Source organism: Staphylococcus sp. ZWU0021 (genome assembly GCF_000798895.1).
Taxonomy (GTDB): domain Bacteria; phylum Bacillota; class Bacilli; order Staphylococcales; family Staphylococcaceae; genus Staphylococcus; species Staphylococcus saprophyticus.
Map to the genome: position 1 here is coordinate 114953 of NZ_JTLN01000027.1, position 57671 is coordinate 172623.

Genomic DNA, 57671 nt, shown 5'->3' on the forward strand with positions numbered 1-57671 from the left:
CAGACGTTAACAGAAAAGAAACAAAGACTTGACCAAATTAAAGCGCAATTACTTAAACTTGAAGAAGACATCAATCTTTACACTAAATTATCAAAAGAAGGTAAAGCAAGCACCACTCAAACCCAACAACAATTACATCAAAAACAGTCAGATTTAGCTGTCGTAAAAGAACGTTTAAATGCCCAAAAACAATCTCTTACAAAAATCACTAAACAATTGGAAAGTGTAGAGAAGCAACAAGAAAAATTGGATGAGCAAATTAAATTATTTAACTCAGATGAAATGACTGGGGAAAAAGCATTTGAAACGATTCAAAGTCATATTGAACAAAGTAAGGTTACTAAAGAAAAACTTACTGTTGATATAGAAGACGTTAAATCGCGCAGACTAGAATTGAATGATACAATTGAAGAGACAGATCAAAAACTTCAAGAGGCTAACCAAGATATATTATCTATTGAAAATCGCTATCAAGATATCAAGGCAGAACAGTCACGTTTGGATGTGTTAATCAATCATGCGATTGACCATTTGAGCGATGATTATCATTTAACTTATGAACGTGCAAGTGAATTATATGAATTAGATGAAGCGATTGATGTATTACGTAAAAAAGTAAAATTAACAAAAATGTCAATAGAAGAACTAGGGCCTGTTAATTTGAATGCAATTGAGCAATTTGAAGAAATTAATACGCGCTATACGTTTTTAGATGAACAACGTGCTGATTTAAGAGCAGCTAAATTAACTTTAGAACAATTGATTGATGAAATGGATCAAGAAGTAAAAGATCGTTTTAAAGAAACGTTCCATGCAGTACAAGGCCACTTTGCTGATGTGTTTAAATCTCTTTTTGGTGGTGGACAAGCAGAACTACGCCTTACTGATGATGATTATTTATCAGCGGGTGTGGATATTATTGTGCAACCACCTGGTAAAAAACTACAGCACTTATCGTTATTAAGTGGTGGGGAAAGAGCACTAAGTGCTATCGCATTATTATTTGCCATACTTAAAGTACGCTCAGCACCATTTGTAATTTTAGATGAAGTTGAAGCCGCTTTAGATGAAGCTAATGTAATACGTTACGCGCAATACTTAAAAGAATTATCAGATCAGACTCAATTTATAGTTATTACACATCGTAAAGGCACAATGGAATTTTCAGATAGATTATATGGTGTGACGATGCAAGAATCTGGCGTATCTAAATTAGTGAGTGTTAATTTAAATACAATTGATGAAGTCATTAAGGAGGAACAAGTATGAGCTTTTTCAAACGGTTAAAAGATAAATTTGCTTCTTCATCAGAAGCGGAAAATAAGCAAGAAGATTTAGAGCAATTATCTGAATTAGAACAACAAGATACGGATCAAACGAAAGAAGACGAACCAAAGAAAAAACCTAAAAAATTAAAAGAAGCCGATTTTGATGATGATGGTCTAATTTCTATAGAGGATTTTGAAGAGATAGAGGCACAACAATTAGGTGCGAAATTTAGAGCAGGTTTAGAAAAATCAAGAGAAAATTTCCAAGCACAACTAAACAACTTAATCGCACGTTACCGTAAAGTAGATGAAGAATTCTTTGAAGCATTAGAAGAAATGTTAATTACTGCAGATGTTGGTTTTAATACAGTTATGCAGTTAGTTGAAGAATTAAGAGAAGAAGCACAAAAACGTAATATATCAGAAACAGAAGATTTACGTGAGGTTATCGTAGAAAAAATTGTTGAAATATACCATCAAGATGATGAACACTCAGAAGTCATGAATATAGAAAACGAAGGTCTGAATGTTATTTTAATGGTTGGTGTAAATGGCGTAGGTAAAACGACTACAATTGGTAAGTTGGCTCATCGTTACCAAGCTGAAGGTAAAAAAGTTATGCTTGCTGCAGGTGACACTTTCAGAGCAGGCGCAATTCAACAGTTAAAAGTATGGGGAGAACGCGTTGGCGTTGATGTTATGAGTCAAAATGAAGGTTCAGATCCTGCTGCTGTGATGTACGATGCAATTAATGCAGCGAAAAGTAAAGGCATTGATATTTTAATTTGTGATACAGCGGGTCGTCTACAAAACAAATCTAATCTGATGAATGAATTAGAAAAAGTAAAACGTGTTATCAGCCGTGCAGTACCTGAAGCACCACATGAAGTACTGTTATGTTTAGACGCAACAACTGGACAAAATGCCTTATCACAAGCTAAATCGTTTAAAGAAGTGACTAATGTAACAGGGATTGTGTTAACTAAACTAGATGGAACTGCTAAAGGTGGTATTGTATTAGCGATACGTAATGAATTGCACATACCAGTTAAATATGTTGGCTTAGGTGAAAAATTAGATGACTTGCAACCATTCAATCCTGAAAGTTATGTATATGGTCTGTTTGCTGATATGATAGAGCAAAATGTAGAAGAAGTCGATGATGTAACTGATGAACAATCGAACGAAATTGAAGGTCAATCTGATGAGTCAAAATGATTTAATAAAAACAATTCGTATGAATTACTTGTTTGATTTTTATCAAGCCTTGCTCACTAAGAAGCAAAGAAATTATTTAGAATTATTTTACCTGCAAGACTATTCATTGAGTGAGATAGCTAATACATTTGATGTGAGTCGCCAAGCAGTGTATGATAACATAAGAAGAACTGGCGATTTAGTGGAAGATTATGAGGAAAAATTGGGATTATATCGAAATTTTGAACAAAGACAGAACTTATATGAACAAATAAAACAACATATTAATGATCCAGAACAAATAAAAAAATATATTCAAGCACTTGAAGATTTAGATTAATTAGAGAACAAAAAGGAGGGTATTTGATATGGCATTTGAAGGATTATCCGATCGTTTACAAGGAACGATGCAAAAAATCCGTGGTAAAGGTAAAGTGACAGAAGCAGACATTAAGCTAATGATGCGTGAAGTTAGACTCGCATTATTAGAAGCCGATGTTAACTTTAAAGTTGTAAAGGATTTTGTCAAAACTGTATCAGATAGAGCTTTAGGTTCAGATGTTATGAAATCATTAACACCTGGACAACAAGTGATTAAAATTGTTCAAGAAGAACTTACCCAATTAATGGGTGGGGAAAATTCAACAATTACGATGGCAAATAAACCACCTACTGTTGTGATGATGGTTGGTTTACAAGGTGCCGGAAAAACAACAACTGCAGGTAAACTCGCATTATTAATGCGTAAAAAATACAATAAAAAACCTATGCTGGTAGCTGCTGATATTTATCGTCCGGCTGCAATAGATCAATTGCAAACAGTTGGTAAACAGATTGATATACCAGTTTATAGCGAAGGTGACCAAGTCAAACCGCAGCAAATTGTAGAAAATGCAATTAAGCATGCTAAAGAAGAACATTTAGACTTTGTTATTATTGATACAGCAGGTCGTTTACACGTTGATGAAGCTTTAATGCAAGAGTTAAGTGATGTTAAAGAAATCACAAAACCTGATGAAATCATGCTTGTCGTGGATGCAATGACAGGTCAAGATGCAGTTAATGTTGCACAATCCTTTGATGAACAATTAGAGGTATCTGGTGTAACGCTAACTAAACTCGATGGTGATACGCGCGGTGGTGCTGCGTTATCCATTAGATCCGTAACTCAAAAACCAATTAAATTTGTTGGTATGAGTGAAAAATTAGACGGTTTAGAACCATTCCACCCTGAACGTATGGCATCTCGCATTCTCGGTATGGGTGACGTACTAAGTCTAATAGAAAAAGCACAACAAGATGTAGATGAAGACAAAGCAAAAGATTTAGAAAAGAAAATGCGCACGTCTTCCTTCACTTTAGATGACTTTTTAGAACAACTTGATCAAGTGAAAAATCTTGGTCCTTTAGATGATATTATGAAAATGATACCGGGTATGAACAAGATGAAAGGTATCGATAAACTTAATATGAATGAAAAGCAAATCGATCATATTAAAGCAATTATACAATCCATGACACCAAGTGAACGTAACGATCCAGATACTTTAAATGTATCTCGAAAAAAACGTATCGCTAAAGGCTCAGGACGTTCAGTTCAAGAAGTTAACAGATTGATGAAACAATTCAATGATATGAAGAAAATGATGAAACAATTTTCCGGTGGCGGCAAAGGTAAAAAAGGAAAACGTAAACAGATGGAAAATATGATGAATGGTATGAATTTACCGTTTTAAAATGTGTTTCTTAAATTGAGTAATAATTAAAAAGTAGTAATCCACAGCAGAGTCGTGGATTACTACTTTTTTTGTGCTACATCCAATCTATAAACTAATAGAAAGCGTACGATGTTGAATCACTATTAAATTCCAATATTTTCTCTAAATGTTGTACCTTCGTATTCAGTACGATACAATCCACGTTTTTGTAATTCAGGGACAACATCATCGACAAAATCTTCTAAACTATTTGGAAATTCTGGAGGCATTAAGTTAAAACCATCCGCAACACCCGCGTCAAACCAGCGTTCCATTTCATCTACAATATCCTTTGGTGTTCCGATGAGTGTTAAATGCCCACCTCCAGCACTTAAATAACCTAATAACTCACGTAATGTTGGATTTTTATCTTTAATGATTTCTAGCACAGTTTGATAGCGTCCTTTAGGTCCTTTAAAAGATTCGACAGGTGGTAATGGTGGTACCGGTTCATCCAAATCCCAGCTATGGCAATTTTGACGAATAAAAAAGGCTAATTGATTTAAAGCGGTATCAACTTCTAAAGATTCATCGAGTTTTTGTTTGTTTGCATAAGCTTCTTCATAAGTTTGTCCGACATATGTAACTAATCCAGGAAATACTTTCAAACTATCTTTGGGCTTACCTTCTTGTATCAATTTTTGATTTAATTTGTTCTTGAAAGCGCTAGCTTGATTGAAATTCCAAGCAACAGCATAAACTGCATCAGCATATTTAGTTGCTAATGCGATACCAGGATCGGAGGCGCCCGCTTGCATTGCAATGGGTTTCCCTTGAGGGCTACTTGGGGTTGTTAAAGGTCCACGGACATTGAAATGTTCTCCTTCATGATTAATAGCGTTGATTGCTGATGGATTGATTAACTTATTATCTTCTTTATCGTGTAAAAAGTCATCCAATGACCATGATTCGAGTAAACGATTCATCACTTGTGCAAATTCATCTGCTTTTTTATAGCGTTCCTCATGTTCAGGTAAATGGTCCATACTATGATTAGCAGCTTCCATATCAGTCATTGACGTTACTAAATTCCAACCAGCACGACCTTGACTCATATGGTCTAGACTGAGTAGTTGTCTAGCAGCTGTGAATGGATTGGAGAATGTACTAGATATCGTAGCAACTAGGCCCACATGTTGTGTAACTTGCGATATTGCTGCTAAATTAACGAGGGGATCAAACCAAAATGCAGGCATATCACTTTTCGAACTAGCTGGAAAAGATTGATTGTCAGCAAAAAATATGGCATCAAATAAGCCTTGTTCTGCAGTTCTTGCTAATGATTGATAATAAGTAATATCACCAATACGCTCAATGCTTGAATGTGGCATACGCCATGCAGCCTGGTGATGGCCACAAGCATAGATAAGTACACCAATGTTTAAATGTTGTGCTTGTGTCATTGAATGACTCAGTCCTCCTTATTAGTTCATTGTTAAGCCACCGTCGACTGTAAAATTTTGACCTGTGATGCCATTTGCTTCATCTGATACGAGATATGCAACCATATTAGCAACATCTTGTGGTGCGGTTACCTTTTTTATTGGAGTGGTTTGAGCAATTAAATCGAATACTTCAGTAGTGGTACTTGCACTTGCATCCGTTGTCTTTAATAAGCCGCCAGAAACGACATTAGATGTGATACCATATTGACCTAATTCTGCAGCTAAATTGCGTGAAAAACCAATCAAACCAGCTTTAGCTGTTGTATATTCATGATAAGGGACGACAGGATTTTGAAATAAATTTGTACCAATTGAAATGATATGGCCATTTTGTCTTTCGATGAATTGAGGTATAACACTTTGACACAAATTAAAAGCAGCTTTCAATGTACCATCAATTTGTTGTTGATAATCCTCCCATGTAAGGTCAACAAATGCTTGTTGTTGAACAGGGTCAAATTTAAAGCCAACAAGTGCATTATTGACTATAGCATCTATGTGACCAAAATATTGCGTAGCTTTCTCAACTAACGCGTCTATTTCATTGCGTTTTGTAACATTTGCTTGGATAGCGATTGATTGATGAGTTCCAATTTCATCTACAAGTTGTTGTGCAGCTTGTCTGCTGTTGTGATAGTTTATGACAACGTTATGTCCTTGTTGTGCTAATGTGTTCACGATTGTCGCACCTAATCCTCGACTGCTACCAGTTACAATTACAGTTTTTTTCATTTTATACACTCCTTATTTTCTATAAAAAAATACACAACGCTCCTGAAAGAAGGTTGTGTATAATGAATATCGACATATGTATCAAAGTACTTCAAAATATTGAAATATGCTAGACTTCACACTTTCCTCCGCTAGTTTAAACTAGATCAGGTTCAAAGGGTTTGAGTCAGACTCATCTCAGTTAGAAACACCCCTAGTGCATTTGTTATGTAATTTAAGTTAAATGTATATTTTTTAGTGAATTATGTCAAGTTAAGGGTGATTAAGGAGATGTGGCTTCCCAAGAATTAAAGTAGAAAAAGAATTTTGCGTAATAATGAAATTGGTAAAGAAGAAACTCTTTACAAATTATTGAATTACTGTTATTATTATTTCTTGTAGAAAATAAAAACTATGAAAACAAAAGGAGCGAATATAAATGGCAGTTAAATTACGTTTAACACGTTTAGGTTCAAAAAGAAATCCATTCTATCGTATCGTAGCAGCTGATGCTCGTGCACCACGTGACGGTCGTAATATCGAACAAATCGGTACTTACAACCCAAACAATGTGAATGCAGCTGAAGTTAAAATCGACGAAGAATTAGCACTTAAATGGTTAAAAAATGGTGCGAAACCAACTGATACAGTTCATAATATCTTATCAAGAGAAGGCATCTTGAAGAAATTTGACGATCAAAAATAGGATTTCGACAAATAAACAAATATATGATTTGTAAGGGTACCTTGAAGGGTACTCTTTTTTTATAGACATTATCGATAATAATATAAGCAAGTTGATATTTTAAAAATGTCATTACATGAATATTGTATTTGTGTCACTGCGTATAACTTCACATGTTATAATAATAAGACAAATCATAGCATACATAATCAATTTTAATAGATAAATAATAGTGGAGGCACGTATATGAAGGTAGAGATAGGTAAAATTGTTAATACACATGGTATTAAAGGAGAAATAAAAGTAAAATCAAATTCAGATTTTACAGAAACACGCTTTCAGCCTGGAGAGCTTGTAATTATTGAACGTAAAAATAAAGAGCCATTAGAATTCACAATTGCTTCTTATCGTATGCATAAAGGTCTTCATATGTTGACATTTGAAGGCATTAATAATATTAATGATATTGAATATTTAAAAGGTGAAACCATTATGCAAGAACGAGATCATGAAGAAATAGAACTCGGTGAACATGAATTTTATTATTCAGATATCATTGGTTGCACTGTATTTGATGACGATGATACACCAATTGGACGCGTTACAGAAATTTTCGAAACAGGCGCAAATGACGTGTGGGTAGTTAAAGGTGACAAAGAGTACTTGATTCCATATATCGCTGATGTTGTTAAGGATATTGATGTAGAGGGTAGACGTATTCAAATTACACCAATGGAAGGATTGTTGGATTAATGAAGATTGATTTTCTAACTTTATTTCCAGAAATGTTTAATGGTGTTTTAAACCAATCCATTTTAAAGCGTGCACAAGATAAAAATATGTTAACAGTCAATACAGTTGATTTTAGACATTTTGCAGAAAATAAACATAATCAAGTGGATGATTATCCTTTTGGTGGTGGTCAAGGCATGGTATTAAAGCCTGAACCCATTTTTAATGCAATGGAAAGTATTGAAAAAACAGATGACACAAGAGTGATTTTAATGTGTCCGCAAGGCAAACCATTTACACAAGCGATAGCAAATGAACTAAGCCAATCAGAACATGTAGTGTTTATTTGTGGTCATTACGAAGGCTATGACGAAAGAATACGTGAACACTTAGTTACAGACGAGATTTCTATGGGAGACTATGTATTAACGGGAGGCGAATTACCTGCAATGGTGATGACAGACGCCATAGTGAGATTATTACCAGGTGTTTTAGGTAACCAACAATCTCATGAAGATGATTCATTCCAAGATGGCTTATTAGAATTCCCACAATATACAAGACCACGAGAATATAAAGGGATGAGTGTACCGGATGTATTACTTTCAGGTAATCATGCTCATATTGATCGATGGCGACATGAACAAAAAATTCTACGTACATTTGTAAAACGACCAGATTTATTAGAACGGTATCCAATGACAGTTGAAGAAAAAGATATTGTAGAAAGATACAAAAAGCAATTGAAAAAAGACTAGCAATGTGCTAACATATTTTAAGTGTGCGACACACGAAAAATCACTATGATCCGCTGCTATATTTTGTCGAGGCAAGAACATAGGTTGAAGGAGAGAAAAAATAATGAGTAATCACAAATTAATCGAAGCAGTAACTCAATCGCAATTACGCACAGATTTACCTTCATTCCGTCCAGGTGACACTTTAAAAGTGCACGTACGTATTATTGAAGGTACACGTGAACGTATCCAAGTATTCGAAGGTGTAGTAATCAAACGCCGTGGTGGAGGTATTTCAGAAACTTTCACTGTTCGTAAGATTTCTTCAGGCGTAGGTGTGGAACGTACTTTCCCATTACACACACCAAAAATCGAAAAAATCGAAGTTCCACGTCGTGGTAAAGTTCGTCGTGCTAAATTATACTACCTACGTGAATTACGTGGTAAAGCTGCTAGAATTAAAGAAATTCGTTAATCAGCATATTAAGCATATAAAAAGCGGTTCTCATTATGAGAATCGCTTTTTTATTTAAATATATAGCCCACGACGATTAGTAAATGGCAAAGTCGTGGGCTTTTAATATGACCAAATAGGGACTAAAAAAATATGTCCTTAAATTTCTCTTTTTGAAGATTTTGAAATGCGCTTTGTAAAAATAATACTTGAGATGATACCTATCACCGTCAAAATAATTAATGTTTTATGGTAAGGTGGTGCATATTTGAGTTTGATTATTTCTTGTCCTTTATCAACAGGAATGACAGTCATTATACCATTACCTTGCTTTACAGTGACTTTTTTATCTCCTTCATAGGCTTGCATCCCATCTCTATACGCCATTGGCAAGACTAAGTAGCCTGCATCATTTTTATGCTTATGAATCGTATAGCCATTACGTTGTTGTGTGACTTTAACAGCGTCTAATGAACTAGATGCATGGCGCAAGGTATGATAATCTTCGCCATATATGCCTTTAACATTCACTCGATACTTACCTTTAGACAATTTAAGATTAAGTTTTTCGTTTGCTTTAACCCTCATTGTGACTGGTGTTACAAAACGTCTATATTTATAAGATAACTCATTACGATGTTGATTGTATTCGTTAATACCAACGTCATGTTCCTTATCTGGAGAAAGTAATTCAACATCCATTTCAACGTACATATCTTTATATTTATTAGCAATAGACGAAGGCAATTGGTAACTTATACCACCATTGTCTTTTTCTATAATCAGTTGATGATTATCTAATCTGTGTGCATCTTTTAGTGTTGCAGAAGCATCGGATAATAAGTTTTTATTCGGCTTGAACGATTGATTGGCTTCTGTATTATTGTCAAAAACGACACCTTGTAGCATGGCTTGTTCTTTATCTAAGGGTGATTTTAAATCATTCGCATTATAAACCTTATCTGTAATGTGTGCACTTGGATAATGGATTTGATTAACTGAATGTATAAATGATTCTTTTTTAGAATGATGAACTATATCTTTCTGTGTAAATCCATAGGGCATATTTAAATCATCAGGCCGACGAATACGGTCCTCTACATGCCATAAAGCCATTAAGTTGGCGCGATTAGATAATAAACGATACGTGCTGTTTTTATCTGTATGCATATTGATTTGTAGTGTTTTATCATAATATTTTAAAATATCGCCATCGAAAATACTTGAATATAAAGCAATGCCATTAAAATGGTAAATCATTGGTGAATTTAATCCATATTGAGACATATAATCGATACGATGTAATGGATCATCTTGCTGGTGGTTTATTGCATTTATTTTTTTGGCTAAAGCTGGGCTATGATAATCAGAGTCCTGTATGGCTTGTTTTGTAGATTCATATCTTTTCACATTATTATAGTAATCATTAGATAATATGAATGCTTGTTGAATTACAAATAAAACTATTATGGATACCTTAAACCAATGATTTTGTAATAAGTTTTTCTTAAATAATAATAAAGCGATAAATACCATAAGTATGAAACAAATAATCATCCATGACATTTTTTGATCTGTAACGATAATATTCATGACTAGCATGATGATACATACTGGAATGCAGGTTAAGATATAGGCTTTCAGAGTTAATTCCGATAGGTGCTGGATAAATAGAGCGATTAAGCCAGCAGACATGATTGCAAATATGTATACCCATCTACGTTCTGGAGTTGAAAATCCATTGAACATGCTATCGAAATGTGGTGTAAGTGACCCAATCAACATGATCCACGTAGCAATTGCAAATAATCTATAATAATAATGTTTGTATAGTTTAAAAGATAATAAAGCGACCACAGTTATTATAGACACTGTAATATAAAAACCATTTGTGAAAAAATGCTTTTGACGTGCGAAATCAGTGAACAGTGGAATTTTAAAATACGGGTTACTAACTCGATCGTTATTGAAAAATGAAGTAACGCCCGTATAAAAGCCCCAGATGCCTATTAAAGTACTTAAAATAACTGCAATAGGAATCAAAATAAGTTGTTGTTTCCGAGAAACCAAATCAGTTGGATGTGGAAAGATAAACCTATAAGCGACGTATGCTAGGAGGACAATCGCTTCGTAATAACTAAAATAAAAATTTGAAAATAAGGTTAGTGCAATGGCGAATATGAATAAACCAATTTTCTTTTCTTTATAAAATCGTTCAACACCTAGTAATGATAAAGGAAGGAAAATAAGTAAATCACCGTAATACGACCAAGTGAAATTAAAATAAATCACAGTCGTTGATGAAGCATAAAGCATTGCAGCAAGCAACGTAGCATAATTTTTAAATTTTAAATATCTAAAAAAGTAAAATGAAATGACAAACGTGACAACACCTTTGACAAAAGCAACAATAATTTGATTGCTTGCCCAATAACTTATTTGGTTAGGATGACTATTAAATAAAATCTCTGAAAACCAAACAAAAATGAAGTTAATCCATGTTAAAGGTGAGGTCGAATAATAATATGATAAGTCTTTAACATAATCGCCACCTAGCCCAAATGAGTGATCATAAAATTGTTTGAATTGGCTAAAGTGTTCATAAAGGTACATTTGAAAGGGCATCATTTGCCTAAAACCGTCACCTGATCCACTAAATACATTACCTTGCGTTATATATCGATAGATGTACGGTGTAAATGTTAATAGTGCAACTAAAATGCCCATTGCTATAATACAAAATAATCTTGAAACTTTGTGAGACCAAAGTTTACGAAACATGGTTATACCTCATCTCCGACAAACTCCTTTTAAATTATGAATTTATTTGTTTTTATATCTCTTTCTCATAAACCATGATAGCGATCCTATAATGAAAATAATTGAAATAGCAGTAACCGTATACCAATATTTTGGACGATATTTGATTATGATTTCTTTGCTATCTTTTGAAACTGGCACGCCAGTCATCATATAATTCACATTTAATGGTTTAATTTTTTTGTTGTCGACATATGCAGTCATGCCTTCACGATACGGTATATTAATCGTAGCGATTCCTTTTTCGTGAGGACCTAACTTAACCTTCACGCCATTTTTAATATCTGTATAATGTCCATCGTTATTTTGCTTTGCATATGCTGATTTTAAATGATTGTAGTTTTCACCATGCAAACTTTGAATATCTAGATAGTAATTACCTGTTGGGCTTAGCCCAACATTTATATTACCATTTTTATCAGGTTGTGTTCTATAAAGTTGTGTATCCACACCTGTTCGATAAGTCGAATTGTTGTACAAGCGGTTATTTGTATAGTTATTTATTTGGACTGAAAAATTACTATCTGGTAGACCACGTTTGACTTTAATCGTTAAATAAAAGTCATGATAACGTTGTCTTAAATGTTTAGGTATATGAATTTGTACATGGCTATCGTTTTTAGAAGCATGTATTTGATGATTGCGTTTGTTATTTATATCTTTGTACGTGATACGAGTTTGATTTAATAAATTTGGTGCCTTTGCCGTATAAGATGCACCTTTATTATTTAAAATAACGCCATCCATCATTGCATGTTCTTTATCAATAGGGTTATGTAAATCATTTGAATTATACTTTTTATTAGAAACACGTACAGATGGTAAATTTAAAGTGTTTTCATAAATTTCATATTGACCATCGTTTTTAATCTTTTTGAAGTATGCAGGAATATTATGTTGATAGCGCTTGACCATTAGATATTTAATAGAAAATAAACTGCTCATATTTTGACGCCCATTGGTTGATTGATATCTACTCACTGATTCTTCTTGCATATTGATTTTTAGCTCATCATAGTAAAAATCTAATATGTGATGATCAAATATACTAGAATAGATACTTAGTCCTTTAAATTGTTGATACATCGGCGTATTGTCTTGTTCATTGACACGCCAATCTATGCGCTCATCTTCAAGTTTATGTGTATTCATATCTTTAACTAATTGCTGTTGTAATGGTGTGTTAAAAAGGCTTGCATTCACAAAATAAGCATTAGCACGTTTGACATGGTCTTCAAAATAAATTTGATTTCGTATAAATACAGTAGAAACTAAGACTGTTAAAATCATTATTGATAAAACAAATAAATGTGTAAGTTTAAGTTTGATATGAGATTCATTGATTAATAGAATTAAAAAGCCAATTAAACTCACTATGGGTGCGAACCAAACCCATGCTACAACATCATCATAATACCATGCACTTAAGCCAATAATACTTAATGAGATAACGGATGAAAAAATATAGTTTGGTATAGAAATTGTCCGAAAATATTTTACATATAAGCCAATTAAAACTGCAGAATTAAATGCTATTAAATAATGCCAACGTTTTTGTGGCGCTGAAAAGCCATTAAATATCTGATCGATAAAAGGAACAAAACTAGCACAAATTAATATAAGCGTAGAAATTGCAAATAATTTGAAATAATAATGTTTGTATAATTTGAATGATAATAACGCCTGACCAGTGATAAATAATATTACGATTAAATAATTATCATAAAAAACATTGGTATTTTGATTGAATGGCTCAAATAAATCTACATTGCCGTCAAAAGGTGTGCGTCTATTATTAAAGAAACTTTGAATTGCTGGGAAAAAGAATGGAAGACTACATCCTAATCCAATAACTGATGCAATAAATAAAGACATGAAAGACTTGAACCTAGGAATGATATCAGCTTGATGTCTAAACACTAGTCTGATAGTTAAATAAATTAATCCAGTTAATAATTGATAATATGCAAAATAAAAATTATTGATTAATGTAATGGCTACTATAATGATAAAGAAACCAATCTTCCCACTTTTTAAAAAACGTTCGATTGACCACAATAACAACGGTAACCAAATAAAAACATCACTGAAAAATGGCCAATATACTGTGAACCTGAAATAGATTGGTGAAATTACAAAAATGAACGCAGCTAGAACGGCAATTTTTTTATTTAAAGCTATATAACGGACATATAGATAAGTCGCAAGCATTGCAATCGCAGATTTAAAAATAGAAACAATGAGTGCATTGGTCATCCAAAACATAATATGAGTAGTATCCAGTGTTATAAACGTCTTTAATAAAACAATTACAATCACATTTATGATAAAAATAATATTTGTGGAGAAGTAATAGCTTAAGTCACTAAAAAAATCACCACCGAGTCCAAAATCTGAAGCATAAAAGAAATTACCATGATGCCAGTTATCAAATAGATACATTTGAATCGGCACCATTTGTTCCATACCATCATTAGGACCCGTGAATAAAACACTATCATGAATAAATCTATATATGATGTAACTATGGCCAACGACTGCCAATGTTACGAATAAACAAAGATATAATAATTTTTGTTTCATAGGCAATCTCCTATTTATTTGTTTAATATAATTCTATTGTATCTACATTTTTAGTATTTAGATAAAAATAACTATTATTATTTAGAAAAATTTTAATTTTGAATGTTAGGTTTTTAATTTTTACAAAGAAAGGTTAGAAATTCAAGTTATTGTTTAATGAATCATTGGTATTGTAAATAAAAATGAAAATATCATGCACTTGCTGTTTTTTTTGTTGTAAAATTAAGAATGAACAGTGATTATCTAATTAATTTGTTTATAACACATGCACCAACGTGTTATGATGCTAAAGCAAACTAAACGGTATGAACGAATAAAATAATAAACAAAATTGATAAAAGTCATAAGTAATAGAAGGGTGAGATATATGGTAATTCAGTGGTATCCAGGTCATATGGCCAAAGCAAAAAGAGAAGTTTCAGAGCAATTAAAAAAAGTAGATGTTGTATTTGAACTTGTAGATGCGCGCATACCTTATAGTTCTAGAAATCCAATGATTGATGAGGTTATACAACAAAAGCCTAGAGTCGTTATTTTAAATAAAAAAGATATGGCGAATTTAAAAGAATTAGAGAAATGGGAATCATATTTTAAAGAAAAACGCTTTTATCCAGTTGCAATTGATGCGAAGCATGGTAAAGGTCTAAAACAAGTTGAACAAACTGCTATCAAAGCAACCAAAGAAAAATTTGAAAAAGAAAAACAAAAAGGATTAAAACCACGTGCGATTAGAGCAATGATAGTAGGGATACCCAATGTAGGTAAATCAACATTGATTAATAAATTAGCTAATAAATCAATTGCAAAAACGGGTAACACGCCTGGTGTTACAAAGCAACAACAGTGGATTAAAGTAGGTCAATCGCTACAATTATTAGACACACCAGGTATATTATGGCCAAAATTTGAGGATCAATTGGTTGGAAAAAAATTAAGTGTTACGGGTGCAATCAAAGATAGTATTGTTCACTTAGATGAAGTGGCAATCTATGCGTTAGACTTTATGAAAGCACATGATTATGACGGTTTAATACAGCACTATAAAATAGATGTTTCAAAAGAAGCAGAAAATATAGAGTGGTTTGATGCGATAGGCCGTAGAAGAGGATTGTTAAGACGAGGTAATGAAATTGATTACGAAGCGGTCATAGATTTAATTATACACGAAGTGAGAAACGCTAAAATCGGTACGTATACATTTGATATTATTTCCGAAATGGACGTGTAATGGATTATGAGCGAAACGATAAAGGACATTAAAAGTAAGTTACAGCATATGCTGTCAATAAGTGAATTAGAGCGAAGTGAATATAATAATGATGCACGCAAAGGTGTGCAAAATGCAATGATACAAAGACGTAAACAATTAGAAAAAGAACAAGTGTTATTAGATAATTATGTGAAAATGACGGAATTTGAAAATAGCATCTTAGCAGAAAATCCAGACGCGCTTATTTGTGGTATAGATGAGGTGGGGCGTGGTCCATTAGCAGGTCCAGTTGTTACATGTGCAGTTATTTTAAATAAAAATCATCATTTCACAGGGTTAAATGATTCTAAAAAACTTTCAGCAAAACAAAGGCATTCAATCGAAGGTCAATTACTGAATGATGTGTATGCTTATGCATATGGATATGCTTCGGTGGAAGAAATAGATGAAATAAATATTTATGAGGCAACGAAATTAGCAATGCACAGAGCGATTGAAGGATTGAGAATTAAACCAACACATCTACTTGTAGATGCTATGACATTGGATATTGATATACCGCAAACATCTTTAATTAAAGGTGACGCTAGAAGTGTTTCGATAGCTGCTGCTAGTGTCTTAGCTAAAGAACACAGAGATCAATATATGCGAGATTTAGGTAGAAAATACCCAGGTTATAGTTTTGAAAACAATGTTGGATATGGTACGCAACAACATTTAGATGGAATTAAAAAATATGGCATTTTAAATGAACATCGAAAAACATTTGAACCAATTAAATCTTTGGTAAATTAATAGTTAAAATAAAATAATTGGATTAAGTAGGATAAATGAGTTTACAATAGCGCTTTCATTTCTTATAATTGAATATGAACTTAACCTAAGAAACAGGAGGATGGAGAATGAATATCCACGAGTATCAAGGTAAAGCAATATTTCGTTCTATGGGCGTTGCTGTCCCAGAAGGACGCGTAGCATATACTGCTGAAGAAGCAGTAGAAAAAGCAAAAGAATTAGATTCAAAAGTTTACGTGGTTAAAGCACAGATTCACGCAGGGGGCAGAGGGAAAGCAGGCGGTGTTAAAATCGCTAAATCTCTTTCTGAAGTTGAAACTTATGCTAAAGAATTATTAGGTAAAACACTTGTTACACATCAAACTGGTCCAGAAGGTAAAGAAATTAAACGCCTTTACATAGAAGAGGGCTGCGATATTCAAAAAGAATATTATGTTGGTTTTGTCATCGATCGTGCGACAGATAGAGTTACTTTGATGGCTTCAGAAGAAGGCGGTACTGAAATTGAAGAGGTTGCTGCTAAAACACCTGAAAAAATATTCAAAGAAACAATTGATCCTGTTGTAGGATTAGCACCATATCAAGCTAGAAGAATTGCTTTTAACATTAATATTCCTAAAGAATCTATAAATAAAGCAGCTAAATTTTTAGTATCACTTTATAATGTTTTCATCGAAAAAGATTGCTCAATCGTTGAAATCAACCCACTTGTTACTACGGGTGAGGGTGAAGTTTTAGCATTAGATGCTAAAGTTAATTTTGATGATAACGCATTATTTAAACATAAAGATATTCAAGAATTACGTGATTTAGAAGAAGAAGATCCAAAAGAAATCGAAGCTTCTAAATACGATTTATCATATATCGCTTTAGATGGTGATATTGGTTGTATGGTTAACGGCGCTGGTTTAGCAATGGCAACTATGGATACAATCAATCACTTCGGCGGTAATCCGGCTAACTTCCTTGACGTAGGGGGCGGCGCAACTAAAGAAAAAGTTACTGAAGCATTTAAAATTATCTTAGGTGATGAAAATGTAAAAGGTATCTTTGTAAATATCTTTGGTGGCATTATGAAATGTGACATTATCGCTGAAGGTATTGTTGCTGCAGTTAAAGAAGTCGAGCTTACTTTACCACTTGTCGTACGTTTAGAAGGTACAAATGTTGAAAGAGGTAAAGAAATTCTTAAAGAATCTGGATTAGCAATTGAACCAGCAGCTACAATGGCTGAAGGCGCACAAAAAATCGTAAAACTTGTTAAAGAAGCATAAGGAAAGGATGGGAGCACGAAGATGAGCGTATTTATTGATAAAAATACAAAAGTAATTGTACAAGGTATCACAGGGTCAACTGCCCTTTTCCATACAAAACAAATGCTTGAATATGGTACACAAATTGTTGCTGGGGTAACTCCAGGTAAAGGCGGACAGGTTGTTGAAGGCGTTCCAGTATTCAATACAGTTGAAGAAGCACAAAAAGAAACAGGTGCAACAGTATCAGTTATTTATGTACCAGCACCATTTGCTGCTGATGCAATTTTAGAATGTATCGAAGCTGAACTAGATTTAGCGATTTGTATCACAGAACATATTCCTGTAATTGATATGGTTAAAGTAAAACGTTATTCAGAAGGTAAGAAAACACGTATAGTAGGACCTAACTGTCCAGGTGTCATTACTGCTGATGAATGTAAAATTGGTATCATGCCAGGATACATCCATAAAAAAGGTCATGTAGGCGTTGTATCACGCTCTGGTACATTAACATATGAAGCGGTACATCAATTAACTGAAGAAGGTATCGGTCAAACGACTGCGGTTGGTATTGGTGGCGACCCAGTTAATGGTACAAACTTTATAGATGTATTAAAAGCATTTAATGAAGATGATGAAACTAAGGCTGTCGTTATGATTGGTGAAATCGGGGGTACTGCAGAAGAAGAAGCTGCTGAATGGATTAAAGCTAATATGACGAAACCTGTTGTAGGCTTCGTAGGCGGTCAAACAGCTCCTCCTGGTAAACGTATGGGCCATGCTGGTGCGATTATCTCAGGTGGTAAAGGAACTGCAGAAGAGAAAATTAAAACACTTAACAGTTGTGGTGTAAAAACAGCAGACACACCTTCTGAAATTGGTACAACTTTAATTGATGCAGCTAAAGAAGCTGGCATCTATGAACATTTATTGACTGTAAAATAATTTTATTTATTAAAAGTCAGCGCAAATTCCGATAGTATGTCGGAGTTTGTGCTTTTTTAGGTTGTATGAGCTGATATTAAAATAAAAAAATGCATTTGATAAAGTATTTTATATAGTAGAAATGCGACCGCTAAATTAAAGATAAATACAATTAATATCTCCAATTGAAACATCAGATGTTGTCAATTTAGGAATTTAAAATTACTCTTTAAAATCATATGACTTATTACGATCATTTGACAAAATTTTGTAATACGCAGCATATATATTTTATCGTATAATATGAGATATAAAGGAGTATGATAAATGAACGATTTAGACCTTTTAAAGCTTCGATTTGCTGGACTATCTACACAACAAATACATCGATTATTAAGATTTTCTCCCTCTTTTATGAAATATAGTAAGGTAGATAAACAATACATACTCAAACAATTTTTGGGAACAGTAAAAATAACTGCAAAAAATGAAAATGTATACCGATTATATGTGACAACTAATTTAGAAGTACTATTCAAACAATTAAAAGCATGGAAAGTTCATTTCATAACAATTAATCACCGTTTATATCCACAGTTATTGCGAGAAATTTATGATCCACCCCTAATCCTATTTTATCGCGGTAAGCTCACTTTAATGCAATCTCCTCGTACCCTAGCTATTATTGGATCTAGACAAGCGACACAATATACATGGCAATCACTTCAAACATTTTTTCCTTCATTTAAAAAACATCATTTGACGATAATATCAGGGCTTGCAAAAGGTGCAGATATGATGGCGCATCAACATGCTTTGTTATTTAAGTTACCTACAATTGCGGTATTAGGATTTGGACATATGCATCATTATCCGAAAGAAACTAAAGAGATAAGACAGCAAATTGAAAAAGATGGAATAGTTATAAGTGAATATCTCCCTCTCGAAAAGCCCAAAAGATACCATTTCCCAGAAAGGAATAGATTGATTAGTGGACTTTCTAAAGGTATCTTTATCACAGAATCTGCAGAAAATAGTGGTACAAGTATCACGACGCGATTTGCATTAGAACAAAATAGAGATGTGTATGTCTTACCTGGTACAATATTTAATAAAATGACATTAGGCAATTTGCGTAGTGCTCAAGAAGGGGCGAAAATTGTATTGAATGCGGATGATATATTAGAATATTTTATTATATGAAAAGTAAATAGCGCACAACTTTAAAACAGATTTTATTTAACGCTTTTTTTTAATAATATATGAAAAAATACTGCTGATTGATAAAGTTTGGGATGAAATAACGGTATAAATTTAATCAAGTCAAAATTAAAAACATTGACAAAAACAAAATACACCGTTTATCATTTATCTTTGTAATTAGAAAATGCAAGGGGGTAACTACTTTGGCAGAAAATTTAGTCATAGTTGAATCGCCTGCAAAAGCTAAAACCATTGAAAAATATTTAGGTAAAAAATATAAAGTAATCGCATCAATGGGGCACGTTAGAGACTTGCCTCGTAGTCAAATGGGTGTAGATGCTGAAAATGATTATGAACCCAAATATATTACGATACGTGGTAAAGGTCCAGTTGTAAAAGAATTGAAAAAACATGCTAAGAAAGCGAAAAAAGTATTCTTAGCGAGTGACCCCGACCGTGAAGGTGAAGCTATTGCTTGGCATTTAGCGAATATATTAAACTTGGAAGATTCAACAGAAAATAGAGTAGTGTTTAATGAAATAACAAAAGATGCAGTAAAAGATAGTTTTAAACATCCAAGAGGCATCGAAATGGAACTCGTTGATGCGCAACAAGCACGACGTATTCTAGATCGTTTAGTCGGTTATAATATCTCACCCGTATTATGGAAAAAAGTTAAAAAAGGGTTATCTGCTGGTCGTGTACAATCTGTGGCATTAAGACTAGTTATAGATCGTGAAAATGAAATTAGAAATTTCAAACCAGAAGAATATTGGAAAATTGAAGGCGAATTTAGATATAAGAAAACAAAATTCACAGCTAAATTTCTTCATTTTAAAAATAAACCATTTAAATTAACTGAAAAAGCAGATGTTGAAAAAATTACTACGCAGTTAGATGGCGATCAGTTTGAAGTGACTAAAGTGACTAAAAAGGAAAAAACGCGTTATCCAGCTAATCCTTTTACAACGTCAACACTTCAACAAGAAGCTGCTCGTAAATTGAATTTCAAAGCACGTAAAACAATGATGTTAGCCCAACAACTATATGAAGGTATAGATTTGAAAAAGCAAGGTACAGTTGGTTTAATCACTTATATGCGTACAGATTCAACAAGAATCTCAGACCAAGCGCAATCAGAAGCGAAAAATTACATTCAAGAAACATATGGTAATGACTATACATCTAATCGAAAATCAAAAGGTCAAGGCGATCAAGATGCCCATGAAGCCATCAGACCGTCTAGTACTTTACGTACACCAAATGAAATGAAAAATTTCTTAACTAGAGATCAACATAGATTATATAAATTAATTTGGGAACGTTTTGTTGCCAGTCAAATGGCACCTGCAATTTTAGATACAGTTGCAATGGATTTGACGCAAAATGACATCAAATTCCGAGCAAATGGACAGACAATCAAATTTAAAGGTTTTATGACTTTATATGTTGAAACCAAAGATGACAGTGAAGATGGTAAAGATAACAAATTACCAAATATTGGTGAAGGTGAAATGGTTACAGCTACGAACATTGAACCATCACAACATTTTACTCAACCACCACCACGCTATACTGAAGCGCGTTTAGTGAAAACAATGGAAGAATTGAAAATTGGACGTCCTTCCACATATGCACCAACGATCGATACAATCCAGAAAAGAAATTATGTGAAAAATGAAAGTAAACGTTTTGTGCCAACTGAATTGGGCGAAATTGTTCATGAACAAGTTAAAGATTACTTCCCAGAAATTATCGATGTTGACTTTACAGTAAACATGGAAACATTATTGGATAAAGTTGCCGATGGTGAGATTGGCTGGAAAAAAGTGATTTCAGATTTTTACAGTAGTTTCAAACAGGATGTAGAACGCGCAGAAGAAGAAATGGAAAAAATAGAAATAAAAGATGAACCTGCTGGTGAAGACTGTGAAGTCTGTGGTTCACCTATGGTTATTAAAATGGGTCGTTATGGTAAATTCATGGCTTGTTCAAATTTCCCAGATTGTCGAAATACAAAAGCTATTGTTAAGACAATTGGTGTGACTTGTCCTAAGTGTAAAGAAGGCGACGTTGTAGAACGTAAATCTAAAAAGAATCGTATTTTTTATGGTTGTTCTAAATATCCAGAGTGTGATTTTGTAACTTGGGATAAACCGATAGGAAGAGATTGTCCTAAATGTGAGCATTACTTAGTTGAGAAAAAACAAGGACGTAAGAGCCAAGTAGTATGTTCAAATTGTGATTACAAAGAAGAAGAGCAAAAGTAATATAGTATAGCGAATTTACGCTTGCAATCGTATTTATGAAAGAAATAGTTTAAACAATAACAGCAACTTATGACACATATATATAATGTAGATGCATGTATTTATATTTATGATACGATGTCTAAGTTGCTTTTTAATTATGGGGGGAAATCGAATGACTCAAGTTGTAAATGTAGTAGGTGCTGGTTTGGCTGGTTCAGAAGCAGCATATCAATTAGCGCAACGAGGCGTAAAAGTAAATCTTATAGAAATGAGGCCGGTGAAACAGACACCTGCACATCATACCGATAAATTTGCAGAACTCGTATGTTCGAATTCACTACGAGGCAATGCTTTAACAAATGCTGTCGGTGTACTTAAAGAAGAAATGAGACAGTTAGATTCTTTAATTATCAGTGCAGCGGATAAAGCGCGTGTGCCTGCCGGTGGCGCTCTAGCAGTCGATCGACATGATTTTGCTGGCTATGTGACTGAAACATTAAAAAATCATCCAAATATCACAGTTTTAAATGAAGAAATTAATAGCATACCTGAAGGATATACGATTATTGCAACAGGTCCTCTAACGACAGACAAGTTAGCAAACGAAATTGTGGAGGCAACTGGAAAAGATCAGTTGTATTTCTATGACGCTGCGGCACCAATTATTGAAAAAGACAGTATTGATATGAATAAAGTGTATTTGAAATCCCGCTATGATAAAGGTGAAGCCGCATATTTGAATTGTCCTATGACAGAAGATGAGTTTAATACATTTTACGATGCGCTCATGGAAGCTGAAGTTGCACCTGTAAATGAATTTGAAAAAGAAAAATACTTTGAAGGTTGTATGCCGTTTGAAGTAATGGCTGAACGTGGTAGAAAAACATTATTGTTCGGTCCAATGAAACCCGTGGGTCTCGAAGATCCTAAAACAGGCGAAAGACCATACGCTGTCGTACAACTACGCCAGGATGATGCTGCAGGAACACTATACAACATTGTAGGTTTCCAAACACATTTAAAATGGGGAGCTCAAAAAGATGTCATCAGATTAATTCCAGGATTAGAAAATGTTGAAATAGTTAGATATGGTGTCATGCACCGTAACACATTCATCAATTCGCCTGATGTTTTAACTGAAACTTATGAATTAAAAGGAAGAGAAGAACTTTATTTCGCAGGTCAAATGACTGGTGTTGAAGGGTACGTAGAGAGTGCCGCTAGTGGACTCGTTGCAGGTATCAATGTAGCACATAAAATGCTTAACAAGGGAGAAGTCATTTTCCCTAGAGAAACAATGATAGGTAGCATGGCATATTATATTTCACATGCCAAAAATGAAAAAAACTTCCAACCAATGAATGCTAACTTTGGTTTACTACCAACATTGGAAAAGAAAGTAAAAGATAAAAAATTACGTTATGAAAAATTAGCAGATCGTGCTTTAACATATTTAGATAATTACAAACAAACGCTATAAAATATTGTATTTTTATAATTCTTTCCGAAAATTTTGAAAGTTTTACTCAATTTAATAGTTATTTTTCGCAGACCCCTCTGTCAATATGCTACAATTTATGTTGATGGAGGGGGTTTTATTGGAAAAAATCCAACAAGCGTATTTATATATGCTAAAAGTAGAAAAACAATTTTCAGAGCACACTTTAAAATCCTATCATGATGATTTAGAACAATTTAATGTTTTCTTAGCTCAAGAACATTTAGATTTGAATGCGTTTGAATACAAAGATGCTAGGAACTATCTCAGTTACTTATATTCAAAAAACTTGAAAAGAACCTCAGTTTCACGTAAAATTTCTACGCTGAGAAGTTTTTATGAATATTGGATGACACAAGATGAAGCGGTGGTAAATCCGTTCATACAATTGGTACATCCGAAAAAAGAACATTATTTACCACATTTTTTCTATGAAGAGGAAATGGAAGCATTATTTGACACGGTTGAAAATGATGCAAAAAAAGGCTTGCGAGATAGGGTAATCTTAGAACTACTTTATTCTACTGGTATTAGAGTTTCAGAGTTAGTGCATATAAAAGAACAGGACATAGATATGACGTCGCCAGGTGTAAAGGTATTAGGTAAGGGTGGCAAAGAACGTTTTATCCCCTTTGGCGAGTTTTGTAAACAAAGTATGGAACGATATTTAGCGTCATTCAAACCTAAATTAAATAGTAATCACGATTATTTATTAGTTAATATGAAAGGCGATCCTATCACTGAACGTGGCGTTCGTTATGTATTGAACGACGTAGTGAAACGAACGGCTGGTGTTACAGAGATACATCCTCATAAACTTAGACATACATTTGCGACACACATGTTAAACCAAGGTGCAGATTTAAGAACAGTGCAATCTTTGCTCGGTCACGTTAATCTGTCAACAACTGGTCGATATACACATGTGACAAATGAACAATTAAGAAAAGTATATTTAAATGCACATCCTCGTGCAAAAAAGGAGAATTAAATAATGAGTACATCTATACATGCAACAACAATATTTGCAGTACAACATAATGGACATGCAGCAATGGCTGGAGATGGCCAAGTTACTCTAGGTGAACAAGTCATCATGAAACAAACAGCGAGAAAAGTGAGACGTTTATATAATGATAAAGTATTAGCTGGTTTTGCTGGAAGTGTAGCAGATGCGTTCACTCTATTTGAAAAATTCGAAACAAAATTACAACAATTTAGTGGGAATTTAGAAAGAGCTGCAGTGGAATTAGCACAAGAGTGGAGAGGCGATAAACAATTACGTCAGCTAGAAGCTATGTTGATTGTAATGGATGAAACATCAATCTTAGTAGTTAGCGGTACAGGAGAAGTAATCGCACCAGATGATAATTTGATTGCAATTGGGTCAGGTGGTAACTATGCGTTAAGTGCAGGTAGAGCGCTAAAACGTAATGCAACACATTTGTCTGCGAGCGAAATGGCTTATGAAAGTTTGAAAGTTGCTTCAGATATTTGTGTATTTACAAATGACCGAATTATAGTTGAGAATTTATAGCTGAGTAAATAAATTAATGAAAATGTCTAAATTTAGAATTAATTGGCAATAGTAAACATGTATAAATTATAAGTTGTTTTAAAGCACAAAATTAATGGAGGTAACGTATCATATGGAGACAAATGGAATAAAATTAACACCTAGAGATATTGTATCAAAACTTAATGAATATATTGTTGGTCAAGACGATGCTAAACGTAAGGTTGCAATTGCATTAAGAAATAGATATAGAAGAAGTCTATTAACTGAAGAAGAAAAACAAGAGGTCGCACCTAAAAATATTTTGATGATTGGACCTACGGGTGTAGGTAAAACGGAAATTGCAAGACGTATGGCTAGAGTAGTTGGCGCTCCATTTATTAAAGTTGAAGCAACTAAATTTACAGAAGTAGGTTATGTTGGACGTGATGTAGAAAGTATGGTTAGAGACCTTGTAGATGTTGCTGTTAGACTTGTAAAAGATCAAAAAAAGGCATTGGTACAAGATGAAGCCCAAGATAAAGCGAATGAAAAGTTAGTGAAATTGTTAGTACCTAGTATGAAGAAAAAAGCTAATAACAATACGAACAGTAATAACCCATTGGAATCTTTATTTGGTGGTTCAATCCCTAATTTTGGTCAAAATAATGATGACGAAGAAGAAACACCCACTGATGAAGTGAAAACGAAACGTTCAGAAATTAAGCAACAATTATTAAATGGTCAATTAGAAGATGAGAAGGTACGCTTAAAAGTTGAACAAGATCCAGCTGCTATGGGCATGTTAGGTACGAACCAAAACCAACAAATGCAAGACATGATGAACCAATTAATGCCTAAGAAAAAAGTTGAAAGAGAAGTTCCAGTTAAAACTGCACGTAAGATATTAACTGATGAATTTGCTGATGAATTGATTGATCAAGAAACAGCTAACCAAGAAGCTATTGAATTAGCTGAACAAATGGGCATTATATTTATCGATGAAATAGATAAGGTTGCGACAAATAATCAAAATTCAGGGCAAGATGTATCTCGCCAAGGTGTTCAAAGAGATATATTACCAATTCTTGAAGGTAGCATGGTTCAAACAAAGTATGGTACTGTTAACACTGAACATATGCTATTTATTGGTGCTGGAGCATTCCACGTGTCTAAACCAAGTGATTTAATTCCAGAGTTGCAAGGCCGTTTTCCAATTCGCGTTGAACTAGAAAGTCTTTCAGTTGAAGATTTTGTTCGAATCTTGACGGAACCTAAATTATCACTTATCAAACAGTATGAAGCGTTACTACAAACAGAACAAGTAACGGTTAAATTTACAGATGAAGCAATTAAACGATTAGCAGAAATTGCATTCCAAGTAAACCAAGATACTGATAACATTGGTGCACGTCGATTGCATACTATACTTGAAAAAATGCTAGAAGATTTATCATTCGAAGCACCAAGTATGCCTAATGCGGTTGTAGATATTACACCACAATATGTTGATGATAAGTTGAAATCAATTTCAACAAACAAAGATTTAAGTGCATTTATTTTATAATATAAATATAAAGGAGTAGGAATATGAGCTTATTATCAAAAACGAGAGAATTAAATACACTTTTGCAAAAGCATAAAGGTATTGCGGTAGATTTTAAAGATGTAGCACAAACGATAAGTAGTGTGACAGTAACAAATGTTTTTATAGTTTCAAGAAAAGGTAAAATTTTAGGTTCGAATTTAAATGAATTATTAAAAAATGAACGTATCATCCAAATGTTAGAAAATAGACATATACCTGTAGAATATACAGATCAATTGATGGATGTGAAAGAAACACAATCCAATATTGGTATTGATAATGTACTAACTGTTTTCCCACCTGAAAATAATGATTTATTCGGTGATAGCAGAACAACAATTTTCCCAATTTTAGGTGGTGGCGAAAGACTTGGTACATTAGTTCTAGGACGTGTGACAGAAGATTTTTCTGAAAACGACTTGGTATTAGGTGAATACGCAGCTACAGTTATCGGTATGGAAATATTACGTGAAAAACATAATGAAGTAGAACAAGAGGCAAGAGATAAAGCAGCTATTAGTATGGCGATCAACTCATTATCATATTCTGAAAGTGAAGCGATTGAACATATATTTGAAGAACTAGGTGGTAAAGAAGGCTTACTGATCGCTTCAAAAGTTGCAGATAGAGTCGGCATTACACGTTCAGTTATTGTAAATGCCTTGCGTAAACTAGAAAGTGCGGGTGTAATCGAATCACGTTCATTAGGTATGAAGGGTACATTTATTAAAGTTAAAAAAGACAAGTTCTTAGATGAACTAGAAAGAATCAAATAAAATTTTATTGCGTAACGACTTAATTGAGAACGACTAATAGATGGGCTTAGTCGTTCTTTATAATGTGTAAATTAATGGACAAAAACTATTGATTTGCATAGGTAAATATGATATATTTATTGACGGCTATGAAGCCAATACACACACAGAAAGTTAAAGTATAAAGGGTGCGATATTTAATTGTCGTGTTTATATGAGCTTTTTGTGGAGGTAATAAACCAATAGGAGGAATTTTATTATGGCAGTAATTTCAATGAAACAATTGCTAGAAGCAGGTGTTCACTTCGGTCACCAAACACGCCGTTGGAACCCAAAAATGAAAAGATACATTTTCACTGAGAGAAACGGTATTTACATTATCGATTTACAAAAAACAGTGAAAAAAGTAGAAGAAGCTTATAACTTCATTAAACAAGTATCAGAAGATGGCGGAAAAGTTTTATTCGTTGGTACGAAAAAACAAGCACAAGATTCAGTTAAAGCTGAAGCAGAACGTGCTGGTCAATTCTATGTAAACCAAAGATGGTTAGGTGGAATCTTAACTAACTATAAAACAATTTCTAAACGTATTAAACGTATCTCTGAAATTGAAAAAATGGAAGAAGATGGCTTATTCGAAGTATTACCTAAAAAAGAAGTTGTAGAACTTAAAAAAGAATATGACCGTTTAATTAAATTCTTAGGCGGAATTCGTGATATGAAATCTATGCCTCAAGCATTGTTCGTTGTTGACCCTCGTAAAGAGCGCAACGCAATTGCTGAAGCACGTAAATTACACATCCCAATTGTTGGTATTGTAGATACTAACTGTGATCCAGATGAAATTGATTACGTTATCCCTGCAAACGATGATGCTATCCGTGCCGTTAAATTATTAACTGGTAAAATGGCAGATGCAATCTTAGAAGGTCAACAAGGTGTATCAAATGAAGAAGTAGCAGCTGAACAAAATATTGATTTAGATGAATCAAAAGAAGCTACTGAAGCAGAAACAACTGAAGAAAACACTTCTGTTGAATCAAACTAAGAATAATGTAAAATGGGTGATAAGATATTGAAGCTTATCACCTTTTTTTAAAATAAATAAAATAAAATTCATTAAATAATGGAGGAATTTGAAATGGCAATTTCAGCTAAACTTGTAAAAGAATTACGTGAAAAAACTGGCGCTGGTATGATGGACTGTAAAAAAGCGTTAACAGAAACTGATGGTGACATCGATAAAGCGGTAGACTTCCTACGTGAAAAAGGTATCGCTAAAGCTGCTAAAAAATCTGACCGTATTGCGGCAGAAGGTTTAGTACACGTTGAAGAAAGAGGAAACGAAGCAGCAATTGTTGAAATCAATTCTGAAACTGACTTCGTTGCTCGTAATGAAGGTTTCCAACAATTAGTGAAAGAAATTGCTATCCAAGTATTAGATACTAAAGCAGAAACAGTTGAAGCACTTTTAGAAACAAACTTACCAGATGGTAAATCAGTTGACCAACGTGTTAAAGAAGCTATCTCAACTATCGGTGAAAAATTAAGTATCCGTCGTTTTGCTGTTAGAACTAAAACAGACAACGATTCATTCGGTGCTTATTTACACATGGGTGGACGTATTGGTGTATTAACTGTAGTTGAAGGTTCTACTGATGCTGAAGCAGCTAAAGATGTTGCAATGCACATTGCTGCAATCAACCCTAAATATGTTTCATCTGAACAAGTAAGCGAAGATGAAATCGCTCATGAAAGAGATGTTTTAAAACAACAAGCTCTAAATGAAGGTAAACCAGAAAATATCGTTGAAAAAATGGTTGAAGGTCGTTTACGTAAATATCTACAAGAAATTTGTGCAGTTGACCAAAACTTTGTAAAAGATCCTGATCAAACAGTTGAAGCTTTCTTAAAATCTAAAGGTGGTAAACTAGTTGACTTCGTACGTTATGAAGTAGGCGAAGGCATGGAAAAACGTGAAGAAAACTTTGCTGACGAAGTTAAAGGACAAATGAAATAACTTTTCATAAGTTAAAACAAGGAAGAAGACACCTTTTGTGCTCCGTATGAAAGATTCACTTTTGTATTGGAAGACCTATTGTGTCTTCTTTACTTGTATAATTTACATATTTTTACAATAGAGAGGATAAGACAATGGCTCAAACTTCTAAATACGAACGTGTTGTATTAAAATTAAGTGGCGAAGCACTCGCAGGTGACGATGGATTTGGAATTAACCCAATTATAATCAAAAGTATTGCAGAACAAGTAGCTGAAGTAGCTAAATTGGACTGTGAAATTGCTGTTATCGTTGGTGGCGGTAATATTTGGAGAGGTAAAACTGGTAGCGATTTAGGCATGGATCGTGGTACAGCAGACTACATGGGTATGTTAGCTACAGTAATGAATGCATTAGCATTACAAGATAGCCTCGAACAATTAGAATGTGACACACGTGTTTTAACTTCAATAGAAATGAAACAAGTTGCAGAACCTTATATTCGCCGTCGTGCAATCAGACATTTAGAAAAAAATCGTGTGGTCATCTTTGCAGCAGGTATAGGTAACCCTTACTTCTCTACTGACACAACTGCAGCATTGCGTGCAGCTGAAGTTGAAGCTGATGTTATCTTAATGGGCAAAAATAATGTCGACGGTGTTTATTCTGCTGATCCAAAAGTAGATCCAAATGCAATCAAATATGAGCACCTAACGCATATCCAAATGTTACAAGAAGGTTTACAAGTTATGGATTCAACAGCTTCATCATTCTGCATGGATAATAATATTCCATTAAATGTATTTTCAATAACTGAAGAAGGTAATATTAAACGCGCTGTCATGGGTGAAAAAATAGGAACATTGATTACAAAATAATTAGAGGTGTATGACTATGAGTGACATTATTAATGAAACTAAATCAAAAATGCAAAAATCAATAGACAATCTTTCAAGAGAATTAGCTAATATCAGTGCTGGTAGAGCGAATTCAAACTTATTAAATGGTGTAAATGTTGATTATTACGGTGCGCCAACACCAGTTCAACAACTTGCTAGTATTAGTGTGCCAGAAGCACGCTTATTAGTCATTTCTCCATATGATAAATCATCAGTTGGCAATATTGAAAAAGCAATCAATGCAGCTAACTTAGGTGTTAATCCTTCAAGTGATGGAGAAGTTATCCGTATCAGTGTACCAGCATTAACTGAAGAACGTCGTAAAGAGCTTGTTAAAGATGTTAAAAAAATTGGCGAAGACGCTAAAGTTGCAGTAAGAAATGTGCGTCGTGACTCAAACGATGAGCTTAAAAAACAACAAAAAAATTCTGACATCACTGAAGATGATTTAAGAACACAAACAGATGATGTACAAAAATTAACTGACGATTCAATAAAAGAAGTTGAAAAATTGTTAGAAGAAAAAGAACAAGATATTATGTCAGTATAAACATGGTAATGATGATAATGGCTTCAATCATTAAGGCGATATAATTGAACTTATATTGTTGCTGATTAAGAGGCTAATCATATTTTTATCTGAACTGTATCAAATCAGACTTTGGTACAGTTTTTTTATTTGTTTATTCAATGCAACAATCTAGTATGATAAAATGGTAGATAATTGCATCTAGAACCTATTATAATAAACATAGATGATCACGCTCGGAGGAAATACCATGTTTAAAAAGTTAATTAAAAAAAATAAAAATCAGCCAATCCAATCAGAGTTTGGCTTGGACTTACATAACATACCTGAACATGTTGCTATAATCATGGACGGTAATGGTCGCTGGGCAAAACAAAGAAAATTGCCTAGAATTAAAGGTCACTATCAAGGTATGCAAACAGTTAAAAAAATCACAAAAGTTGCTAGTGATATTGGAATTAAATATTTAACATTGTATGCATTTTCTACAGAAAATTGGACTAGACCTGAAAATGAAGTCAATTATATCATGAACTTGCCAGTTAACTTTTTAAAAACATTTCTACCAGAGTTGATAGAAAATAATGTAAAAGTCGAGACAATTGGTTTTATGGAATATTTGCCATCATCTACACTCAAAGCAATCGCTAAAGCCAAAGAAGATACTAAAGATAATACAGGTTTAAAATTAATCTTCGCGATTAATTATGGTGGTCGTGCTGAAATATTAAACAGTGTAAAAACAATCTATGATGAACTAACTGCTAAAGGATTAACTAGTGATGACATTACAGAACAGATGATTGATGATCATTTGATGACACATGCATATCCTGACCCAGATCTTTTGATAAGAACATCAGGTGAACAAAGAATAAGCAATTTCCTTATTTGGCAAGTATCTTACAGTGAATTTATTTTCAATGAAAAGCTATGGCCAGATTTCGATAAAGAAGAATTAATAAATTGTATTAAAATTTATCAATCACGGCAGCGTCGATTTGGTGGATTATAAATAGTTAGGAGAATAGTATGAAAGTTAGAACTTTAACGGCAATTATAGCACTTATCGTTTTCCTCCCAGTTTTACTTAAGGGTGGCCTTATTCTAATGCTATTTTCATATTTATTGGCATTCATCGCTTTAAAAGAATTGCTTAATATGAATATGATTAAGTTCTTATCAATACCAGGGATAATTAGTGCATTAGGTATTTTAATCATTATGTTACCTCAAGATGCGGGGAGCTGGGTTAACGACCTTCAATTAAAATCGTTAATAGCAATGAGTTTTATTTTATTAAGTTATACAGTACTTTCTAAAAATAGATTCAGCTTTATGGATGCGGCATTTTGTCTAATGTCCATCGCATATGTAGGTATCGGATTTATGTATTTATATGAAACACGCTCAGAAGGTTTACATTACATATTATTTGCGTTTTTAGTGGTTTGGTTAACTGATACAGGTGCGTATATTTTTGGTAGATTGATGGGTAAACACAAATTATGGCCAGTCATTAGCCCTAACAAAACTGTTGAAGGCTTTGTAGGTGGTTTGATTTGTAGTTTAATCGTACCGCTAGTAATGATGATCTTTGTAGATTTCAATATCGCACTATGGTTATTGCTAATCATTACGATTATTTTAAGCATGTTTGGTCAATTGGGTGACTTAGTAGAGTCAGGATTCAAGCGTCACTTTGGCGTAAAAGATTCTGGAAGAATTTTACCAGGTCACGGTGGCATTTTAGATCGTTTTGATAGTTTTATGTTTGTCTTACCATTATTAAATATTTTATTAATTCAAATATAATACATTTACGATATGAATTTTATAATTTTATAAAAATGCGAAAGGAGTTAATGGATTGAAATAACTGGTTATTTAATAACAGTTAATGATATTCTTAACTCCTTTTGACAAGGTCGAAAGATTTCACAATGCTAAATTAAATTTTCAATATTTATAAGTTAGCATGTTGATAACTGTTGAATAAAAATGATTAGAGTTACGTGTATGACAAAGTATAGTTGTGGTATACTTTTATAACTTAAAGTTGGTAGTATACATTACTGACACATTGCATTTTATCCAACATGCAGTTAATTTATTAAGAAAATATGAGGTGTATCAAATTGAGTTTTCTAGTAACAATTATTTCTTTTATCATTGTTTTTGGTGTCCTCGTAACCGTACATGAATATGGGCATATGTTTTTTGCTAAACGTGCAGGAATTATGTGTCCAGAATTTGCTATTGGTATGGGACCTAAAATATTTAGTTTTAGAAAAAATGAAACATTATATACGATACGACTATTACCAGTTGGTGGTTATGTGCGTATGGCTGGTGATGGTTTGGAAGAACCGCCGGTACAACCAGGTATGCATGTTAAAATAAAATTGAATGATAAAGATGAAATTACACATATCATTTTGGATGACCAACATAAATTCCAACAAATTGAAGCGATAGAAGTGAAACAATGTGATTTTAAAGATGGCTTGTATATCGAAGGTGTAACGCCTTATGATCAAGAACGTCATAGGTATAATATTGCTAAAAAATCATATTTTGTTGAAAATGGTAGCTTAATTCAAATTGCACCAAGAGATAGACAATTCACGTATAAAAAGCCTTATCAAAAGTTTTTAACATTATTTGCTGGACCACTATTTAACTTCTTACTTACATTGGTATTATTTATCGGTCTTGCGTATTATCAAGGTACACCGACAAATGGCATTGATGAAGTCATGAAAGATTCACCGGCACAACAAGCTGGTCTTAAATCTGGTGATAAAATTGTTAAATTAGATGATAAAAAAATTGAAACTAAAGGCGATATAGATAGTGTTGTAAAAAATATTAAAGATAATAAGACAGAAGTTACGGTTGAACGTGATGGAAAAACACATACGATGGATATCAAGCCTAAAAAAGTAGAACAAAAAGTGACGAAAACTAATACACAAACTAGATATTTATTAGGCTATAGTGCAAGTACCGAACATACAATATTTAAACCAATTGCAGCTGGTGTTGAACGATCACTAGAGGCGGGTAAATTAATATTTACAGCTATTGTAAGTATGATTGCCAGCATATTTACTGGTCATTTTTCTTTCGATATGCTAAACGGACCAGTTGGTATATATCACACTGTGGATTCAGTAGTTAAAACAGGTATCATTAATTTAATTTCTTGGACGGCACTATTAAGTGTTAACTTAGGCTTAATGAACTTGTTACCAATACCTGCACTAGACGGTGGCCGTATTTTATTCGTCATATATGAAGCGATATTTAGAAAACCGGTTAATAAGAAAGCCGAAACAACAATTATTGCGATTGGTGCTGTTTTTGTACTTATTATAATGGTCTTAGTGACATGGAACGATATTCAACGTTATTTCTTATAAAAGGGAGAGAGGTAGTTAAATGAAACAATCAAAGGTATTTATTCCAACAATGAAAGAGGTACCAGCAGGAGCAGAAGCACTGAGCCATCGTTTATTACTGAAAGCTGGTTTAATTAAACAAAGTACAAGTGGGATCTATAGTTATTTACCTTTAGCTGCACGCGTACTGAATAATATTGAAGCAATTGTGCGTGAAGAAATGGAACGCATAGATGCGGTTGAAATCTTAATGCCTGCATTACAACAAGCAGAATTATGGGAAGAGTCAGGTCGCTGGAGTGCTTACGGTCCAGAACTGATGCGTCTACAAGATCGTAACGGACGTGAATTTGCATTAGGACCAACACATGAGGAAGTTGTAACGTCCATCGTTAGAGATGAATTGAAGTCATACAAACAATTACCACTTACGTTATTCCAAATACAATCTAAATACAGAGATGAAAAGCGTCCACGCTTCGGTTTGTTACGTGGTAGAGAATTTATCATGAAAGATGCTTATTCGTTCCATGCGGATGAGGACTCTCTAGATGCATCTTATCAAGACATGTATAACGCATACGGTCGCATATTTAAACGTGTTGGTATTAATGCGCGACCAGTTGTTGCAGATTCAGGAGCAATTGGTGGCAGTCACACACATGAATTTATGGCACTAAGTGAAATCGGCGAAGATACGATTGTGTATAGTGAACAGAGTGACTATGCTGCAAATATTGAAAAAGCGGAAGTAGTCTATCAAGCCAATGAAAAACATGAAGATTTACAACCATTAACAAAAATAGAAACACCAAATATTCATACTGCGCAAGAACTGGCTACATTCTTAGACAAACCCTTAGACGAAATTACTAAATCTATGGTATTTAAAATAGATGGAGAATTTATTATGGTCTTAGTTCGTGGTCACCATGAATTGAATGATATTAAGTTAAAAGCATACTTTGGTACGGATAATATTGAATTAGCTTCTGAAGACGAAATTGTTAATCTTTTAGGTGCGAAACCTGGCTCGCTAGGTCCAGTTTTTGATAAAGAGATTAAAGTCTATGCCGATAATTTCATTCAAGATTTAAATAATATTGTCGTTGGTGCAAACGAAGATGGCTATCATTTATTAAATGCTAATATTGGTCGTGATTTCGAAGTTGATGCTTTCGGAGACTTTAGATTTATATTAGAAGGTGAACCATTATCAGATGGCTCCGGACCAGCTCGCTTTGCAGAGGGCATTGAAGTTGGACAGGTATTTAAATTAGGAACGAAATACTCTGAATCAATGAATGCAACATTTTTAGATAATCAAGGTAAAGCACAGCCACTATTAATGGGTTGTTATGGAATTGGCGTATCAAGAACATTAAGTGCGATTGTTGAACAAAACAATGATGAAAATGGCATCATTTGGCCAAAATCTGTAACACCATTTGATTTACACTTAATTACGATTAATCCTAAAAAAGATGATCAACGTGAATTAGCAGATCAATTATATACCCAGTTAAAAGAAAACTACGATGTTTTATATGACGATCGTAAAGAACGTGCAGGTGTTAAATTTAATGATGCTGATTTAATTGGATTGCCAGTGCGTGTGGTTGTTGGTAAAAATGCAGCAGAGGGTATAGTAGAAGTGAAACGTCGTGATAAAGGTGAAAGTGAAGACGTCCATGTGGATAATTTAATTAATTATGTAAACACATTGTATTCTAATATCTAATTTTAGAGCAGGAACTAGGATAATTTGTTATAATATACAAAGTAAACTGTGCGTTAAAAAGTATAAATATGGGAGATAGGTAGAAACCGGATTTTTCAAAAGGTTTCATTGTCCCAGCTTGACAATTATGACTAGGGTAGATGATTACTTGAATTGAAGCTCATGTATAAGAGTGAGACTTTACATCTACTGCCAATTGACAAAAAAGTCTGAGACATCTATTTGTGTCTCAGACTCTTTTGTTATTCATGTAAAGTAATATCATAGTGCGACAAGTTGAACTAATAGAAATTTTTAGATATTCCGTTATAGTATAGAACATGTAAATTCATACATACACCGTCATAAAATATAAGTATCTATATATAAGAAAAGTAGTGTAATTAATAGTAAGGTGGTTATCGTCATGGCAATGACAAATGAGGAAAAATTTAAAATACTAGCTGACCAAATCAAAATTACTGAGCATTTAGATTCAGAAATATTGGAAAATAGTGAATTAACACGTGTTGATGTCAAAACATCAGATCGAACTTGGGTATTTCAAATTACATTCCCGCATTTTTTAACAATTGAAAATTATTTGCTTTTTACAGGTGCAATCATTGAAGAATTTAAAACGATTGCAGATGTAAAATGTAATTTCACGGTAAAAGATAAAACAAATCAAGATGAATTTGCAATAAAATATTTTAGCCACTGTATTGATCAAACAAAATTATCACCCAAAGTAAAAGGACAATTAAAACAAAAACGCTTAATTATGTCAGGTGATGTATTAAAAGTCATGTGCCAAAACGATGTTGAACGAGATCACTTTGATAAAGCGTGTAATGGTAGTTTGATTGCAGCATACCAACAGTGTGGGTTTAATATAAGTAAAGTCGTTTTCGAAACAGATAGTGCAGTTAACGATGGGGATTTAGCGTCATTAGAAGCACATATTCAAGAAGAAGATGAGAAAAGTGCGCGTGAAGCAACAGAAAAATTAGAGAAAATGAAGGCTGAAAAAGCAAAACAACAGGACAATAACGAAAGTGATGTTTCAAAATGTCAAATTGGTAAACCAATCCAAGTTGAAAATGTACGTCAAATTGACTCAATTATCGAAGAAGAATTTAAAGCTGCTGTAGAAGGTGTTATTTTCGATATCAATTTAAAAGAATTGAAGAGTGGGCGTCATATTGTAGAATTAAAAGTAACAGATTATACAGATTCTCTTGTCTTGAAAATGTTCACACGTAAAAATAAAGATGATTTAGCGCATTTTAAAGCTTTAAGTGTAGGTAAATGGGTTCGTGCACAAGGGCGTATTGAGGAAGATACATTTGTACGTGACCTAGTTATGATGATGTCAGATATCGAAGAAATAAAAAAAGCTACAAAACAAGATAAAGCTGAAGACAAACGTGTTGAATTCCATTTACATACGTCAATGAGTCAAATGGATGGTATTCCAAACATATCAGATTATGTAGATCAAGCTGCGAAATGGGGACATAAAGCCATTGCGGTAACAGACCATAATGTTGTGCAAGCATTCCCAGATGCACATAGTGCTGCCGAAAAAAATGGAATTAAAATGATTTATGGCATGGAAGGTATGCTGGTAGATGATGGTGTACCAATCGCATATAAACCAAAAGATTGTGACCTAAAAACAGCTACTTATGTAGTATTTGACGTTGAGACAACGGGACTTTCAAATCAATACGATAAAATTATTGAACTTGCAGCTGTTAAAGTAAAAGACGGCGAAATTATTGATAAATTTGAACGATTCAGTAATCCTCATGAACGATTGTCAGAAACAATTAAAAACTTAACGCATATTTCAGATGACATGTTAGTAGATGCCCCTGAAATAGAAGAAGTGCTTACTGAGTTTAAATCATGGGTAGGCGACGCCATTTTTGTAGCGCATAATGCATCATTTGATATGGGCTTCATCGATACAGGTTATGAACACGTTGGCATTGGTGCTTCCACGAACGGCGTCATTGATACATTAGAATTATCTAGAACAATTAATACAGAATATGGTAAGCATGGCTTAAATTTCTTAGCTAAAAAATACGGGGTTGAATTAACGCAACACCATAGAGCGATATATGATACAGAAGCAACGGCTTATATGTTCATAAAAATGCTTAAGCAGCTAGAAGCGCTTGGTGTTCACAACCATCAAGATATCAATACGTCATTGTCAAATGAAGATGCGTATAAGCGTGCACGACCAAATCATGTAACACTCATTGTGCAGAACCAAGATGGTTTGAAAAATCTATTTAAAATTGTGAGTGCATCTCTTGTTCAATATTATTACCGTACACCAAGAATTCCACGTTCCTTGTTGGATGAGTATAGAGAAGGAATACTTGTAGGCTCTGCGTGTGATGAGGGCGAAGTATTTACAGCAGTTATGCAAAAAGACCAGTCTCAAGTAGAGCGAATTGCCAAATATTACGATTTTATTGAGGTTCAACCGCCAGCACTTTATCAAGATCTAATTGATAGAGAGCTAGTAAGAGATAATGAAACTTTACATGAAATTTATAATCGTTTAATTCGAGCGGGGGATGTAAATAATATTCCAGTGATTGCAACAGGTAATGCACATTATTTAAATGAACATGATGCGATTGCTCGTAAAATATTAATTGCCGCTCAACCGGGTAATCCATTAAATCGCTCTACTTTACCAAAAGCGCATTTTAGAACAACGGATGAAATGTTAGATGAATTACACTTTTTAGGTGAGGAAAAAGCATATGAACTTGTAGTTCAGAATACGAATGATTTAGCAGATAAAATAGAACGTGTCGTACCAATTAAAGATGAACTATTCACACCGAGAATGGAAGGTGCGAATGAAGAAATACGTGAAATGAGTTACGATAATGCAAAAGCACTTTACGGCGATGATTTACCACAGATTGTCATTGATCGTTTAGAGAAAGAATTGGAAAGTATTATAGGTAATGGTTTCTCAGTAATATATTTAATTTCTCAAAGATTAGTTAAAAAATCACTGAATGATGGTTACTTAGTAGGTTCACGTGGTTCTGTTGGTTCGAGCTTTGTGGCAACAATGACTGAAATTACAGAAGTGAATCCCCTACCACCACATTATATTTGTCCAGAGTGTAAGCAAAGTGAGTTCTTTGATGATGGTTCTGTTGGTTCAGGATTCGATTTACCAGACAAGAAATGTGAATCGTGCGGTTGTGATTTGATTAAAGAAGGCCAGGATATTCCATTCGAAACTTTCTTAGGATTTAAAGGGGATAAAGTACCTGATATTGACTTGAACTTTAGTGGTGAATATCAACCTGAAGCGCATAACTATACTAAAGAGCTATTTGGTGAAGATAAAGTATTTCGTGCGGGAACGATCGGTACGGTTGCAGAAAAAACTGCTTTTGGTTTTGTGAAGGGATATTTAAACGATCAAGGTATTCATAAACGAGGAGCAGAAATAGACAGACTTGTAAAAGGTTGTACTGGTGTTAAACGTACGACTGGACAACATCCAGGTGGTATTATTGTTGTTCCCGATTATATGGATATTTACGATTTTACACCTGTTCAATTCCCAGCAGATGATCAAGGTTCTTCTTGGATGACAACGCACTTTGATTTCCATTCCATTCATGATAATGTGTTGAAATTGGATATACTGGGTCACGATGATCCTACTATGATACGTATGTTGCAAGATTTGTCAGGTATTGATCCAAAAACGATTCCAGTAGATGATAAGGAGACGATGGGCATTTTTAGTTCGCCAGAGCCTTTAGGTGTCACTTCCGATGAAATTTTATGTAAAACAGGTACATTTGGTGTACCAGAATTCGGAACTGGATTTGTTAGACAAATGTTAGAAGATACGAAACCAACAACATTTTCTGAATTAGTTAGAATTTCAGGGCTATCTCATGGTACGGATGTATGGTTAGGTAATGCACAGGATTTAATACGCTCTGGTAAATGCGATTTAGCAAGTGTAATTTGTTGTCGTGATGATATCATGGTCTACTTGATGTATAACGGTTTGGAACCTTCATTAGCCTTTAAAACAATGGAATTTGTTCGTAAGGGTAAAGGTTTAACTGATGATATGGTAGAAGCGATGGTTGATAATGAAGTGCCAGATTGGTACTTAGACTCATGTAGAAAGATTAAATACATGTTCCCTAAAGCCCACGCAGCAGCTTATGTACTAATGGCTGTACGTATTGCTTATTTCAAAGTGCACTATCCATTATATTACTATGCTAGTTACTTTACTGTACGTGCTTCAGACTTTGATTTAATCTCAATGATTAAAGATAAAGAAAGTATACGTAACACGGTAAATGATATGTATTCACGTTATATGGATTTAGCAAAAAAAGAAAAAGATACGTTAACGGTGCTTGAGATTATGAACGAGATGGCACAACGTGGCTACCGAATGCAACCAATCAGTTTAGAGAAGAGCAAAGCATTTGAATTCATAATCGAAGGGGATACTTTAATTCCTCCATTTATTGCTGTACCAGGTTTAGGTGAAAATGTTGCACAAAGAATTGTAGAAGCGCGCGATGAAGGGCCTTTCTTATCTAAAGAAGATTTAAATAAAAAAGCTGGTTTATCTCAAAAAGTTATTGAGTATCTAGATGAATTAGGTTCATTACCTAATTTGCCAGATAAAGCACAGCTTTCCATTTTTGATATGTAATCCTTAAATATAATTTACTAGAGACTATTTAGATTTCAATTAAGTGTATTATTTTATAGATTTAGTAAAAGTATAAGAGGTTGATATATTTTACTTGAATTTGACATTAATTAAATATAAGTAAATTTGAGAATAACTTAAGTAAGTTGTCATTGTGCCGTTTAACAAATATAGTTATTTGTATAGAAAATGAACATATGGTATAATAATAGTGCTTAAAAAATTAGACTCAGGCAGAAAGAGTGGGCATAATACCCGCTCTTTTCTATTTGCCAAAAAAGGAGGTCAGCATGAGTAAAATAACTGAGCAAGTTGAGACTATCATTCAACCTGTCCTTAATGACTTAAATTTTGAATTAGTAGAAGTTGAGTTTACCAAAGAAGGAAAAGACCATTTTTTAAGAGTATCTATAGATAAAGAAGGCGGCGTTGATTTAAACGATTGTGCGCTAGCTTCTGAAAAAATCAGCGAAGTCATGGACGCGGAAGATCCTATACAAGAAATGTATTATTTAGATGTCGCGTCACCTGGTGCTGAAAGACCAATTAAAAAAGAAAAAGATTTCCAAAATGCAATAACAAAACCAGTATTTGTTTCTTTATATGCACCGATTGAAGGTTCTAAAGAATGGTTAGGTATTTTACAATCTGTTGATGAAACAAACATTGTTATGGAAGTTAAAGAAAAGGCTAAAACAAAGCAAATTGAAATTCCAAGAAATAAAATCGCAAAAGCACGCCATGCTGTAATGATATAACGTGATGAGGAGGATGATAAGTCGTGTCAAGTAATGAATTATTATTAGCTACTGAGTACTTAGAAAAAGAAAAAAAGATTCCTAGAGAAGTATTAATCGATGCCATTGAAGCAGCTTTAATCACTGCTTATAAAAAGAACTACGATAGCGCGAGAACTGTACGCGTAGAATTAAATATGGATCAAGGTAGTTTCAAAGTAATCGCTCGTAAAGAAGTGGTTGAAGAATCAATGGATGATAGAGAAGAAATTAGTTTAGATACTGCATTAGTAAAAAATCCAGCCTATGAAATTGGTGATATTTACGAAGAAGATGTAACGCCAAGTGACTTTGGTCGTGTAGGTGCGCAAGCAGCGAAACAAGCTGTTATGCAACGTTTACGTGATGCAGAACGCGAAATCCTTTACGATGAATTCATCGATAAAGAAGATGATATTGTAACGGGTTTAATTGATAGAGTAGACCATCGTTATGTATATGTGAATTTAGGCCGTACTGAAGCTGTACTATCTGAAGCTGAAAGAAGCCCAAATGAAAGTTATATTCCGAATGAAAGAATTAGAGTGTACGTAAATAAGGTTGAACAAACTACAAAAGGTCCACAAATTTATGTTTCTAGAAGTCATCCAGGCTTATTAAAACGTTTATTTGAACAAGAAGTGCCTGAAATATTTGATGGTACAGTTATTGTTAAATCTGTTGCACGTGAAGCAGGAGATCGCTCTAAAATCAGTGTGCATTCTGATAACCCTGATATTGATGCAGTTGGCGCATGTGTTGGTGCTAAAGGTGCACGTGTAGAAGCGGTTGTAGAAGAACTTGGTGGCGAAAAAATTGATATTGTTCAATGGAATGAAGATCCTAAGGTATTTGTTAAGAATGCATTAAGCCCTTCACAAGTGCTACAGGTTATCGTGGATGAGCCAAATCAATCAACAGTCGTTGTTGTCCCTGACTATCAATTATCACTAGCAATTGGTAAACGTGGTCAAAACGCGAGATTAGCAGCAAAATTAACTGGTTGGAAGATCGATATTAAATCAGAAACTGATGCGAGAGCAGCAGGCGTTTATCCTGCAGAAGAAGCATTAAATGAAGAAGATGAAATGCAATTAGATGATGTTGTGTCGTCTGAAAATATTGAAGTAGAAGAAGATACTACTGAATCGCAACCAACAGAGACAGTTGAAATAGAAGACGAAGACGCAGAAAAATAAATTGGAGTGGATACTTTATGAAAAAGAAAAAAATTCCAATGCGTAAATGTATACTATCAAATGAAATGCATCCTAAAAATGACATGATTCGAGTTGTAATCAATAAAGATGAGCAAATTTTTGCTGATGCGACAGGTAAACAACAAGGTCGTGGTGCCTACGTATCAAAGGATGTTAAGCTAGTAGAAGAAGCTCAACAAAAAGGTGTTTTAGAAAAGTATTTTAAAGCTGATGCTGATACATTAGAGCCTGTGTATAAAGAAATTATACGTCTTATATACCGTGAAGAGATACCTAAATGACCAAAGAACAAATCGTAAATTTTTTAGGTTTAGCAATGCGTGCTGGAAAAGTAAAAACAGGTGAATCAGTTATTTTAAATGATTTGAAAAAGAACAAACTAAAGCTCGTAATCATTGCAACGGATGCTTCTGATAACACAATTAAAGTGATACAGAACAAATGTGAAAGTTACCATATATCATTACGTATATTTGGAACGAGAGCTGAATTAGGACAAGCTTTGGGTAAAGCAGAACGTGTAAACATTGGAATCACTGATCAAGGCTTTGCTAAAAAGTTATTGTCAATGATTGATGAATATCGTAAGGAGTGACTATATGAGTAAAAAAAGAATTTACGAATACGCAAAAGATTTAAAAATTAAAAGTAAAGAAATTATTCATGAATTGAAAAAAATGGACGTTGAGGTAACGAGTCATATGCAAACGTTAGAAGACGACCAAATTAAAGCTTTAGATAAAATTTACAAACCAGAAAAAGCAGAACAAAGTGAGAAATCACAACAAAAGAATACTCAAAATAAACAACAAACAACTCACAATAAAGGTAACCAATCGAATAAAGGTAACCAAAATAATAAGCCGAATAATAAGAAAAATAATAAAAATAACAAGAACAACAAAAATAATAAAAATAACAAACAACCTAAACAAGAAGAACCAAAAGAAATGCCATCAAAAATTACCTACCAAGATGGCATAACAGTTGGTGAACTTGCTGAAAAATTAAATGTTGATTCTTCAGGTATTATCAAAAAATTATTCTTATTAGGTATCATGGCTAATATCAATCAATCATTAGATGACGAAACATTAGAACTTATTGTAGACGATTATGGTGTTGAAATTGAAAAAGAAATCGTAGTTGATGAAGAAGACTTGGCGATTTATTTTGATGATGAAACAGAAGATGAAAATGCAATAGAACGTCCAGCAGTAGTTACAATCATGGGGCATGTTGACCATGGTAAAACGACGTTATTAGATTCTATTCGTCATACAAAAGTTACAGCTGGAGAAGCTGGTGGTATCACACAACATATCGGTGCTTACCAAATTGAAAATGATGGCAAAAAAATCACTTTCCTTGATACACCTGGTCACGCTGCTTTTACAACAATGCGTGCACGTGGTGCTCAAGTTACCGATATTACTATTTTAGTAGTGGCAGCTGATGATGGGGTAATGCCTCAAACAATTGAAGCAATAAATCATGCCAAAGAGGCTGAAGTGCCAACAATTGTAGCTGTAAACAAAATTGATAAACCTACTTCAAATCCAGACCGTGTGATGCAAGAATTAACTGAATACGGTTTAATTCCAGAAGACTGGGGTGGCGATACAATCTTCGTTCCACTTTCAGCATTAAGTGGCGACGGTATTGAAGATTTATTAGAAATGATTGTATTGACTTCAGAAGTACAAGAATTAAAAGCTAATCCAGAGAAAAATGCTGTAGGTACAGTGATTGAAGCTGAATTAGATAAGTCACGCGGTCCGTCTGCTTCATTATTAGTTCAAAATGGTACACTCAATGTGGGTGATTCACTCGTAGTTGGTAACACGTATGGTAGAATTCGTGCAATGGTTAATGATTTAGGCCAACGTATTAAAACGGCTGGTCCTTCTACACCAGTTGAAATTACTGGTATTAATGATGTGCCACAAGCTGGTGACAGATTTGTTGTATTTAAAGATGAAAAACAAGCAAGACGTATTGGTGAAGCACGCCATGAAGCTAATGTGATGCAACAACGTCAAGAAAGTAAGAGTGTTTCATTAGATAATTTATTTGAACAAATGAAACAAGGTGAAATGAAAGATCTTAATGTCATCATCAAAGGTGACGTTCAAGGTTCAGTTGAAGCACTTGCTGCGTCATTGATGAAAATAGATGTTGAAGGCGTTAATGTGCGTATTATACACACAGCTGTAGGTGCTATAAATGAATCAGACGTTACTTTAGCTAATGCCTCTAACGGTATTATTATCGGTTTCAATGTTCGACCAGATACTGGTGCAAAACGTGCGGCAGATAATGAAGGCGTAGATATGCGTTTACACCGTGTCATTTACAACGTTATAGAAGAAATAGAATCAGCAATGAAAGGTATGCTAGATCCAGAATTTGAAGAACAAGTTATTGGGCAAGCAGAAGTTCGTCAAACTTTCAAAGTTTCTAAAGTCGGTACAATTGCAGGTAGTTATGTTATTGATGGTAAAATCACACGTAATGCAGGTGTACGTGTCATTAGAGACGGCATTGTACAATTCGAAGGGGAACTAGACACATTGAAGCGTTTTAAAGATGACGCAAAAGAAGTAGCTCAAGGTTACGAATGTGGTATCACAATTGAAAAGTATAATGACCTTAAAGAAGGCGACATCATTGAAGCGTTCGAAATGGTAGAAATTAAAAGATAAAATTTAAATTAAAATAAAGATTCAGGCATATAATCACCTCAGACTAACGATAATCATTTTCTTTATTGAAATCATCATAAGCACGCCAAAAGTGAGATTAAAATCTCATTTTTGGCGTGCTTTTTTATTATCAATGAAGTTTCTGTATAAGGGCGTAAATTGAGTCACCATCAGTCATCATTAGGGACTTTTAGATTTAATTAAGATATGTTTATGAATCGATGAGAGTATATCTGTTAACAACTAAATAGATTATATTTGATAATGATGTAAAGCTTTCTTACTCTGAAGCATCGTATAAAAGAGAGTGTTGATAGTAGATGTGAAAAATATCAGGGATGTTGATTTTATGTATTATGTTGTTATATAATATATATTCCAAAATTCGATGGCTTATCAGTGATTCGAATTTTAAGTATACGTCGTTTATAGTTTATTAAACAATTAATATCAAAAGATATTAAAATTAAATAATTGAAACATACAAATGTTATCGCACTATTTTATATAATTAATAGATGTTTTTTATAATTGTAAATTAGATATAAAAAATATTGTAAAATTACCTTTATTTATATTGGCTGACACTGGCTGTCTATGTGCATGATTAAACTTAGAATAAATAGGAGGTTATAAATGATGAGTGAATATTTAAAAGAAATAAATGAATTCTGGCAACAATATTTAGATCAATATAACTCTATTTATGATGAATCGACATTAAAAGCAATCATTAAAAATAATGATACTACAGCATTTTTACATCCTAGAGATTTAGAATATATAAAAAAACATTTCGGTGAAAATTTTATGGAAATTCCAAGATTTAAGAAAATGATTGATTTCGCTAATGGTAAAGTGACAGTTAATAAAAATAGACAAAAAGTGACATTCGAAAATGCTGAACTTAATCCTGCGACTGCGCGACCTTATTTTGGAAATCCTGAAATTGCAGATATCGTTATATTAAAAAAACAACCCGAAAATGATTTTAAAATATACGAACTCAGTTTGCCTGAAGCTGAAGCAATAGAGTATAGAAAAAGGATCTTGTTAGATATTCAAGGTAAATTAACATTTGATGGTCAAAAATTATTTTTACCTTATATTGATTGCCATAGATGGTTTGTAAAATATTTATATAGTAATGCGTCAACTTTAAAATACTTTAATATTGACCCTAATCGTTTAATGGTTATTAAATTTTTCCCTTATCAAACAGGTCATGCAGCAGGTATACCGAAAGATTTCTTATCATTTAAATATATACTTCCTTCCCAGAGGCAAAATTTTAACTTGTTAATTAAAATGCTAAAAGATGATAAAAAACGAATTTATATCGTAAGTGAGGAAGAATTATATATATCCCTTTTCAAAAATTTTGCGGATAGTGATATTTGTGAATATTTAATTGAAAACCTATTTGTATTATCTTCTAAACAAAATAGACATCTTACGTTATGTAACGTATTGAGTTATAAAGAGCATAGGGAACGTCTGAGAAAAAAACAAGCGTTATCAAAAATTGAGTATTACAAATGGAATCAAGAACAAAAGGCTGCACGCGAAAATGGTGATTCTGATTTTCACAAGAAAATGGATTCTATGAGATATGAATTTTCTAATTCTAACTAATAAATAAAAAAGCTTATAGTATGTGTGTCTCACTAACTGTAAGCTTTTTTTAAATGTCGTAATTATTGAATAAAACTTGTATTTTTCTTTTAAATTCATCGACATAGGATTGTGGTTGTAGAAGTATGATAGCCTGAGGATATAGATACGCTAAATGCATACTTTCTTCTTTTGAAATAATTAGGTTAACGATAGTCCCATCTGCTGAAGGAGTAGTATCTAAGATAATGAATTGTCTCTTTATTTCTGGCCAAATATCATCTTTCACTAGCAGTTTCACTTGTTTAATATGATTAAAGATATCGCGTTCAAATACTTGATTTGTTAGTTTAATATCTGTAATTGTTGTTAAATCACGCGTATATATTTCTTCCTCATATAAGTACGTAATCCAATACACGTTATCAAAATAGCGCGTATAAATTGGAATGATGTTAGGGAGCTCGACATTATCAAGTTGTATAGTGAGTTTATGATTATTCTCGATTGCAAGTTGAATTTTATAGATTAAAGTAGACTCATTGAGTTCACGATGTATTTTGAATTGGCTTAATAATTTATTAGATAATAATTTTTCTGCTAGATTTGAATTAGCATTCAAACCACGAATGAGATTATATGTATCTTCATGAATAACCGGGGTGAAATCTTTCATTCGAAAAATAAGATTTAGCAATCTATTTTTTTTAAAATTTATAACTATCAATCTTTAAGCGATGTTTTTCAATTGTAGTATCGTATATTACTTTGTCTTCAAGACCATGCCATTCATGATCTTCATAAATAAATTATTTATATCACTAATGTCTCTTTGAATCGTACGTATATTAACTTGTAGTTTTTGTGATAAGGCTTCTTTGCTTATCGTTTTACCATTTAGTAATCGGGTGTAAATATAGAGCAGACGTTCTGGTTTTTCCAAAAAAGATGCAACTCCTAAAGTTTTAAAATCAAATCAATTATAATATCGATTAGTTTTATAGTATAGCACTATATTTTTATAAATGTGTAAAATCATTATGAATTGACGTACTAAAGTTGATGGCTTTGATGAAAAACACATGCCATTTACACTTAAGCATAAAAATTCATCGCTTAGGCAATTTAAATATAGAATTATAGCGTTCTTATGAAATAATGTTTCAAAAATTAACAGTTAGGAATTAAAATTATGCTCAACTGTCATATAATATGTTGTATTTATATATGACATGCAATATATTGTAATGACAAACATAACTCTACTGATTCGATAAAAGGGAATACAAAGTAATAATATTTGTTTGACGTCATGAAATAAACTGTCATATAATTTGTTAGTAAGGAAACAATTGACGAAGTAAGATATATGTGAGGTGAAAAATATGAATATGAGAGCAGAACGTGTAGGCGAACAAATGAAACAAGAAATCATGGATATCGCTAATAATAAAGTTAAGGATCCAAGAATTGGTTTTTTAACAATTACTGACGTACAATTAACCAATGATTTATCTATTGCAACGGTTTATTTAACTGTTTTAGGTAATGAAAAACAAAAAGCAGATACCTTCAAAGGCTTAGAAAAAGCTAAAGGCTTTATAAAATCTGAATTAGGCTCTAGAATGAGACTCCGTATCATTCCAGAATTGAATTTTGAATATGATGAATCGATTGATTATGGTAATAAAATCGAAAGAATGATTCAGGATTTGCATAAAAAAGACTAAATATTAATTAACATGTCTTTGATTCAATATGAAGTGGACAGTTGATTAATATATTATTACATTCTATTTAGCTCAATATTTGAATTTAGATTGTAGATTCTTAGTGTAGGAGCGAGAACTTGAAATCGAATAGATTTCAGTCTCGCTCTTTTTTACATAAACGCGTAAATCAATACATGTTAGTATAGTATATATAATAAAAATGAGACTCTGAAGGTGAATTGAAAATGTATAATGGGATTTTACCGGTGTTTAAAGATCGTGGATTAACAAGTCATGATGTTGTATTCAAGTTGAGGAAAATTTTAAAAACGAAAAAGGTTGGTCACACGGGTACGCTAGACCCAGAAGTTTCAGGTGTTCTACCAATTTGTATTGGCAGTGCTACGAAAGTGAGTGACTACATTATGGAAATGGGTAAAACTTATAAAGCTACAGTTAGTTTGGGCATAACAACGACGACTGAAGATCAGACTGGAGAAATATTAGAACAAACAGCTGTTAATGAACAAGATGTTTCTGCTAAGTCGATAGATGATGTTTTACAACAATTTAAAGGTGAGCTGATACAAATTCCACCAATGTATTCTTCCGTAAAAGTAAATGGTAAGAAACTATATGAATATGCAAGAAACAATCAAGTAGTTGAAAGACCAGAGCGAAAGGTCAACATTTATCAAATTAATCGAATTTCAGATTTGCGTTTTGTAGACGATACTTGTCAATTTGATATGATAGTTGAATGTGGTAAAGGTACATATATTAGAACACTTGCCACAGATATTGGTAAAGCACTTGGGCTACCTGCACATATGTCAAAATTAACACGTACGCAAAGTGGTGGATTTGATATCAATGAGAGTCTAACACTTGAAGATATAAAGTCACTGCATGAGCATGACACGTTACTTGAGAAATTATTTCCTATAGAATATGGTTTGAAAGGTATTGAACAAATTTTAATTACTGATAACGCCATTAAAGGAAAAATATTAAATGGACAAAAGTTTTACAAAGCTGAGTTCAAGCAAAATATAGACGACATCGTTATAATGGTAGATAATGAAACACATAAAGTGTTAGCAATTTATGAACCACACCCAGAAAAACTTGATGAAATTAAACCTAAAAAAGTGTTTAACTAAAGGAGTCATACACATGAAAGTGATAGAAGTAGCTCATCCAATTCAAGATAATCAATATATAACAGAAGCGGTTGCGATGGCTTTCGGATTTTTTGACGGTATGCATAAAGGTCATGCAAAAGTATTTGAAACATTAGATGCCAAAGCAAAATCCCAAAATTTAAAAAAAGCAGTCATGACATTTGATCCGCACCCTTCAGTTGTATTAAATCCTAAATTAAAGAGAACAGATTATTTAACACCAATTCAGGATAAGGTGGAAATTTTAGAGTCATATGGTATAGATTATTGTATCGTTATTAATTTTTCATCTAAGTTTGCTGAAGTTACGGCTGAAGAATTTATTCAGGATTATATTATCAAAAATAATGTAAAAGAAGTGATTGCTGGCTTTGACTTTACATTTGGTAAATTCGGTAAAGGGAACATGATGATTCTTGATGAAATGTCTGAGTTTAATACAACAGTTGTGAGTAAACAAGAGATTGAGTCAGAAAAAATATCTACAACAGATATTAGAAAATCGCTTAAAACAGGCGATTTGCAGAAGGCCAATGAAGAATTAGGTTACCGATATCGTATTAAAGGTACAGTTGTTCAGGGTGAAAAACGAGGGAGAACAATTGGTTTCCCTACGGCTAATGTGCAACCGAGTGGTGATTATGTATTGCCGAAAAATGGCGTTTATGCTGTCAGCATGGAAATTGGTGTAAACAAAGAAACATATCGAGGCGTAGCCAATGTTGGGGTTAAACCGACGTTTCATGATCCTTCCAAAGCACAAGTAGTTATTGAAGTGAATTTATTCGACTTTAGTGAAAATATTTATGGTGAACGTGTAACCGTATATTGGCATCACTATTTAAGACCAGAAATTAAATTTGATGGAATAGATCCTTTAGTTGAACAGATGAACAAAGATAAAGAAAAAGCAAAATATCTATTATCGGTTGATTTTGGTGATGAAGTATCATATAATATTTAAGTCGAATGTGTAATCCACATTTATGCACCTTTACCTTGGCAGCTCGAGACTCCGACGTTTTGCTCGGATAAAGGCGAATAAAAATTAAAAGGAGGAAATTGACAATGGCAATTTCACAAGAACGCAAAAATGAACTAATTAAAGAATATCGTACACACGAAGCAGACACTGGTTCTCCAGAAGTCCAAATCGCTGTATTAACTGCAGAAATCACTGCGTTAAACGAACATTTACGTGAACACAAAAAAGATCATCATTCACGTCGCGGATTATTAAAAATGGTAGGTCGTCGTAGACACTTACTTAACTATTTACGTGACAAAGATGTTCAACGTTACCGTGAATTAATTAAATCATTAGGTATCCGTCGTTAATTTTAAGACGTTTATTGATAGGGAAAGAACCTTTAGGGTCCTTTCCCTTTTTTATAATTTAGAACAGCTATTTTTTAAAAAGGAATATACTAATATAAAATTATTCTAAGAAATGATATGATAGAACTAATAGATATATGAGAGGAGATTCGTAATGTCTCAAGAGAAAAAAGTTTTTAAAACCGAATGGGCAAACAGATCATTAACGATTGAAACAGGTCAACTTGCTAAACAAGCTAATGGTGCCGTACTCGTTCGTTATGGTGATACAGTAGTTTTATCTACTGCAGTAGCTTCAAAAGAACCACGTGATGGTGACTTTTTCCCATTAATGGTTAACTATGAAGAAAAAATGTATGCAGCTGGTAAAATTCCAGGTGGATTTAAGAAACGTGAAGGTCGTCCAAGCGATGAAGCAACGTTAACTGCACGATTAATTGATAGACCAATCCGCCCATTGTTCCCTAAAGGTTATAAGTATGATGTTCAAATAATGAATACTGTACTTAGTGCTGATCCAGATTGTTCACCAGAAATGGCAGCTATGATAGGTTCATCTATGGCATTGAGTGTTTCTGACATTCCATTCCAAGGGCCTATTGCCGGTGTGAACGTGGGATATATTGATGGTGAATACGTAATCAATCCAACGGTAGCACAAAAAGAAGTGTCGCGTTTAGACCTAGAAGTTGCTGGTCATAAAGATGCAGTGAACATGGTTGAAGCGGGCGCTAGCGAAATTACTGAGAGTGAAATGCTAGAAGCTATTTTCTTTGGACATAGCGAAATTCAACGATTGGTTAATTTCCAACAAGAAATTGTTGATCATATCCAACCAAAGAAAAAAGCATTCGTTCCTGTAGAAAAAGATGAAGTATTAGTTGAAAAAGTTAAACAACTAACACAAGAGAACGGTTTAAAAGATGCTGTTTTAACATTTGATAAACAACAACGTGATATCAATTTAGATGCGCTCAAAGAAAAAGTAGCAGCTGAATTTATTGATGAAGAAGACGCAGATAACGAAGTGTTAATTAAAGAAGTGAATAGTATATTAAATGACTTAGTCAAAGAGGAAGTTAGACGTTTAATTGCTGAAGAAAAAATCAGACCTGATGGCCGTAAAACAGATGAAATTCGTCCATTAGAATCAGAAGTAGGTGTCTTACCTAGAGCGCATGGTTCTGGTTTGTTTACACGTGGTCAAACACAAGCACTATCTGTCCTAACTTTAGGTTCAATGAGTGAATATCAAATCCTAGACGGTTTAGGGGAAGAAGAACAGAAACGTTTCATGCATCATTATAACTTCCCAAACTACTCAGTAGGTGAAACGGGTCCTGTTCGTTCTCCAGGTCGTCGTGAAATTGGTCATGGTGCATTAGGTGAACGTGCATTGAGCCATATTATACCGGATTTGAAAGACTTCCCATATACTGTAAGAATTGTAAGTGAAGTATTAGAATCCAATGGTTCGTCTTCACAGGCATCAATTTGTGGGTCTACATTAGCATTAATGGATGCTGGTGTGCCGATTAAAGCACCTGTTGCAGGTATTGCTATGGGCTTAGTGACACGTGATGATAGTTATACAATCTTAACAGACATTCAAGGTATGGAAGATGCACTCGGCGATATGGACTTTAAAGTTGCAGGTACAGCTGAAGGTATCACTGCAATTCAAATGGATATTAAAATTGATGGTTTAACAAAAGAAATTATTAAAGAAGCGTTAGATCAAGCACGTGAAGGTCGTTTAGCTATATTAGATCACATGCTACAAACTATCGATACGTCTCGTAGCGAATTAAGTGCTTTTGCACCTAAAGTAGTTACGATGACAATTAAACCAGAGAAAATTAGAGATGTCATTGGACCTGGTGGTAAAAAAATTAATGAAATCATTGATGAAACTGGCGTGAAACTTGATATCGAACAAGATGGTACGATCTTTATTGGTGCAGTTGATAAAGATGCCATAGCACGTGCACGTTCAATCATTGAAGATATTACACGTGAAGCAGAAGTTGGACAAGTTTATGAAGGTAAAGTCAAACGTATTGAGAAATATGGTGCGTTTGTTGAATTATTCCCAGGTAAAGATGCACTTGTTCACATTTCGCAAATTGCGAATGAACGTATTGATAAAGTCGAAGATGTTTTAAAAGTCGGCGATATTTTCAAAATCAAAGTAACTGAAATTGACAAACAAGGTCGTGTCAATGCATCACATAAAGCATTACTATAAATTAGAGTTTTATCATAAAATTGGTATTGTAACTATAACGAGAGACTAGTTAACTGAATGTAACTTCCTACAATAGCATGTCATCGATTCTATTGTTGGAAGTATCACATTGCAGTATTTGCTAGTTTCTTTTTTTATACATATAAAAATGCTAATAAGGAAGTTTGTAATTATAAATAGTATATAAACGGAATTTCAGTTTGTGGAAAATTTTCAAGTCGCATTGTATATTAAGTCAATATAAATTGAGTGATTATAGAATTAAAATAGATATAAACTATTTGTTGTAATTACTTTAATAGTGTACATAAAGCGCATTTTAACTTATAATAAATTATGAGTTTATATATGGACGGGGAAATTAAATAGGAGGTAACATTTTGAGTTTAATAAAGAAAAAAAATAAAAACATTCGTATCATTCCACTCGGCGGAGTTGGAGAAATTGCGAAAAATATGTATATCGTCGAAGTGGACGATGAAATGTTTATGCTTGATGCTGGTTTAATGTTCCCAGAAGACGAAATGCTGGGCGTAGATATTGTTATTCCAGATATTCAATACGTAATAGAAAATAAAGAAAAATTAAAAGGGATCTTTCTAACGCATGGACACGAACATGCTATTGGTGCTGTAACGTATGTGTTAGAACAAGTTGATGCTCCGGTATACGGTTCGAAATTGACGATTGCTTTAATTAAAGAGAATATGAAAGCACGCAATGTTAATAAAAAAGTTAGATACTACACAGTGAATAATGAATCAGTGATGCGTTTTAAAGGGGTAAATGTCACTTTCTTTAATACGACGCACAGTATTCCAGATAGTTTAGGTATTTGTATCCATACTTCTTATGGCGCAATTGTTTATACGGGTGAATTTAAATTCGACCAAAGTTTACATGGACATTATGCACCAGATTTGAAGAAAATGACTGAGATAGGCGAAGCGGGGGTGTTTGCTTTAATTAGTGATTCGACTGAAGCTGAAAAGCCAGGTTATAATACACCAGAAAATGTGATCGAATCACATATGTACGATGCATTTACAAAAGTGAAGGGCAGATTAATTGTATCTTGTTATGCTTCTAATTTTATAAGAATTCAACAAGTATTAAATCTTGCGCAAAGATTAAATAGAAAAGTGTCATTCTTAGGACGTTCACTTGAAAGCTCATTTAACATTGCTAGAAAAATGGGATATTTTGATATTTCAAAAGATTTATTAATTCCAATCAATGAAGTTGAAAATTATCCTAAGAATGAAGTGATTATCATAGCCACTGGTATGCAAGGTGAACCTGTTGAAGCGCTTAGTCAAATGGCTCAGAAAAAGCATAAGATAATGAATATCGAACCAGGGGACTCTGTCTTTTTAACTATTACAGCTTCTGCCAATATGGAAGTGATAGTAGGTAATACTTTAAATGAATTAGTACGTGCAGGTGCTGAAATTATACCAAATAGTAAAAAAATTCATGCTTCTAGTCATGGTTGCATGGAAGAGTTGAAGATGATGATTAACATAATGAAACCAGAATACTTTATACCAGTAAATGGTGAATTTAAAATGCAAATTTCTCATGCTAAATTAGCTAATGAAGCAGGTGTACAACCTGAAAAAATCTTCCTTGTAGAAAAAGGCGATGTTGTTAACTACGATGGTGAAGAAATGATTTTAAATGAAAAAGTAAATTCTGGAAATGTACTTATTGATGGTATCGGTGTAGGAGATGTCGGTAATATCGTATTAAGGGATCGTCATTTATTAGCGGAAGACGGTATATTTATTGCTGTGGTTACGCTTGATCCAAAAAATAGAAGAATAGCGGCAGGTCCAGAAATTCAATCAAGAGGTTTCGTTTATGTAAGAGAAAGTGAAGCACTTTTAAATGAAGCTGAAGAAAAAGTCCGTGAAATTGTCGAATTAGGTTTACAAGAGAAACGCATTGAATGGTCTGAAATTAAACAGAGTATGCGTGATCAAATTAGTAAATTATTATTTGAAAATACGAAACGTCGTCCGATGATTATTCCAGTTATTTCTGAAATTTAATAATTTCAATACTAAACAAAGAGGTTAAGACATACGCTTAGGTAAATATATTTAAAAGTAGATTAAGGTGACATGTTAAGCAATTTTGCCATAAATCCAACCTTTAAATGCACTAAGAGCGAAAAAATGTCTTACCTCTTTTATGTTATTATGTAAGAATGCGAAACTTTATTTATACATAAATATTAATAACTATGAGAAACTTGCATATATTTTAAACGAAAATGTTATATCACATATGTAGGAATTGAACATATGATGACGCATATTTGAAAACTGAGTCGAAAAGAAGGTGTTAAATTTGGCACAAACGAAAAAAAGATCAACAGCTAAGCGAAAACCTACAAATACAAGAAGAAAGACATCGAATAAGAAGAAACAACAAGGTGATCATCCCTTAAGATATATATTGGCAATTGCAATTTTTGTCATCATCGTCTTAGGTGCTTTTCAACTTGGTATAGTGGGAACAATGATTGATAGTTTCTTTAATTATTTATTTGGTAACAGTAGATTTTTAACTTATATACTTATTTTGATTGGAACTATATTCATTACATATTATAAAGCATTACCTAAAACGAGACGTACAGTGGGTGCCTTCGTATTACAATTAGCTTTATTGCTAGTTACACATATTGTTTTTTATTTTACAAACAAGGTACAAGCGCAACGGGAACCAGTATTGTCATTTGTATATAGTTCATATAAACATACGAATTTTCCGAATTTTGGCGGAGGACTCTTAGGTCATTATTTATTATCGATATCTATACCGCTTATTTCAATTGTAGGTATTATTATTGTCACAATTTTACTTATAGCTTCAAGTATTATTTTACTTTTAAAACAAAAGCACCGAGATGTATCTAAAATATTATTTGAAAAGTTAAAAGTTAAAAGTCAGGATGCTTCAGAAAATTATAAAGAAAAGCGCAAACAAAATAAAATCAAAAAAGAAGCGAATGCACGCGTAAAAGCTGAGAAGAAAGCTGAGCGTGAGAAACAACAACTAGAAGCGAGTGAGCAACAAGACATTAAAGATGTTAGCGAGCTAGAAGAAGTACCAAACGAAACAAGTAACCAACAATTATCTATCCCTATATACGGACATAGTGAAAATGATGAAGAATCTACAAATCAAAGTCCAAATACTAAAAAACAACGTACTAAACGCATGTACAATCATGAAGCGGATAATGTTCAACATACAGAGCATGATACAAATGATGCGGATTTGGCTTCATTAGATCAATCTATGGATGCTACTGAAGAAACTGAAGATAGTCAAAGCGATGCGGTTAACTCGATTTCAGAAGCTGGAGAAGTGGAAAACGAGGCATACACGATTCCACCACTCTCATTACTTAAGCAACCAGCGAAACAAAAAGCAACTTCAAAAGCAGAAGTTCAGAAAAAGGGGCAACTGCTAGAAACAACACTTAAAAATTTTGGTGTAGATGCTAGAGTGACACAAATAAAAATCGGTCCTGCGGTAACACAATATGAAATTCAACCTGCACAAGGTGTTAAAGTAAGTAAAATTGTAAACTTGCACAATGATATCGCACTTGCACTTGCAGCTAAGGATATTCGTATTGAAGCACCTATTCCAGGACGTTCTGCAGTGGGTATTGAAGTACCAAATGACAAAATTTCACTTGTATCACTTAAAGAAGTATTAGATGAGAAGTTCCCTGCAAAAAATAAATTAGAAGTAGGATTAGGAAGAGATATCTCAGGTGATCCTATAACAGTTGAATTAAATAAAATGCCTCATTTACTTGTTGCTGGATCTACAGGTAGTGGTAAATCCGTATGTATCAATGGTATTATCACTAGTATTTTACTTAATGCAAAGCCGCATGAAGTAAAACTTATGTTAATTGATCCGAAAATGGTAGAATTGAATGTATATAATGGGATTCCCCATTTATTGATACCGGTAGTTACAAATCCTCATAAGGCATCTCAAGCTTTAGAAAAAGTTGTGGCCGAAATGGAGCGTCGTTATGATTTATTCCAACATTCATCTACAAGAAATATAGAAGGTTACAACGAAGCGATTAGAAGACAAAATCTTGAGCTAGATGAAAAACAAGCTGAACTACCTTATATCGTGGTTATTGTGGATGAATTAGCTGATTTAATGATGGTTGC

At 33.4% G+C, this 57671-nt stretch carries 46 protein-coding genes, 2 pseudogenes and 1 riboswitch (2 of these 49 running past the window's edge); of the genes and pseudogenes, 42 read left to right on the top strand and 6 right to left on the bottom strand.

Going from position 1 to position 57671, the window contains the following annotated elements:
• The 4 genes in view from smc to ffh are tightly spaced (at most 28 nt apart) and all read left to right on the top strand, a layout consistent with a single transcriptional unit that may run on beyond the window.
• On the top strand, window positions 1–1269 hold the 3' portion of the coding sequence (smc, locus tag L987_RS06025) for a chromosome segregation protein SMC (protein ID WP_047503582.1). It extends 2301 nt beyond the left edge of the window; only the last 1269 of its 3570 coding nucleotides appear in the window; the start codon falls outside the window, past its left edge; it ends in the stop codon at window positions 1267–1269.
• Window positions 1266–2486, top strand: a complete 1221-nt coding sequence (gene ftsY / locus L987_RS06030) for a signal recognition particle-docking protein FtsY (protein ID WP_011303281.1) — start codon at window positions 1266–1268, stop codon at window positions 2484–2486. The genes smc and ftsY overlap by 4 nt, the downstream gene beginning before the upstream one ends.
• Complete coding sequence (locus L987_RS06035; protein WP_011303280.1) at window positions 2473–2805, top strand: putative DNA-binding protein; 333 nt, start codon at window positions 2473–2475, stop codon at window positions 2803–2805. Before ftsY ends, L987_RS06035 begins: the two co-directional genes overlap by 14 nt.
• Window positions 2806–2833: 28 nt before the next feature.
• Entirely contained in the window at window positions 2834–4201 is a 1368-nt protein-coding gene (ffh, locus tag L987_RS06040; RefSeq protein ID WP_011303279.1) for a signal recognition particle protein, read from the top strand.
• A 125-nt stretch (window positions 4202–4326) separates the two neighbouring features.
• Here ffh and L987_RS06045 read toward each other — a convergent pair whose 3' ends face one another.
• Complete coding sequence (locus tag L987_RS06045) at window positions 4327–5625, bottom strand: LLM class flavin-dependent oxidoreductase (protein ID WP_047503586.1); 1299 nt, start codon at window positions 5623–5625, stop codon at window positions 4327–4329.
• Between the two features lie 21 nt (window positions 5626–5646).
• Window positions 5647–6399: a 3-oxoacyl-ACP reductase gene (locus tag L987_RS06050; protein WP_047503589.1), complete on the bottom strand. Its 753-nt coding sequence runs from the start codon at window positions 6397–6399 to the stop codon at window positions 5647–5649.
• A gap of 106 nt (window positions 6400–6505) precedes the next feature.
• A riboswitch (TPP riboswitch) is annotated at window positions 6506–6604 on the bottom strand.
• Window positions 6605–6817: 213 nt separating this feature from the next.
• On the opposite strand from L987_RS06050, the gene rpsP reads away from it, so the two are divergent.
• The 4 genes from rpsP to rplS all read left to right on the top strand — a co-directional run bounded on the left by rpsP (window position 6818) and on the right by rplS (window position 9007).
• Window positions 6818–7084, top strand: a complete 267-nt coding sequence (gene rpsP / locus L987_RS06055) for a 30S ribosomal protein S16 (protein WP_002483484.1) — start codon at window positions 6818–6820, stop codon at window positions 7082–7084.
• 225 nt (window positions 7085–7309) lie between these two features.
• Window positions 7310–7816, top strand: coding sequence for a ribosome maturation factor RimM (gene rimM, locus L987_RS06060; RefSeq protein ID WP_002483483.1), 507 nt, complete (start codon window positions 7310–7312; stop codon window positions 7814–7816).
• The gene (trmD, locus tag L987_RS06065) at window positions 7816–8553 is read left to right on the top strand and encodes a tRNA (guanosine(37)-N1)-methyltransferase TrmD (protein WP_002483482.1); all 738 of its coding nucleotides are present in this window, start codon (window positions 7816–7818) and stop codon (window positions 8551–8553) included. The genes rimM and trmD overlap by 1 nt, the downstream gene beginning before the upstream one ends.
• A 103-nt stretch (window positions 8554–8656) precedes the next feature.
• The gene (gene rplS / locus L987_RS06070; protein ID WP_002483481.1) at window positions 8657–9007 is read left to right on the top strand and encodes a 50S ribosomal protein L19; all 351 of its coding nucleotides are present in this window, start codon (window positions 8657–8659) and stop codon (window positions 9005–9007) included.
• 138 nt (window positions 9008–9145) lie between these two features.
• Here rplS and L987_RS06075 read toward each other — a convergent pair whose 3' ends face one another.
• Window positions 9146–11767, bottom strand: coding sequence for a YfhO family protein (locus tag L987_RS06075; protein ID WP_047503592.1), 2622 nt, complete (start codon window positions 11765–11767; stop codon window positions 9146–9148).
• A gap of 42 nt (window positions 11768–11809) precedes the next feature.
• Window positions 11810–14389, bottom strand: coding sequence for a YfhO family protein (locus L987_RS06080; RefSeq protein ID WP_047503595.1), 2580 nt, complete (start codon window positions 14387–14389; stop codon window positions 11810–11812).
• A gap of 367 nt (window positions 14390–14756) precedes the next feature.
• Between L987_RS06080 and ylqF the strand changes: the two genes are divergently transcribed.
• The 26 genes from ylqF to L987_RS06210 all read left to right on the top strand — a co-directional run bounded on the left by ylqF (window position 14757) and on the right by L987_RS06210 (window position 46996).
• Entirely contained in the window at window positions 14757–15617 is an 861-nt protein-coding gene (gene ylqF / locus L987_RS06085) for a ribosome biogenesis GTPase YlqF (protein WP_047503598.1), read from the top strand.
• Window positions 15618–15623: 6 nt separating this feature from the next.
• Complete coding sequence (locus L987_RS06090) at window positions 15624–16394, top strand: ribonuclease HII (protein WP_047503601.1); 771 nt, start codon at window positions 15624–15626, stop codon at window positions 16392–16394.
• A gap of 107 nt (window positions 16395–16501) precedes the next feature.
• Window positions 16502–17668: an ADP-forming succinate--CoA ligase subunit beta gene (gene sucC, locus L987_RS06095; RefSeq protein WP_011303271.1), complete on the top strand. Its 1167-nt coding sequence runs from the start codon at window positions 16502–16504 to the stop codon at window positions 17666–17668.
• A 21-nt stretch (window positions 17669–17689) separates the two neighbouring features.
• Window positions 17690–18595 carry a succinate--CoA ligase subunit alpha gene (gene sucD / locus L987_RS06100; RefSeq protein ID WP_047503605.1) on the top strand — a complete coding sequence of 302 codons (906 nt, stop codon included), beginning with the start codon at window positions 17690–17692 and terminating at the stop codon, window positions 18593–18595.
• A 306-nt stretch (window positions 18596–18901) separates the two neighbouring features.
• A complete protein-coding gene (gene dprA / locus L987_RS06105) occupies window positions 18902–19777 on the top strand; it encodes a DNA-processing protein DprA (RefSeq protein ID WP_047503609.1) in 876 nt (291 codons plus the stop codon).
• A 203-nt stretch (window positions 19778–19980) separates the two neighbouring features.
• Window positions 19981–22047: a type I DNA topoisomerase gene (gene topA, locus L987_RS06110; RefSeq protein WP_011303268.1), complete on the top strand. Its 2067-nt coding sequence runs from the start codon at window positions 19981–19983 to the stop codon at window positions 22045–22047.
• Window positions 22048–22201: 154 nt separating this feature from the next.
• Window positions 22202–23509 (top strand): FADH(2)-oxidizing methylenetetrahydrofolate--tRNA-(uracil(54)-C(5))-methyltransferase TrmFO, encoded by a 1308-nt coding sequence (gene trmFO / locus L987_RS06115; RefSeq protein WP_047503612.1) that lies wholly within the window; start codon window positions 22202–22204, stop codon window positions 23507–23509.
• Between the two features lie 118 nt (window positions 23510–23627).
• A complete protein-coding gene (xerC, locus tag L987_RS06120; RefSeq protein WP_011303266.1) occupies window positions 23628–24518 on the top strand; it encodes a tyrosine recombinase XerC in 891 nt (296 codons plus the stop codon).
• Window positions 24519–24521: 3 nt separating this feature from the next.
• Window positions 24522–25064, top strand: coding sequence for an ATP-dependent protease subunit HslV (gene hslV, locus L987_RS06125; RefSeq protein ID WP_047503615.1), 543 nt, complete (start codon window positions 24522–24524; stop codon window positions 25062–25064).
• Between the two features lie 112 nt (window positions 25065–25176).
• Window positions 25177–26589 (top strand): ATP-dependent protease ATPase subunit HslU, encoded by a 1413-nt coding sequence (hslU, locus tag L987_RS06130; protein WP_047503618.1) that lies wholly within the window; start codon window positions 25177–25179, stop codon window positions 26587–26589.
• 23 nt (window positions 26590–26612) lie between these two features.
• On the top strand, window positions 26613–27386 hold the full coding sequence (gene codY / locus L987_RS06135; protein WP_011303263.1) for a GTP-sensing pleiotropic transcriptional regulator CodY: 774 nt from the start codon (window positions 26613–26615) through the stop codon (window positions 27384–27386).
• A 238-nt stretch (window positions 27387–27624) separates the two neighbouring features.
• On the top strand, window positions 27625–28413 hold the full coding sequence (gene rpsB, locus L987_RS06140; RefSeq protein WP_002483467.1) for a 30S ribosomal protein S2: 789 nt from the start codon (window positions 27625–27627) through the stop codon (window positions 28411–28413).
• A gap of 93 nt (window positions 28414–28506) precedes the next feature.
• Window positions 28507–29385: a translation elongation factor Ts gene (gene tsf / locus L987_RS06145; protein WP_037538543.1), complete on the top strand. Its 879-nt coding sequence runs from the start codon at window positions 28507–28509 to the stop codon at window positions 29383–29385.
• A gap of 134 nt (window positions 29386–29519) precedes the next feature.
• Entirely contained in the window at window positions 29520–30242 is a 723-nt protein-coding gene (gene pyrH, locus L987_RS06150; RefSeq protein WP_002483465.1) for a UMP kinase, read from the top strand.
• Window positions 30243–30258: 16 nt separating this feature from the next.
• A complete protein-coding gene (gene frr / locus L987_RS06155) occupies window positions 30259–30813 on the top strand; it encodes a ribosome recycling factor (RefSeq protein WP_002483464.1) in 555 nt (184 codons plus the stop codon).
• 229 nt (window positions 30814–31042) lie between these two features.
• Window positions 31043–31807 carry an isoprenyl transferase gene (locus tag L987_RS06160; RefSeq protein WP_011303261.1) on the top strand — a complete coding sequence of 255 codons (765 nt, stop codon included), beginning with the start codon at window positions 31043–31045 and terminating at the stop codon, window positions 31805–31807.
• A gap of 17 nt (window positions 31808–31824) precedes the next feature.
• Window positions 31825–32607, top strand: coding sequence for a phosphatidate cytidylyltransferase (locus tag L987_RS06165; RefSeq protein ID WP_002483462.1), 783 nt, complete (start codon window positions 31825–31827; stop codon window positions 32605–32607).
• Window positions 32608–32930: 323 nt separating this feature from the next.
• The gene (gene rseP, locus L987_RS06170; RefSeq protein WP_011303260.1) at window positions 32931–34217 is read left to right on the top strand and encodes an RIP metalloprotease RseP; all 1287 of its coding nucleotides are present in this window, start codon (window positions 32931–32933) and stop codon (window positions 34215–34217) included.
• 19 nt (window positions 34218–34236) lie between these two features.
• Window positions 34237–35937: a proline--tRNA ligase gene (locus L987_RS06175; protein ID WP_047503621.1), complete on the top strand. Its 1701-nt coding sequence runs from the start codon at window positions 34237–34239 to the stop codon at window positions 35935–35937.
• Between the two features lie 406 nt (window positions 35938–36343).
• On the top strand, window positions 36344–40660 hold the full coding sequence (locus tag L987_RS06180; protein WP_011303258.1) for a PolC-type DNA polymerase III: 4317 nt from the start codon (window positions 36344–36346) through the stop codon (window positions 40658–40660).
• Window positions 40661–40950: 290 nt separating this feature from the next.
• Window positions 40951–41418 (top strand): ribosome maturation factor RimP, encoded by a 468-nt coding sequence (rimP, locus tag L987_RS06185; RefSeq protein ID WP_002483458.1) that lies wholly within the window; start codon window positions 40951–40953, stop codon window positions 41416–41418.
• 23 nt (window positions 41419–41441) lie between these two features.
• Window positions 41442–42635: a transcription termination factor NusA gene (nusA, locus tag L987_RS06190; RefSeq protein WP_002483457.1), complete on the top strand. Its 1194-nt coding sequence runs from the start codon at window positions 41442–41444 to the stop codon at window positions 42633–42635.
• Between the two features lie 17 nt (window positions 42636–42652).
• Window positions 42653–42937 (top strand): RNase P modulator RnpM, encoded by a 285-nt coding sequence (rnpM, locus tag L987_RS06195; RefSeq protein ID WP_002483456.1) that lies wholly within the window; start codon window positions 42653–42655, stop codon window positions 42935–42937.
• Complete coding sequence (locus tag L987_RS06200) at window positions 42934–43251, top strand: L7Ae/L30e/S12e/Gadd45 family ribosomal protein (protein WP_002483455.1); 318 nt, start codon at window positions 42934–42936, stop codon at window positions 43249–43251. Before rnpM ends, L987_RS06200 begins: the two co-directional genes overlap by 4 nt.
• Before the next feature lie 4 nt (window positions 43252–43255).
• Window positions 43256–45361, top strand: coding sequence for a translation initiation factor IF-2 (gene infB / locus L987_RS06205; RefSeq protein WP_011303257.1), 2106 nt, complete (start codon window positions 43256–43258; stop codon window positions 45359–45361).
• A gap of 636 nt (window positions 45362–45997) precedes the next feature.
• Complete coding sequence (locus L987_RS06210) at window positions 45998–46996, top strand: hypothetical protein (RefSeq protein ID WP_047503624.1); 999 nt, start codon at window positions 45998–46000, stop codon at window positions 46994–46996.
• Between the two features lie 49 nt (window positions 46997–47045).
• On the opposite strand, the gene L987_RS06215 is transcribed toward L987_RS06210, so the two are convergent.
• Together L987_RS06215 and L987_RS14150 are read right to left on the bottom strand one after the other, a co-directional pair.
• Entirely contained in the window at window positions 47046–47651 is a 606-nt protein-coding gene (locus tag L987_RS06215) for a hypothetical protein (RefSeq protein ID WP_199189036.1), read from the bottom strand.
• Between the two features lie 87 nt (window positions 47652–47738).
• Entirely contained in the window at window positions 47739–47918 is a 180-nt protein-coding gene (locus L987_RS14150) for an HTH domain-containing protein (protein WP_231558581.1), read from the bottom strand.
• A 442-nt stretch (window positions 47919–48360) separates the two neighbouring features.
• On the opposite strand from L987_RS14150, the gene rbfA reads away from it, so the two are divergent.
• From rbfA to L987_RS14395, 8 genes and pseudogenes are all read left to right on the top strand, one after another.
• Window positions 48361–48705: a 30S ribosome-binding factor RbfA gene (rbfA, locus tag L987_RS06220; protein ID WP_002483451.1), complete on the top strand. Its 345-nt coding sequence runs from the start codon at window positions 48361–48363 to the stop codon at window positions 48703–48705.
• 227 nt (window positions 48706–48932) lie between these two features.
• Window positions 48933–49850 carry a tRNA pseudouridine(55) synthase TruB gene (gene truB / locus L987_RS06225; protein WP_011303253.1) on the top strand — a complete coding sequence of 306 codons (918 nt, stop codon included), beginning with the start codon at window positions 48933–48935 and terminating at the stop codon, window positions 49848–49850.
• A gap of 13 nt (window positions 49851–49863) precedes the next feature.
• Window positions 49864–50835 (top strand): bifunctional riboflavin kinase/FAD synthetase, encoded by a 972-nt coding sequence (locus tag L987_RS06230; RefSeq protein WP_011303252.1) that lies wholly within the window; start codon window positions 49864–49866, stop codon window positions 50833–50835.
• A gap of 104 nt (window positions 50836–50939) precedes the next feature.
• A complete protein-coding gene (gene rpsO, locus L987_RS06235; RefSeq protein WP_002483448.1) occupies window positions 50940–51209 on the top strand; it encodes a 30S ribosomal protein S15 in 270 nt (89 codons plus the stop codon).
• 154 nt (window positions 51210–51363) lie between these two features.
• Complete coding sequence (pnp, locus tag L987_RS06240; RefSeq protein WP_047503628.1) at window positions 51364–53457, top strand: polyribonucleotide nucleotidyltransferase; 2094 nt, start codon at window positions 51364–51366, stop codon at window positions 53455–53457.
• Between the two features lie 380 nt (window positions 53458–53837).
• Window positions 53838–55511, top strand: a complete 1674-nt coding sequence (gene rnjB / locus L987_RS06245; protein ID WP_011303250.1) for a ribonuclease J2 — start codon at window positions 53838–53840, stop codon at window positions 55509–55511.
• A gap of 301 nt (window positions 55512–55812) precedes the next feature.
• Window positions 55813–56689, top strand: a pseudogene (locus tag L987_RS14390) (cell division protein FtsK); the annotation flags it as partial.
• 110 nt (window positions 56690–56799) lie between these two features.
• Window positions 56800–57671: pseudogene (locus L987_RS14395) on the top strand (DNA translocase FtsK) (its annotated part continues 592 nt past the right edge of the window); the annotation flags it as partial.

Bases quoted from the DNA above. Each gene is read 5' to 3' on its own strand.
- truB (WP_011303253.1), top strand. From the start codon at position 48,933: ATGTATAATGGGATTTTACCGGTGTTTAAAGATCGTGGATTAACAAGT.
- hslV (WP_047503615.1), top strand. From the start codon at position 24,522: ATGAGTACATCTATACATGCAACAACAATATTTGCAGTACAACATAAT.
- hslU (WP_047503618.1), top strand. From the start codon at position 25,177: ATGGAGACAAATGGAATAAAATTAACACCTAGAGATATTGTATCAAAA.
- L987_RS06075 (WP_047503592.1), bottom strand. From the start codon at position 11,767: ATGTTTCGTAAACTTTGGTCTCACAAAGTTTCAAGATTATTTTGTATT.
- L987_RS06165 (WP_002483462.1), top strand. From the start codon at position 31,825: ATGAAAGTTAGAACTTTAACGGCAATTATAGCACTTATCGTTTTCCTC.
- infB (WP_011303257.1), top strand. From the start codon at position 43,256: ATGAGTAAAAAAAGAATTTACGAATACGCAAAAGATTTAAAAATTAAA.
- L987_RS06175 (WP_047503621.1), top strand. From the start codon at position 34,237: ATGAAACAATCAAAGGTATTTATTCCAACAATGAAAGAGGTACCAGCA.
- dprA (WP_047503609.1), top strand. From the start codon at position 18,902: ATGAACGATTTAGACCTTTTAAAGCTTCGATTTGCTGGACTATCTACA.
- L987_RS06035 (WP_011303280.1), top strand. From the start codon at position 2,473: ATGAGTCAAAATGATTTAATAAAAACAATTCGTATGAATTACTTGTTT.
- rimM (WP_002483483.1), top strand. From the start codon at position 7,310: ATGAAGGTAGAGATAGGTAAAATTGTTAATACACATGGTATTAAAGGA.
- rpsO (WP_002483448.1), top strand. From the start codon at position 50,940: ATGGCAATTTCACAAGAACGCAAAAATGAACTAATTAAAGAATATCGT.
- L987_RS06200 (WP_002483455.1), top strand. From the start codon at position 42,934: ATGACCAAAGAACAAATCGTAAATTTTTTAGGTTTAGCAATGCGTGCT.
- trmFO (WP_047503612.1), top strand. From the start codon at position 22,202: ATGACTCAAGTTGTAAATGTAGTAGGTGCTGGTTTGGCTGGTTCAGAA.
- pyrH (WP_002483465.1), top strand. From the start codon at position 29,520: ATGGCTCAAACTTCTAAATACGAACGTGTTGTATTAAAATTAAGTGGC.
- rpsB (WP_002483467.1), top strand. From the start codon at position 27,625: ATGGCAGTAATTTCAATGAAACAATTGCTAGAAGCAGGTGTTCACTTC.
- L987_RS06230 (WP_011303252.1), top strand. From the start codon at position 49,864: ATGAAAGTGATAGAAGTAGCTCATCCAATTCAAGATAATCAATATATA.
- pnp (WP_047503628.1), top strand. From the start codon at position 51,364: ATGTCTCAAGAGAAAAAAGTTTTTAAAACCGAATGGGCAAACAGATCA.
- rnpM (WP_002483456.1), top strand. From the start codon at position 42,653: ATGAAAAAGAAAAAAATTCCAATGCGTAAATGTATACTATCAAATGAA.
- sucD (WP_047503605.1), top strand. From the start codon at position 17,690: ATGAGCGTATTTATTGATAAAAATACAAAAGTAATTGTACAAGGTATC.
- ffh (WP_011303279.1), top strand. From the start codon at position 2,834: ATGGCATTTGAAGGATTATCCGATCGTTTACAAGGAACGATGCAAAAA.
- ftsY (WP_011303281.1), top strand. From the start codon at position 1,266: ATGAGCTTTTTCAAACGGTTAAAAGATAAATTTGCTTCTTCATCAGAA.
- rbfA (WP_002483451.1), top strand. From the start codon at position 48,361: ATGAATATGAGAGCAGAACGTGTAGGCGAACAAATGAAACAAGAAATC.
- ylqF (WP_047503598.1), top strand. From the start codon at position 14,757: ATGGTAATTCAGTGGTATCCAGGTCATATGGCCAAAGCAAAAAGAGAA.
- tsf (WP_037538543.1), top strand. From the start codon at position 28,507: ATGGCAATTTCAGCTAAACTTGTAAAAGAATTACGTGAAAAAACTGGC.
- sucC (WP_011303271.1), top strand. From the start codon at position 16,502: ATGAATATCCACGAGTATCAAGGTAAAGCAATATTTCGTTCTATGGGC.
- L987_RS06180 (WP_011303258.1), top strand. From the start codon at position 36,344: ATGGCAATGACAAATGAGGAAAAATTTAAAATACTAGCTGACCAAATC.
- rimP (WP_002483458.1), top strand. From the start codon at position 40,951: ATGAGTAAAATAACTGAGCAAGTTGAGACTATCATTCAACCTGTCCTT.
- frr (WP_002483464.1), top strand. From the start codon at position 30,259: ATGAGTGACATTATTAATGAAACTAAATCAAAAATGCAAAAATCAATA.
- rplS (WP_002483481.1), top strand. From the start codon at position 8,657: ATGAGTAATCACAAATTAATCGAAGCAGTAACTCAATCGCAATTACGC.
- codY (WP_011303263.1), top strand. From the start codon at position 26,613: ATGAGCTTATTATCAAAAACGAGAGAATTAAATACACTTTTGCAAAAG.
- L987_RS06215 (WP_199189036.1), bottom strand. From the start codon at position 47,651: ATGAAAGATTTCACCCCGGTTATTCATGAAGATACATATAATCTCATT.
- L987_RS06210 (WP_047503624.1), top strand. From the start codon at position 45,998: ATGATGAGTGAATATTTAAAAGAAATAAATGAATTCTGGCAACAATAT.
- L987_RS06050 (WP_047503589.1), bottom strand. From the start codon at position 6,399: ATGAAAAAAACTGTAATTGTAACTGGTAGCAGTCGAGGATTAGGTGCG.
- L987_RS06090 (WP_047503601.1), top strand. From the start codon at position 15,624: ATGAGCGAAACGATAAAGGACATTAAAAGTAAGTTACAGCATATGCTG.
- L987_RS06045 (WP_047503586.1), bottom strand. From the start codon at position 5,625: ATGACACAAGCACAACATTTAAACATTGGTGTACTTATCTATGCTTGT.
- L987_RS06080 (WP_047503595.1), bottom strand. From the start codon at position 14,389: ATGAAACAAAAATTATTATATCTTTGTTTATTCGTAACATTGGCAGTC.
- trmD (WP_002483482.1), top strand. From the start codon at position 7,816: ATGAAGATTGATTTTCTAACTTTATTTCCAGAAATGTTTAATGGTGTT.
- L987_RS06160 (WP_011303261.1), top strand. From the start codon at position 31,043: ATGTTTAAAAAGTTAATTAAAAAAAATAAAAATCAGCCAATCCAATCA.
- rpsP (WP_002483484.1), top strand. From the start codon at position 6,818: ATGGCAGTTAAATTACGTTTAACACGTTTAGGTTCAAAAAGAAATCCA.